At 69.3% G+C, this 55,547-nt stretch carries 51 protein-coding genes, 3 tRNA genes and 2 pseudogenes (2 of these 56 cut by a window edge); 32 read left to right on the top strand and 24 right to left on the bottom strand.

Translation table 11 applies throughout. From position 1 onward, the window contains the following. On the top strand, nt 1-1,079 hold the 3' portion of the coding sequence (locus tag Taqua_RS04595; RefSeq protein ID WP_144325152.1) for an acyl-CoA dehydrogenase family protein. It extends 118 nt beyond the left edge of the window; the window shows 1,079 of its 1,197 coding nt (coding positions 119-1,197); its start codon lies beyond the left edge, outside the window; the stop codon is at nt 1,077-1,079. Between the two features lie 19 nt (nt 1,080-1,098). Then, entirely contained in the window at nt 1,099-2,250 is a 1,152-nt protein-coding gene (locus tag Taqua_RS04590; RefSeq protein WP_144325150.1) for an acyl-CoA dehydrogenase family protein, read from the top strand. Nucleotides 2,251-2,337: 87 nt separating this feature from the next. On the opposite strand, the gene groL is transcribed toward Taqua_RS04590, so the two are convergent. From groL to Taqua_RS04565, 5 genes are all read right to left on the bottom strand, one after another. Beyond that, nucleotides 2,338-3,972: a chaperonin GroEL gene (groL, locus tag Taqua_RS04585; RefSeq protein ID WP_144325148.1), complete on the bottom strand. Its 1,635-nt coding sequence runs from the start codon at nt 3,970-3,972 to the stop codon at nt 2,338-2,340. Nucleotides 3,973-4,038: 66 nt separating this feature from the next. Further along, nucleotides 4,039-4,329 (bottom strand): co-chaperone GroES, encoded by a 291-nt coding sequence (groES, locus tag Taqua_RS04580; RefSeq protein ID WP_132962944.1) that lies wholly within the window; start codon nt 4,327-4,329, stop codon nt 4,039-4,041. A 189-nt stretch (nt 4,330-4,518) separates the two neighbouring features. Then, entirely contained in the window at nt 4,519-4,845 is a 327-nt protein-coding gene (gene cutA / locus Taqua_RS04575; protein ID WP_144325146.1) for a divalent-cation tolerance protein CutA, read from the bottom strand. A 51-nt stretch (nt 4,846-4,896) separates the two neighbouring features. After that, nucleotides 4,897-4,973 (bottom strand) — tRNA-Met (locus Taqua_RS04570). Between the two features lie 45 nt (nt 4,974-5,018). Then, nucleotides 5,019-5,804, bottom strand: coding sequence for an enoyl-CoA hydratase (locus tag Taqua_RS04565; RefSeq protein ID WP_144325144.1), 786 nt, complete (start codon nt 5,802-5,804; stop codon nt 5,019-5,021). 133 nt (nt 5,805-5,937) lie between these two features. Here Taqua_RS04565 and Taqua_RS04560 point away from each other — a divergent pair, with 133 nt between their 5' ends. Next, a complete protein-coding gene (locus Taqua_RS04560; RefSeq protein ID WP_144325142.1) occupies nt 5,938-6,747 on the top strand; it encodes an enoyl-CoA hydratase-related protein in 810 nt (269 codons plus the stop codon). Between the two features lie 18 nt (nt 6,748-6,765). Here Taqua_RS04560 and Taqua_RS04555 read toward each other — a convergent pair whose 3' ends face one another. The 4 genes from Taqua_RS04555 to Taqua_RS04540 are packed head-to-tail and all read right to left on the bottom strand — an operon-like array spanning nt 6,766 to nt 11,125. Further along, entirely contained in the window at nt 6,766-8,556 is a 1,791-nt protein-coding gene (locus Taqua_RS04555) for a M61 family metallopeptidase (RefSeq protein ID WP_144325140.1), read from the bottom strand. Continuing rightward, nucleotides 8,553-9,299 (bottom strand): DsbC family protein, encoded by a 747-nt coding sequence (locus Taqua_RS04550; RefSeq protein WP_144325138.1) that lies wholly within the window; start codon nt 9,297-9,299, stop codon nt 8,553-8,555. Before Taqua_RS04550 ends, Taqua_RS04555 begins: the two co-directional genes overlap by 4 nt. A 52-nt stretch (nt 9,300-9,351) precedes the next feature. Then, entirely contained in the window at nt 9,352-10,506 is a 1,155-nt protein-coding gene (locus Taqua_RS04545; protein ID WP_144325136.1) for an FAD-dependent monooxygenase, read from the bottom strand. Between the two features lie 49 nt (nt 10,507-10,555). Further along, a complete protein-coding gene (locus Taqua_RS04540; RefSeq protein ID WP_144325134.1) occupies nt 10,556-11,125 on the bottom strand; it encodes a DUF3782 domain-containing protein in 570 nt (189 codons plus the stop codon). Between the two features lie 81 nt (nt 11,126-11,206). Between Taqua_RS04540 and Taqua_RS04535 the strand changes: the two genes are divergently transcribed. From Taqua_RS04535 to serS, 4 genes are all read left to right on the top strand, one after another. Beyond that, nucleotides 11,207-12,109: an MOSC domain-containing protein gene (locus Taqua_RS04535; protein ID WP_144325132.1), complete on the top strand. Its 903-nt coding sequence runs from the start codon at nt 11,207-11,209 to the stop codon at nt 12,107-12,109. Between the two features lie 36 nt (nt 12,110-12,145). Next, entirely contained in the window at nt 12,146-13,243 is a 1,098-nt protein-coding gene (gene ychF, locus Taqua_RS04530; RefSeq protein WP_144325130.1) for a redox-regulated ATPase YchF, read from the top strand. 25 nt (nt 13,244-13,268) lie between these two features. Beyond that, on the top strand, nt 13,269-13,766 hold the full coding sequence (gene rfaH, locus Taqua_RS04525) for a transcription/translation regulatory transformer protein RfaH (protein WP_144325128.1): 498 nt from the start codon (nt 13,269-13,271) through the stop codon (nt 13,764-13,766). Nucleotides 13,767-13,828: 62 nt separating this feature from the next. Beyond that, complete coding sequence (gene serS, locus Taqua_RS04520) at nt 13,829-15,148, top strand: serine--tRNA ligase (protein ID WP_144325126.1); 1,320 nt, start codon at nt 13,829-13,831, stop codon at nt 15,146-15,148. A gap of 34 nt (nt 15,149-15,182) precedes the next feature. On the opposite strand, the gene gloA is transcribed toward serS, so the two are convergent. Both gloA and Taqua_RS04510 read right to left on the bottom strand, forming a co-directional pair. Further along, the gene (gloA, locus tag Taqua_RS04515) at nt 15,183-15,596 is read right to left on the bottom strand and encodes a lactoylglutathione lyase (protein WP_132962955.1); all 414 of its coding nucleotides are present in this window, start codon (nt 15,594-15,596) and stop codon (nt 15,183-15,185) included. Nucleotides 15,597-15,620: 24 nt separating this feature from the next. Continuing rightward, on the bottom strand, nt 15,621-17,312 hold the full coding sequence (locus Taqua_RS04510) for a DEAD/DEAH box helicase (RefSeq protein ID WP_144325124.1): 1,692 nt from the start codon (nt 17,310-17,312) through the stop codon (nt 15,621-15,623). A gap of 352 nt (nt 17,313-17,664) precedes the next feature. On the opposite strand from Taqua_RS04510, the gene ettA reads away from it, so the two are divergent. After that, nucleotides 17,665-19,329, top strand: a complete 1,665-nt coding sequence (ettA, locus tag Taqua_RS04505; protein WP_144325122.1) for an energy-dependent translational throttle protein EttA — start codon at nt 17,665-17,667, stop codon at nt 19,327-19,329. 79 nt (nt 19,330-19,408) lie between these two features. Next, nucleotides 19,409-20,092, top strand: coding sequence for a response regulator (locus Taqua_RS04500; RefSeq protein ID WP_281287766.1), 684 nt, complete (start codon nt 19,409-19,411; stop codon nt 20,090-20,092). Here Taqua_RS04500 and Taqua_RS04495 read toward each other — a convergent pair. Continuing rightward, complete coding sequence (locus Taqua_RS04495; RefSeq protein WP_144325118.1) at nt 20,031-20,525, bottom strand: YqaA family protein; 495 nt, start codon at nt 20,523-20,525, stop codon at nt 20,031-20,033. The two genes, Taqua_RS04500 and Taqua_RS04495, sit on opposite strands and share 62 nt — an antisense overlap. Before the next feature lie 91 nt (nt 20,526-20,616). On the opposite strand from Taqua_RS04495, the gene dusB reads away from it, so the two are divergent. The 11 genes from dusB to Taqua_RS04440 all read left to right on the top strand — a co-directional run bounded on the left by dusB (nt 20,617) and on the right by Taqua_RS04440 (nt 31,505). Further along, complete coding sequence (gene dusB / locus Taqua_RS04490; RefSeq protein WP_144325116.1) at nt 20,617-21,648, top strand: tRNA dihydrouridine synthase DusB; 1,032 nt, start codon at nt 20,617-20,619, stop codon at nt 21,646-21,648. A gap of 21 nt (nt 21,649-21,669) precedes the next feature. Further along, entirely contained in the window at nt 21,670-21,921 is a 252-nt protein-coding gene (locus tag Taqua_RS04485; protein ID WP_132962961.1) for a helix-turn-helix domain-containing protein, read from the top strand. A 53-nt stretch (nt 21,922-21,974) separates the two neighbouring features. Continuing rightward, nucleotides 21,975-23,561: a bifunctional phosphoribosylaminoimidazolecarboxamide formyltransferase/IMP cyclohydrolase gene (gene purH, locus Taqua_RS04480; protein WP_144325114.1), complete on the top strand. Its 1,587-nt coding sequence runs from the start codon at nt 21,975-21,977 to the stop codon at nt 23,559-23,561. A 60-nt stretch (nt 23,562-23,621) separates the two neighbouring features. Beyond that, a tRNA-Arg gene (locus Taqua_RS04475) sits at nt 23,622-23,698 on the top strand. A gap of 50 nt (nt 23,699-23,748) precedes the next feature. After that, nucleotides 23,749-24,531 carry a zinc ABC transporter ATP-binding protein AztA gene (aztA, locus tag Taqua_RS04470; RefSeq protein WP_144325112.1) on the top strand — a complete coding sequence of 261 codons (783 nt, stop codon included), beginning with the start codon at nt 23,749-23,751 and terminating at the stop codon, nt 24,529-24,531. Next, the gene (locus tag Taqua_RS04465) at nt 24,521-25,405 is read left to right on the top strand and encodes a metal ABC transporter permease (RefSeq protein WP_144325110.1); all 885 of its coding nucleotides are present in this window, start codon (nt 24,521-24,523) and stop codon (nt 25,403-25,405) included. Before aztA ends, Taqua_RS04465 begins: the two co-directional genes overlap by 11 nt. Before the next feature lie 21 nt (nt 25,406-25,426). Beyond that, on the top strand, nt 25,427-26,752 hold the full coding sequence (gene guaD, locus Taqua_RS04460; protein WP_144325108.1) for a guanine deaminase: 1,326 nt from the start codon (nt 25,427-25,429) through the stop codon (nt 26,750-26,752). 44 nt (nt 26,753-26,796) lie between these two features. Next, nucleotides 26,797-28,248: an efflux transporter outer membrane subunit gene (locus Taqua_RS04455; protein WP_185969555.1), complete on the top strand. Its 1,452-nt coding sequence runs from the start codon at nt 26,797-26,799 to the stop codon at nt 28,246-28,248. Nucleotides 28,249-28,255: 7 nt separating this feature from the next. After that, nucleotides 28,256-29,566, top strand: a complete 1,311-nt coding sequence (locus tag Taqua_RS04450; RefSeq protein WP_144325104.1) for an efflux RND transporter periplasmic adaptor subunit — start codon at nt 28,256-28,258, stop codon at nt 29,564-29,566. After that, nucleotides 29,563-30,294, top strand: a complete 732-nt coding sequence (locus tag Taqua_RS04445) for an ABC transporter ATP-binding protein (RefSeq protein ID WP_144325102.1) — start codon at nt 29,563-29,565, stop codon at nt 30,292-30,294. The genes Taqua_RS04450 and Taqua_RS04445 overlap by 4 nt, the downstream gene beginning before the upstream one ends. Nucleotides 30,295-30,299: 5 nt before the next feature. Further along, nucleotides 30,300-31,505, top strand: coding sequence for an ABC transporter permease (locus Taqua_RS04440; protein ID WP_144325100.1), 1,206 nt, complete (start codon nt 30,300-30,302; stop codon nt 31,503-31,505). A gap of 5 nt (nt 31,506-31,510) precedes the next feature. Here Taqua_RS04440 and Taqua_RS04435 read toward each other — a convergent pair. Further along, nucleotides 31,511-31,598: transfer RNA gene (locus Taqua_RS04435), tRNA-Ser, on the bottom strand. A gap of 254 nt (nt 31,599-31,852) precedes the next feature. On the opposite strand from Taqua_RS04435, the gene Taqua_RS04430 reads away from it, so the two are divergent. Next, nucleotides 31,853-32,593 (top strand): N-acyl amino acid synthase FeeM domain-containing protein, encoded by a 741-nt coding sequence (locus Taqua_RS04430; protein ID WP_144325098.1) that lies wholly within the window; start codon nt 31,853-31,855, stop codon nt 32,591-32,593. On the opposite strand, the gene Taqua_RS04425 is transcribed toward Taqua_RS04430, so the two are convergent. After that, nucleotides 32,545-35,547: an EAL domain-containing protein gene (locus Taqua_RS04425; RefSeq protein WP_144325096.1), complete on the bottom strand. Its 3,003-nt coding sequence runs from the start codon at nt 35,545-35,547 to the stop codon at nt 32,545-32,547. The genes Taqua_RS04430 and Taqua_RS04425 overlap by 49 nt on opposite strands. 130 nt (nt 35,548-35,677) lie before the next feature. On the opposite strand from Taqua_RS04425, the gene dinG reads away from it, so the two are divergent. The 9 genes from dinG (at nt 35,678) to dcd (ending at nt 46,359) form a co-directional block, all read left to right on the top strand. Then, the gene (gene dinG, locus Taqua_RS04420; RefSeq protein ID WP_185969554.1) at nt 35,678-37,855 is read left to right on the top strand and encodes an ATP-dependent DNA helicase DinG; all 2,178 of its coding nucleotides are present in this window, start codon (nt 35,678-35,680) and stop codon (nt 37,853-37,855) included. Between the two features lie 2 nt (nt 37,856-37,857). Continuing rightward, a complete protein-coding gene (locus tag Taqua_RS04415; RefSeq protein WP_144325094.1) occupies nt 37,858-38,943 on the top strand; it encodes a PA0069 family radical SAM protein in 1,086 nt (361 codons plus the stop codon). Between the two features lie 62 nt (nt 38,944-39,005). Next, nucleotides 39,006-40,550, top strand: coding sequence for an ABC transporter ATP-binding protein (locus tag Taqua_RS04410; protein ID WP_144325092.1), 1,545 nt, complete (start codon nt 39,006-39,008; stop codon nt 40,548-40,550). Then, complete coding sequence (locus Taqua_RS04405; protein WP_144325090.1) at nt 40,537-41,592, top strand: ABC transporter permease; 1,056 nt, start codon at nt 40,537-40,539, stop codon at nt 41,590-41,592. The genes Taqua_RS04410 and Taqua_RS04405 overlap by 14 nt, the downstream gene beginning before the upstream one ends. A gap of 6 nt (nt 41,593-41,598) precedes the next feature. After that, nucleotides 41,599-42,519 (top strand): ABC transporter permease, encoded by a 921-nt coding sequence (locus Taqua_RS04400; RefSeq protein ID WP_144325088.1) that lies wholly within the window; start codon nt 41,599-41,601, stop codon nt 42,517-42,519. A 30-nt stretch (nt 42,520-42,549) separates the two neighbouring features. Continuing rightward, nucleotides 42,550-43,710 carry a BMP family ABC transporter substrate-binding protein gene (locus tag Taqua_RS04395; protein ID WP_144325086.1) on the top strand — a complete coding sequence of 387 codons (1,161 nt, stop codon included), beginning with the start codon at nt 42,550-42,552 and terminating at the stop codon, nt 43,708-43,710. After that, a complete protein-coding gene (locus tag Taqua_RS04390; protein ID WP_058616445.1) occupies nt 43,710-44,666 on the top strand; it encodes an aromatic ring-hydroxylating oxygenase subunit alpha in 957 nt (318 codons plus the stop codon). The genes Taqua_RS04395 and Taqua_RS04390 overlap by 1 nt, the downstream gene beginning before the upstream one ends. Before the next feature lie 13 nt (nt 44,667-44,679). After that, nucleotides 44,680-45,738: an adenosine deaminase gene (locus Taqua_RS04385; RefSeq protein WP_144325084.1), complete on the top strand. Its 1,059-nt coding sequence runs from the start codon at nt 44,680-44,682 to the stop codon at nt 45,736-45,738. Between the two features lie 54 nt (nt 45,739-45,792). Continuing rightward, nucleotides 45,793-46,359 carry a dCTP deaminase gene (gene dcd / locus Taqua_RS04380; RefSeq protein WP_144325082.1) on the top strand — a complete coding sequence of 189 codons (567 nt, stop codon included), beginning with the start codon at nt 45,793-45,795 and terminating at the stop codon, nt 46,357-46,359. Nucleotides 46,360-46,740: 381 nt separating this feature from the next. On the opposite strand, the pseudogene Taqua_RS13460 reads toward dcd, so the two are convergent. The 5 genes and pseudogenes from Taqua_RS13460 to Taqua_RS04360 all read right to left on the bottom strand — a co-directional run. Continuing rightward, a pseudogene (locus tag Taqua_RS13460) lies at nt 46,741-46,980 on the bottom strand (IS5/IS1182 family transposase); the annotation flags it as partial. Then, nucleotides 46,896-47,147 (bottom strand): transposase, encoded by a 252-nt coding sequence (locus tag Taqua_RS13710; protein ID WP_268807361.1) that lies wholly within the window; start codon nt 47,145-47,147, stop codon nt 46,896-46,898. The gene Taqua_RS13710 and the pseudogene Taqua_RS13460, both read right to left, overlap by 85 nt. 291 nt (nt 47,148-47,438) lie before the next feature. Next, complete coding sequence (locus tag Taqua_RS04370; RefSeq protein WP_185969553.1) at nt 47,439-47,780, bottom strand: AzlD domain-containing protein; 342 nt, start codon at nt 47,778-47,780, stop codon at nt 47,439-47,441. Then, nucleotides 47,773-48,480: an AzlC family ABC transporter permease gene (locus Taqua_RS04365; protein ID WP_143969135.1), complete on the bottom strand. Its 708-nt coding sequence runs from the start codon at nt 48,478-48,480 to the stop codon at nt 47,773-47,775. Before Taqua_RS04365 ends, Taqua_RS04370 begins: the two co-directional genes overlap by 8 nt. Beyond that, entirely contained in the window at nt 48,477-50,480 is a 2,004-nt protein-coding gene (locus Taqua_RS04360) for a helix-turn-helix domain-containing protein (protein ID WP_144325078.1), read from the bottom strand. Before Taqua_RS04360 ends, Taqua_RS04365 begins: the two co-directional genes overlap by 4 nt. A 130-nt stretch (nt 50,481-50,610) precedes the next feature. On the opposite strand from Taqua_RS04360, the pseudogene Taqua_RS13775 reads away from it, so the two are divergent. Next, nucleotides 50,611-50,877 (top strand): annotated as a pseudogene (locus Taqua_RS13775) (calcium/sodium antiporter); the annotation flags it as partial. A 141-nt stretch (nt 50,878-51,018) separates the two neighbouring features. Here Taqua_RS13775 and Taqua_RS04350 read toward each other — a convergent pair. The 4 genes from Taqua_RS04350 to Taqua_RS04335 are packed head-to-tail and all read right to left on the bottom strand — an operon-like array spanning nt 51,019 to nt 54,154. Then, entirely contained in the window at nt 51,019-51,417 is a 399-nt protein-coding gene (locus tag Taqua_RS04350; RefSeq protein WP_082668429.1) for a DMT family transporter, read from the bottom strand. Between the two features lie 16 nt (nt 51,418-51,433). Continuing rightward, nucleotides 51,434-52,246, bottom strand: coding sequence for a thymidylate synthase (locus Taqua_RS04345; RefSeq protein WP_144325076.1), 813 nt, complete (start codon nt 52,244-52,246; stop codon nt 51,434-51,436). 40 nt (nt 52,247-52,286) lie between these two features. After that, nucleotides 52,287-53,738: an FAD-binding oxidoreductase gene (locus tag Taqua_RS04340; protein WP_144325074.1), complete on the bottom strand. Its 1,452-nt coding sequence runs from the start codon at nt 53,736-53,738 to the stop codon at nt 52,287-52,289. Between the two features lie 14 nt (nt 53,739-53,752). Beyond that, nucleotides 53,753-54,154 carry a DUF2069 domain-containing protein gene (locus Taqua_RS04335; RefSeq protein WP_144325072.1) on the bottom strand — a complete coding sequence of 134 codons (402 nt, stop codon included), beginning with the start codon at nt 54,152-54,154 and terminating at the stop codon, nt 53,753-53,755. A 19-nt stretch (nt 54,155-54,173) separates the two neighbouring features. Between Taqua_RS04335 and Taqua_RS04330 the strand changes: the two genes are divergently transcribed. Then, nucleotides 54,174-55,424: a YihY family inner membrane protein gene (locus tag Taqua_RS04330; protein WP_144325070.1), complete on the top strand. Its 1,251-nt coding sequence runs from the start codon at nt 54,174-54,176 to the stop codon at nt 55,422-55,424. Here the strand turns inward: Taqua_RS04330 and Taqua_RS04325 are convergent, their stop codons facing one another. Next, nucleotides 55,425-55,547, bottom strand: partial view of a cytochrome P450 gene (locus Taqua_RS04325; RefSeq protein ID WP_425472580.1) — the 3' portion only. The gene runs 1,182 nt beyond the window's last position; the window shows 123 of its 1,305 coding nt (coding positions 1,183-1,305); its start codon lies off the right edge, out of view; its stop codon occupies nt 55,425-55,427. It lies immediately after the preceding gene.

The raw sequence follows: 55,547 nt of genomic DNA, 5'->3' as shown, positions 1-55,547 counted from the left end.
GCGACGACATGGCGCGCTGGCACGCCATCCTGGCCGCGCGCGGCTGGCTGGCCAGCCACTGGCCACGCGAGTGGGGTGGCCCCGGCTGGGGGCCGGTGCAGCGCTTCATCTTTGAAAACGAGTGTGCGTTGGCCGGCGCGCCACGCATCGTGCCGTTTGGCGTCAACATGCTGGGGCCGGTGCTGATCAAGTACGGTACCGAGGCGCAAAAGCGCCATTGGCTGCCGCGTATCCTGGACGGCAGCGATTGGTGGTGTCAGGGTTACTCGGAGCCCGGGGCGGGGTCGGACCTGGCCTCGCTGCGCACCAGTGCGGTGCGCCATGGCGATCACTACATCGTCAACGGGCAAAAAACGTGGACGACACTGGGGCACTACGCCAACCGCATGTTCGCGCTGGTGCGTACCGACCGCACCGGCAAACCGCAGGAGGGCATCAGCTTTTTGCTGATCGACCTGGACAGCCCCGGCGTCGAGGTGCGGCCGATCATCACGTTGGACGGCGAGCACGAGGTCAACGAGGTTTTCCTCAACGACGTGCGCGTGCCGGCCGACCGGCTGGTTGGCCAGGAAAACCAGGGCTGGACCATCGCCAAATACCTGCTCACCTACGAGCGCACCAACATCGCGGGCGTGGGGTTTTCGGTGGCGGGGCTGGAGCGGCTCAAGGTGGTGGCCCAGCGCGTGCAGTACGGTGGGCGGCCGCTGATCGACGACCCGCTGTTTGCGGCGCGGCTGGCGCGCATCGAGATCGAGCTGGAAAACCTCAAGACCACCAACCTGCGCGTGCTGGCCAGCGTGGCGGGCGGCAGCGCGCCGGGGCCGCAGAGCTCGCTGCTCAAAATCCTGGGCACCCAGATTCGGCAGGAGATTTTGAGCCTGACGCGCCGCGCCATGGGGCCGTACGCGTTGCCCTGGATCGAGGAGGCGTTGACGCTGGAAGGGATGGACCAAGCGGTGGGACCGGCCGGCGCCGCCAGCGCCGCCGTGCAGTACTTCAACCACCGCAAACTGTCGATTTTTGGTGGATCCAACGAGATCCAGCGAAACATCGTCGCCAAAACGGTGCTGGGCTTGTGACGCACAGGAGGGCGCAGCCATGGACTTCAACCTGACCGACGACCAGCGCATGCTGGCCGAGACGCTGGGCCGCTACCTGGCGCAGCGCTACCCCATCGAACGCCGTCACGCGGCCGCGGCCAGCGCGCTGGGCTACGACCCCGATGTGTGGCAAGGGCTGGTGGAGCTGGGCGCGGTGGCGGCGTTGTTGCCCGAGGCCGTCGGCGGGCTGGGTGGCGGCGGCTTTGACATCATGACCGTGTTCGAACAAGCCGGGCGCGCGCTGGTGCAAGAGCCCTTGCTGGGGGCGCTGTTGGTGGGGCAAGCGCTGGCGCGTGCCGATGAGTCTGAGCGGTGGCGGGGCCACTGGCAGCGCTTGCACGAAGGCGCGGTGGTGGCGCTGGCGCACGCCGAACCCGACGCCCACCACGCACGCTGGAGTGTGGCCACGGTGGCGCAGCACAACCCCGCGGGCTGGGTGCTGGATGGGCACAAGGCCGTCGTGCCCTTTGGTGCCCAAGCCCAAGGGTGGCTGGTCAGTGCGCGCGTCGGGGGTGGTGTGCACGAGCGCGACGGCATTGCGCTGTTCTGGGTGCCGCGCAGTGCGCCCGGTGCGCAACTGCGCGACTACCGCCGCATCGACGGTGGCCGCGCCGCCGAGCTGGAGCTGCGCACCGTGCAGCTGGACGCGCACGCGCTGGTGGTGGGGCCGACCCGCGGCGCCGACGTGCTGGATGGGGTGTTGGACGCTGGGCTGCTGGCGCTCAGCGCCGAGGCGTTGGGAGCCATGGAGGTGGCGTTCGAGCACACCCGCCAACACCTGCAGACCCGCCAGCAATTCGGTCGCCCGATTGGCAGCTTTCAGGCGCTGCAGCACCGCATGGTGGACCTGTGGATGGGGCTGGAGCAGACCCGCTCGGCCGTCATCAACGCGGCAGCGGCGTGGGATGGCGACGACCCCATGCAGCGGGCGTGGGCGTGTGCGGCGGCCAAGGCCAGTGTTGGGCGCCATGGCACCCACCTGGCCGAGGAAGCCATCCAGCTCCATGGTGGCATGGGCATGACGTGGGAGCTGCCGCTGGCGCATTACGCCAAGCGGTTGGTCATGGTCGACCACGAGCTGGGCGACGAAGACCACCACCTGCAGCGCTGCATCGAGCTGATGCGCCAGCGCGCGGCAGCGTCCGCCTGAAGGGCGGCCCCCCCGCCGCCGCCAACAAAAAAACCCGCCTTGCGGCGGGTTTGGCTGTCATGGACCAGGTGTTGGGCCGTTGGCTGATCACATGTCCATGTCCATGCCGCCCATGCCACCACCGGCGGCGGGCTTGGCTTCGGCCTTGGGCGCCTCGGCCACCATGCACTCGGTGGTCAGCATCAGGCCGGCCACCGACGCCGCGTTTTGCAGCGCGGTGCGGGTCACCTTGGTCGGGTCCAGGATGCCCATTTCGATCATGTCGCCATAGGTGTCGTTGGCGGCGTTGAAGCCGAAGTTGCCCTTGCCTTCGAGCACCTTGTTGATCACGACCGAGGGCTCACCACCGGCGTTGGCCACGATTTCGCGCAGCGGCGCCTCCACGGCCTTCATCACCAGCTGGATGCCAGCGTCTTGGTCGGGGTTGGCGCCCTTGAGGTTGCCCACCGCTTGACGGGCACGCAGCAGCGCCACGCCACCGCCCGGCACGATGCCTTCTTCGACGGCGGCACGGGTGGCGTGCAGCGCGTCTTCGACGCGGGCCTTCTTCTCCTTCATTTCGACTTCGGTGGCGGCGCCAACCTTGATCACCGCCACGCCGCCGGCCAGCTTGGCCACGCGCTCTTGCAGCTTCTCACGGTCGTAATCGCTGGTGGCCTCTTCGATCTGCACGCGGATTTGCTTGACGCGCGCTTCGATGTCCTCGGCCTTGCCCGCGCCGTCGATGATGGTGGTGTTTTCCTTGGCCACTTCGACGCGCTTGGCTTGACCCAGGTCGGCCAGCGTCACCTTCTCCAGCGTCAGGCCCACTTCTTCGGCGATGACCTTGCCGCCGGTCAGGATGGCGATGTCTTCCAGCATGGCCTTGCGGCGGTCGCCAAAGCCCGGGGCCTTGACGGCGCACACCTTCAGGATGCCGCGGATGGTGTTGACCACCAGCGTGGCCAGCGCTTCACCTTCAACGTCTTCGGCGATGATCAGCAGCGGACGGCCGGCCTTGGCCACTTGCTCCAGCGCCGGCAGCAGGTCACGGATGTTGCTGATCTTCTTGTCGTGCAGCAGGACGTACGGGTTTTCCAGCACGCACACCTGCTTGTCGGGGTTGTTGATGAAGTACGGCGACAGGTAGCCGCGGTCGAACTGCATGCCCTCGACGACATCCAGCTCGTTGTGCAGGCTCTTGCCGTCTTCGACGGTGATGACGCCTTCCTTGCCGACCTTGTCCATCGCCTCGGCGATGATTTGGCCGATCGACTCGTCGCTGTTGGCCGAGATGGCGCCCACTTGCGCGATTTCCTTGCTGGTCGTGGTGGGCTTGCTGATCTTCTTCAGCTCGGCCACCAGCGCCTCGACGGCCTTGTCGATGCCGCGCTTGAGGTCCATCGGGTTCATGCCGGCGGCCACGTACTTCATGCCTTCGCGCACGATGGCCTGGGCCAGCACGGTGGCGGTGGTGGTGCCGTCACCGGCGTTGTCGCTGGTCTTGGACGCCACTTCCTTGACCATTTGGGCGCCCATGTTCATCAGCTTGTCTTTGAGCTCGATTTCCTTGGCCACGGACACACCGTCCTTGGTGACGGTGGGGGCGCCGAAGCTGCGCTCCAGCACCACGTTGCGGCCCTTGGGGCCCAGGGTCACTTTGACCGCGTTGGCCAAGATGTTGACGCCTTCGACCATGCGGGCACGGGCGTCAGCACCAAAAACGACGTCTTTTGCTGCCATGTTGTCAGCTCCTCGTGGAATCGGTTGAATCGGTTACGGATGGGATGGGACGCTGCCAGCGCGTGATCACTTCTCGATCACGGCAAACAGGTCGTCTTCCTTCATGACCAGCAGCTCTTCGCCGTCGACCTTGACGGTTTGGCCGCTGTACTTACCAAACAGCACGCGGTCGCCGACCTTGACGCTCAGCGGCTTGGTCTCGCCCTTGTCGTTGGTCTTGCCGGGGCCGACGGCGATCACTTCGCCTTGGTCAGGCTTCTCGGCCGCGTTGTCCGGGATCACGATGCCCGAGGCGGTCTTGGTTTCGTTTTCCAGACGCTTGACGATTACGCGATCAGCGAGAGGACGAAGCTTCATGAGATCTCCTGTTGTTTCGGACGAGATAAAAAAGAAAGCGGGGACAACCCCCACGCGGTGAGCGCTGTGGTGCCCGGGTCTGGGGCCTTGTTGTTAGCACTCACCGTTTGCGAGTGCTAATCATAAGGCCTGTTCAGCGGGTTTTCAAGGGGGTGTATGCATCCTGCGCCTTTGGCCCTTGGGATGTGGTCATGCGCCGCCGGGCTGGGTGGACGCCGCCACCCACTCGGCGTAGGCGGCGCTGGCTTCGATCGGGGTGGCCCAGATGGCCGGCAGTTCGTACGGGTGGTGCGCGGCGATGAAGTCGCGCACCTGCGGCCACGCCTCGGCGCGGCACTTGGCCAACAGGCGCCACTCGGCGTCGCGCTGCAAAGCGCCCTGCCAGGTGTAGACGCTGCGGATGGCGTGCAGTTGCACGCACGCCGCCAAGCCTTCCCGCACCAAGGCCTCGGCCAGCGTGTGGGCGCTGGCCTCGTCGGGCAGGGTCGTGAAGACGGCGATCAACGCGGGAGCCACGGCGCAAGTCAAAAAAACAAAACCCGCCGAGGCGGCGGGCTTGATGTTGGGTGGTGGCGCTTCAGGGACTCGAACCCCGGACCTGCGGATTATGATTCCGTCGCTCTAACCGACTGAGCTAAAGCGCCGCCGTCGAAGCCTGCAGTATACCAAAAACTGGTGCGGCGCCCGCCTCAGCGCCCCTGGAACTGCGGGGCGCGCTTTTCGAGGAAGGCGGCCATGCCTTCTTTTTGGTCGGCGGTGGCGAACATGGCGTGGAACATGCGTCGCTCGAACTGCAGGCCCTCCGACAGCGGGGCTTCGAAGGCGCGGTTGAGGGCTTCTTTGGCCGCCAGCACGGCCAGGCGGGGCAGCGCGGCGATGGCGCGTGCGGTGGCCAGTGCTTCGTCCATCAGCTTGTCCGCGGGCACGACGCGGCTGACCAAGCCGGCGCGTTCGGCTTCGGCGGCGTCCATCATGCGGCCCGTCAGTACCAGGTCCATGGCCTTGGCCTTGCCCACCGCGCGCGGCAGACGCTGGGTGCCGCCCGCACCGGGGATGACGCCGATTTTGACTTCGGGCTGGCCGAACTTCGCGCTGTCGGCGGCGATGATGATGTCGCACATCATGGCCACTTCGCAGCCGCCGCCCAGGGCGTAGCCCGCCACGGCCGCGATGACGGGCTTGCGCACGTGGCGCAGCGCCTCCCAGTTGCGGGTGATGTATTCGGTGCGGTACACGTCGGGGAAGGTGTGCTGCGCCATGGCGGCGATGTCGGCGCCGGCGGCAAAGGCCTTGTCGCTGCCGGTGAGCACGATGCAGCCGATGGCGTCGTCGGCGTCGAAGGTGCGCAGCGCAGCGCCGAGCTCGTCCATCAGCGTGTCGTTGAGCGCGTTGAGCTGCTTGGGGCGGTTGAGCTGGATGATGCCCACCGGGCCATCGGTGCGGGTCAGCAGGGTGGTGTAGGTCGTCTCGCTCATGCAAGTCCTCGCGGGGCAGGGTTGACGCCGTGACTATATACGCTGCGGCTGCCGGTCGCGGGGCGGTTACGATTCGGTTACGGTGCCCACCGGAGCGGGTACGTCGTTTCACTTTGGAGAGGAGACCGATGCGATGAACAGGGCCGACCCTGCCCACGATGAAATCCTGCTGGAGCGCCGAGGTGCAGTGGCGCTGGTGACGCTCAACCGCCCGCAGGCGCTCAACAGCTTCACGCTCAGCATGCACCGCGCGTTGCAGCAGGCGTTGGCCGAGGTGGAGCGCGACGCGTCGGTGCGCGCGCTGGTGCTGACCGGGGCGGGGCGCGGGTTTTGCGCGGGGTTGGATTTGTCGGTGCTGGATTTTTCGCCGGGGCCGGACCGGCTGCAGCGCATCAGCCCCGGGCCGGTGTTGGACGAGGGCTTCAACCCCACGGCCAAGGCGCTGATGAACCTGCGCGTGCCCACGGTAGCGGCGGTCAACGGGGTGGCGGCCGGGGCTGGCGTGTCGCTGGCGTTGACGTGCGACCTGGCGATCGCGGCCCCGACGGCCAGTTTTGTGCAGGCGTTTAGCAAGATTGGGCTGATTCCGGACGCGGGCGGCAGTTGGCTGACGGTGGAGCGGCTGGGGCTGGCGCGCGCGATGGGCATGGCGATGCTGGGCGACAAGCTGGGGGCCGACCAGGCCAAGGCGTGGGGCCTGATTTGGGACGTGGCCGATGACCCGCTGGCCGCGGCGCTGGCGCTGGCCGAGCGCCTGGCCGCCATGCCCACGCGTGCGCTGGTGGCCACGCGGCACCTGTTGCGTGGGGCGTTGCAGCGCTCGTTCGAGGCGCAGCTGGACGCCGAGCGCGAGCTGCAAACGGCGCTGGGCCGCACGCACGACTATGCCGAGGGCGTGACGGCGTTTTTGGAAAAGCGCACGCCGCAGTTTCGCGGGCAGTGAACGTGGGCGGCCGCTGCGTCAGGCCGGCGGCAGCAGCTTGACGGTGTGCGCTGGCGCGGGCCAGCGCAGCGCGCAGCGCAGCACGCGCCCGTCGCGCGCCACCCAGGCCAGCAAAGGCTCATCCGTGCCCAAGCCGCGTGCGTGCAGGGCGACGTCATCCAGCTTGTGCACGCGCCACACGTCCTGGCCGCATTGCACAGCCAGCCACTCGTCGCCGGCGGCCAGGCCAGCCGCCTCGGCCGCGCTGCCGCGCAGCACGTTGCGCAGGCGCAGCGTACCGCCCGATTCGTCCACCCGCACGCCCAGACGCTGCGCCAATGGGGCGGGCTCTTCGACCCACCGGATGCCGTGGCGCTGCAGCAACGGCTGCAGGGGCAGCTCGGCGGTGCTGTGCACCCAGGCGTCGAGTTCGGCGTCGAAGCTGCGCCGCGCCAGCCGCCGCAGCACGGCGCGCAGGTCGGCCTCGCGCATCGGGCCGCCGTCGCAGCGCTGCCACAGCGCGCGCATCACGTCGTCGAGCGTGGTGTGGCCCTCGGCACGCAGCGTCAGGTCCAGGCACAACGCCACCAGCGCCCCCTTGGTGTAGTAGCTGACGGTGGCGTTGGGGGTGTTTTCCTGCACGCGGTAGTACTTGGTCCAGGCGTCAAAGCTGGCCTGGGCCACCGTTTGCACGTGCCGCCCCGGGGTGCTCAACACCTGGTTGATGGTGCGCGCCAGCAGCTCCAGGTGCGTGGCCTGGTCGATGAGCCCGGCGCGCAGCACCAGCAGGTCGTCGTAGTAGCTGGTGAAGCCCTCGAAGAACCACAGCAGTTCGGTGTGGTTTTCGCGGTCGTAGTCGTAGCGGGCGAATTCGCGTGGGCGCAGTCGCTTGACGTTCCAGGTGTGGAAATATTCGTGGCTGATGAGGCCCAGCAGTGTCGTGTAGCCATCGCCCGCCTTGGGCGGCGCGGGCGTGGCGTCGGGCGCGGGTGTGCCAGGCAGCGGCGCCAGCGGCAGGTCGCTGCGCGCACACACCAGCGCCGTGCTGTGGCGGTGCTCCAGCCCACCATAGCCGTCGCGCGTGGCGTGCAGCATGAACAGGTAACGGTCGAAGGGGGGCCGACCGTGCGGGCCGTGCCACAGGGCCATGGCGGCTTCGCAGAGGCGGGCGGTGTCGGCCAGCAGCCGCGCGCCGTCGAAGCCCGCCGGCGCCCCGCTGACGACGAAGCGGTGCGGCACGCCACGCACGTCGAAGTCGCCGCACCAAAAGGTGCCAAGTTCGAACGGGTGGTCGGCCAGCTCGTCGTAATCGGCCGCCAGGTACGTGCCCATGCCCGCATCGTCGGGCCAGCGCCAGTCCCGGTGGCGTGGGCCGGCGGCGTCGGCCCGCGGCAGGGCCGTGGCCACGCGCCAGTGCCGGGTGGCGTCGTTGGCCACCAGCGTGAGCGCGTGTGGCCCTTGTTCGCGTCCGTGCACGCGCAGGCACAGGCTCGTGGGGTTGAAAAAGCCGCGCGTGCTGTCCAGCCACGCGGCGCGCACCGAGGTGTCGAAGGCGTACACCTCGTAGCGCAGCACCACCGTGTGGGCCGTGCCGCAGGCGACTTCCCAGGTGTTTTTGTTGAGCGCGCGCACGGGCACGGCGGCGCCGTCGGCTTGCGCCTGCAGCCGCTGCAGGTGCTGGGCGAATTCGCGCACCAGGTAGCTGCCGGGGATCCACACCGGCAGGCTGACGCGTTGGCGCGGCGCCGGGCGCTCGACCGTGAGGGTGACGCGCCACAGGTGGGCGTGCAGGTCGGCCGCCTCGACGCGGTAGTGCACCGGCGCGCTCATTGGCCCGCGGCGCCGGCCTGGGCCAGCAGGGGTTCGAGGCGGTCGAGCCCAATGGCGCCGGGGATGCGTTGCCCGTTGGCTAGGATCGTGGTGGGGGTGCCGCTGATGCGGTACTTCTGACCAAAGGCAAGGTTGCGCTCCAGTGCCGAGGTGTCGCAACTGGCGCTGGATTTGGGCTCGGGTGGGGTTACGCCACGCTGCATCCAGTCGTTCCAGACCTTGCTGCGGTCGGCCGCGCACCAGATGGCGCGCGCCTTGGCTTCGGAGTCTTTGCCCAGCACCGGGTACAGGAAGGTGTACACGGTCACGTTGTCGAGCTTGGCCAAGTCACGCTCGAAGCGTTTGCAAAAGCCGCAGTTGGGGTCGGCAAACACGGCCAACTTGCGCTGTCCATTGCCCCGCACGGTGGTGAAGGCGTCTTTGAGCGGCAGGGCGTCGAAGGCGATGGCGGTCAGCTTGTCGAGGCGTTCCTCCGTCAGGTTGACGCGCGCCTTGGTGTCGATGAGCATGCCCTGGATGAGAAAGTCGCCCTTGGCGTCGGTGTAAAGGATGTCGGTGCCCAGCCGCACTTCGAACAGTCCCGGCATGGGCGTGGGGCGCACTTCGTCGATGCGGGGCAGGTTGGGCAGCCGCTCGGCCAGGTTTTTGCGGATGACGGCTTCGTTGGCCCAGGCGGCGTGCATCGCCAGCCCCAGGGTGGTGACCAACGCAGCGGCGCGCCAGGCGGTGGCGAAAGGTGGCATGAACGTGTCGTGTTTCAAAGGTGGATGGGCACGGGGGCGCAGGCACGGCATGTTAGCCTGTCAACGGCTGCCCCGCGGCTTGTTGGATCAGCCAACGCTTGAGGGGTTCCAGCCGGTCCACGGCCCGCATGCCCCAGCGGCGCAGCGTTGTGGTGGGGGTATCCGGGCGGGCAAAGAGGCCGTGCAGCAGGTCGGTGGTGCCCAGCATCGCGGCCACCGGCGCGGCGCGTGCGCGTTCGTAGCGGCGCAGCAGGCGCAGGTCGCCCAGCGGGCGCCAGTACTCGCGCTCGCGCAGCACGCGGGCCAGTTCCGCGACGTCGCCCAACCCCACGTTGAGCCCCTGGCCTGCCAGCGGGTGCATGGCATGGGCGGCGTCGCCGGCCAGCGCCAGACCGGGGCGCACCCAAGGGCGCGCCAGCGAGCGCTGCAGCGGCCAGCCGGCGGGCTGGCCGACCAGCGTCATCGTGCCCAGCGCGTGCGCGCACGCCTGCTGCACCGCCTGCGCCAGCGCGTCGGCGCTCAGCGCCAGCAGGTGCGCCGCGCGCGCGTGCGGCACCGACCACACCATCGCCACTTGCTGGCCTTCGGTGCCGTCCAGCGGCAACAGGGCCAGGATCTCGTCGCCGCGAAACCACTGCCGCGCCACCGTGCCGTGGGGGCGTTCGCAGCGCAGCCGTGCGGCGATGGCGGTGTGGGGGTAGGGGACGGTGTCGTAGGCGATGCCCTCGACCGCCCGGGTGGCGCTGTGGCGCCCTTCGCACACGATGGTCAGCGCCGCGCGCGGGCGGGGATCGGTGGTGGCGTCGAGGCGCTGCACGCCATGTTGGTAGTGCAGCGCCTGGTGCAGCCGCTGCTCCAGCGCCGGCACATCGACGATCCAGCCAAGCGCCTCGTCGGGCTGCGTGGCGTCGAAGCGCAGCGCGGCATGCTCGGGCGCCGCGCCCCTGTCGGCGGCCGGGTCAACGTCGGCCACCCACATGGTGCGCACGGGGGTGGCCAGCCGCTCGTCGTCGGGCCAGGCGCGCACGCTGTGCAGCAGCGCCCGCGAGGCGGCGTTGAGCGCGTACGCCCGTATGTCGGGCGCGGCGTCGGGGCGGGCGGGGCGCTGCACCAACGCCACGCGCAGCCGCTCGCGCGCCAACAGCAGCGCCAGCGTGCGGCCAACGATGCCGCCGCCCAGGATAGCGACGTCGTAAAGCGTACTCATCAGCTTATGCCTGGTGTGCTGTGGGTTGCTGGATGACCGAGGGGCATGGCTACCACGCCTTGGGCTCAAAGCCGGGCTGGTTGCGCACCACCACGTCGTCGTCGGCCTGCACCAGCACGTACAGCCCCTGCCGCTCGGCGTAGCGCACGACTTCGTCCGGCGCGCTCATGGCCGCCACCGCCCCGTGCAGCACCTTGTCGGCGTGTTCGGTGAAGCACGCCCTGAAGCGCTGCAGCCGCTCGATGTGCACGTCCACGTCATCGCTGCTCAGGCGGCTTTTGCACTCCACCGCAATGGCGCGCTCACCGTTGATGACCAAGAGGTCGATTTCCATCACCGCCTGCCCGCTGTCGTCGCGCGCGACGGCGTTGGGGTAGACCCGGTGCACGGGAATGCCTTGCTGCTGAAACAGCCGCACCACCGCCGGCATCACCATGTCTTGCACAAACATCCCCAGGCGGTTGCCCAACTGCCCGAGCTGGCGCTCCAGCTGCTTGAGTCGCTGGTCGATGCGGCGGTCGGTTTCCTTGCTTTGCTCGCGCAGCTCGGCAATCGAGCGCGAGGACTCGAAGATCAGTGTCTTCAGCTCTGCCCAGCTGATGTCGTCGCGTGCGCCCATGGCGGTCTCGAGAGGGGGGTGTGTGACGCCACCCATTCTACGCCTGGCGCTGTTGGCCGGCGCTGCGGCACAATCGGTGCCATGACAACGACCGAGCCTTTGCCGTTGACGCTGGAAGAGATCTGGATCTACCCGGTCAAATCGTGCGGCGGGCTGCGGCTACACAGCGTGGAGCTGTTGCCCGAGGGGCTGGAGTGGGACCGCAGCTGGATGGTGGTGGACGCGCGCGGCGAGTTTGTGTCGCAGCGGGAGCTGCCACGCATGGCGCTGATCCAGCCGCGGCTGCGCATGGGGCAGCTGGAGCTGCGCGCGCCCGGCATGCTGACACTGCACGTGGCGCTGGAGGCGGCCGAGGCGCCGTGCCGCGTGCGCGTGTGGGACGATGAGCTGCCTGCCTACGACATGGGCGACGTGGCGGCGCAGTGGTTCACGGACTTTTTGGGGCCGGACCTGCGGCCGGGCATGGGGCCGCTGCGGCTGGTGCGTTTCGATCCCGAGGTGCAGCGCCTGTCGCCGCTGGCGTGGACCGGTGGCGTGCAGGCCCCGACCACCTTCAGCGACGGCTTTGCGCTGCTGGTGCTGAGCCGCGCGGCGCTGGACGGCCTCAACGCCCGCTTGCAGGCGCTGGGGCAGCCGCCGGTGGATGCGCGCCGGCTGCGCCCCAACCTGGTGCTGGGTGGTCTGGGCCCGCACGGCGAGGACGGTTTGCGGGCGCTGACGCTGAAGGCCGACGGCGCGGCGCCCGACGCTCCAACGGTGCAGCTGGAGCTGGTCAAGCCGTGCGCGCGCTGCACCATCCCGGACGTCGACCCGCAGCAGGGTGTGCGCGACGATCGGGTCAGCCCGGTGCTGCGCACCTACCGGGCCGATGCGCGGCTCAAGGGGGCGATCACGTTTGGCATGAACGCCATCGTGCGCGGTGGCGCCGGCCAGATGCTGCACGAGGGCATGGGCGGCTGGGGCAGCACACAGGCCACGTGGTAGCATCGTTGGCTTTTGGCGAGCAGGGGATCGATCGACATGAGCCTCAAGTGCGGCATCGTGGGTCTGCCCAACGTGGGCAAGTCTACGCTTTTCAACGCCCTGACCAAGGCCGGCATCGCGGCCGAGAACTACCCTTTTTGCACCATCGAGCCCAACGTGGGCGTGGTGGAGGTGCCGGACGCGCGGCTGCAGCAGTTGGCGGCCATCGTCAAGCCGCAGCGCGTGGTGCCGGCCATCGTCGAATTCGTTGACATCGCCGGGCTGGTGGCCGGCGCCAGTCAGGGCGAGGGGCTGGGCAACCAGTTCCTGGCCCACATCCGCGAAACCGACGCCATCATCAACGTGGTGCGCTGCTTTGACGACCCCAACATCGTGCACGTGGCGGGCCGGGTCGACCCGATCGCCGACATCGAGGTGATCCAGACCGAGCTGTGCTTGGCCGACCTGGGCACGGTGGACAAGGCGTTGCAGCGCTATCAAAAAGCCGCCAAGAGCGGCAACGACAAGGAAGCCGCCAAGATGGTGGCGCTGCTGAGCAAGGTGCGCGCGGTGTTGGATGAGGGCCGGCCGGTGCGTGTGGTGGAATTGACCGACGAGGAGCGTGCGCTGCTCAAGCCGCTGTGCCTGATCACGGCCAAGCCGGCGATGTTCGTGGGCAACGTGGCCGAAGACGGCATGGGCGACGACAACCCGCACCTGCGCCGGTTGCGCGAGTACGCCGCCAGCCAAGGCGCACCGGTGGTGACCATCTGCGCCAAGCTCGAAGCCGAGCTGGCCGACATGGACGAGGCCGACCGGGCCGAATTTTTGCGCGAGCTGGGTTTGGCCGAGCCGGGCCTCAACCGCCTGATCCGCGCCGCTTACGAGCTGTTGGGGCTGCACACCTACTTCACCGCCGGCGAAAAGGAGGTGCGCGCCTGGACCATCCGCAAGGGTGCCACGGCGCCCCAGGCCGCCGGGGTCATCCACAGCGACTTCGAGCGCGGCTTCATCCGTGCCCAGACCATCGCGTTCGACGATTTCATTCGTTACGGCGGTGAGCAAGGGGCCAAAGAGGCCGGGCGCATGCGCGCCGAAGGCAAAGACTACGTCGTGCACGATGGCGACGTGATGAATTTCCTGTTCAACGTTTGAACCGTTCCAGCCAGGGAGGGCGGTGATGCAGCAGTGGTACCTGGTGCACACCAAGCCGCGGCAGGAACAGCGGGCGCTTGAGAACCTGCAACGGCAGGGCTACCCGTGTTTTTTGCCGACCATAACCGCAGAACGCGTGCGCGGCGTCCGCTGCGTCACGGTGACCGAGCCGCTGTTTGCGCGTTACTTGTTCATCCAGCTCGACGACAGCCTGCAGGGGCGCTCGTGGGGGCCGATCCGCTCCACCCTGGGGGTGACGCGCCTGGTGACGTTTGGTCACCAGCCCGCGCGTGTGCCCGAGGCGCTGGTGGAGCAACTGCGCCAGCAGGTGGCGCAGTTGGCGGCGCAGCCGCAGCCGTTGTTCACGCCGGGGCAGATCGTGCGCATCACGCGCGGCCCGTTTGCCGGGCTGGAGGCGGTGTACCAAATGCCCGATGGCCAGCAGCGCGCCGTGGTGCTGTTGACGCTGCTGCAGCGCGAGTGCCGCGTGGCGGTGCCGGTGGTGGCGTTGGCGCGCGCCTGAGGTACGCCGCCGGCCTGCGCGGAGGCCGAAGGTGCCGGGCCCGCGCCTACAATCGCGCCATCATGCTGGACATCAATCTGTTGCGCCGCGATCTCGACACGGTGGTCGCGCGGCTCGAGACCCGACAATCCCCGCAACCCTTTTTGAACGTGGCGGCCTTTCGCGCGCTGGAAGCCGAGCGCAAGGACCTGCAGGTGCGCACCGAAACGCTGCAGGCGCGCCGCAACGCCTTGTCCAAGCAGATCGGTCAGCTCAAAGGCAAGGGGGATCGCGCCGCGGCTGAGGCCGTGATGGCCGAGGTGGCGGGCATCAAGGCCGAGCTGGAGGCCGCCGCGGCGCGGCTGGAGCAGATCCAAAGCGAGCTGCACACGCTGCTGCTGGCGGTGCCCAACCTGCCCCTGCCTGAGGTGCCGGTGGGGCCGGATGAGAGCGCCAACGTCGAGCTGCGCCGCTGGAGCCCCACCGGTGGCCTGGGGGCGGATCCGGCGCCGTTGCCGTTCGAGCCGCGCGACCACGTGGCGTTGGGCGAGCGGCTAGGGCTGGACTTCGAGACGGCGGCCAAACTCAGCGGCGCACGCTTTGCGGTGCTGCGCGGCCCCATCGCCCGTCTGCACCGGGCGCTGGCGCAGTTCATGCTGGACGTGCAAACCACCGAGCACGGCTACACCGAGTGCTACACGCCCTACATCGTCAACGCCGAGACCCTGCGCGGCACGGGCCAGTTGCCCAAGTTCGAAGCCGATTTGTTCGCAGCCCACAAGGGCGGCGCGCAGGGCGACGAGCCGCCGATGTACCTGATTCCCACCAGCGAGGTGACGCTGACCAACTTCGTGCGCGAAACCATCGTGCCGCAGGCCGAGCTGCCTATCAAACTGACCGCGCACACGCCGTGCTTTCGTTCCGAAGCCGGCGCAGCCGGGCGCGACACCCGTGGCCTGATCCGCCAGCACCAGTTCGACAAGGTGGAGATGGTGCAGATCGTGCACCCGCAGCACAGCCACGCGGCGTTGGAGGAAATGACCGCGCACGCCGAGGCGATTCTGCAAAAGCTGGAGCTGCCGTACCGTGTGGTGTTGCTGTGCACGGGCGACATGGGTTTTGGCGCGGCGCGCACGCACGATCTGGAGGTGTGGCTGCCCGCGCAAGGGCGCTACCGCGAGATCAGCTCGGTGAGCAACTGCGGCGACTTTCAGGCACGGCGGCTGCAGGCGCGCATGCGCAACGAGCAGGGCAAGACGGAGCTGGTGCACACCCTCAACGGTTCCGGCTTGGCGGTGGGGCGCGCGCTCGTGGCGGTGCTGGAAAACCACCAAAACGCCGACGGCACCATCACGGTGCCGCCGGCGCTGCGTCCGTACCTGGGCGGGGCCGAGCGGCTGTAAGCCGCCCGGTGCCCATCGCCCGCGGCGCGGGTTTTTAGCGCAGCCCCGCGCCCGGCGCGTCGAAGCTGCGCTGAATCAGCTCGATCTTGTAGCCGTCGGGGTCGGTGACGAAGGCGATCACGGTCGTGCCGCCTTTGACCGGGCCGGGTTCGCGCGTGATGGTGCCGCCTGCGGCGCGGATGCGCTCGCACGCCGCGTACACGTCCGGCACCCCAATGGCGATGTGGCCGTACGCGGTGCCCATCTCGTACGACTCCACGCCCCAGTTGTAGGTCAGCTCGATTTCGGCTTGCCCGGGGTTGCCGCCGTCGTAGCCCAAAAACGCCAGCGAATACTTGTACTCCGGGTTGTCCGATGTGCGCAGCAACTGCATGCCCAACACCCGGGTGTAAAAGTCGATCGAGCGCTGCAGGTTGCCCACCCGCAGCATCGTGTGCAGAATACGCATCGTCGTCTCGTCCTTACGTCGTGGTCAGCGGATGCGGCCAAAGCTGGTGCGCAGCGGGTCGATGCCGCCGCCCCCCTTGGGCCGGTTGTTCTTGCGGCGCCCGCCGCGCTCGCCCAGCGCATCGATGCCGGTGCGCAAGGGGTCGGGCTGGCGCGCGGGCGGTGGCGTGTTGGGCTTGCGCGGTTTGGTCTGGGACGGCGCGGCCGCATTGGGGCGCTGTGGTTGGCCAGCCGCGCCCTGCGCTGGCGCGCCACTGCCCTTGTTTTTGTTGCGGTGGCGCCGGTTGCGGTTGCGCCGCCCCTCGGGGTCGATACGCACGCGCTGCGCGTCGTTGTCTTCGCCGGTGTCGGGGCTGCGGTCCGGCGCCGCATCGTTCGGTGTGTCGTCGGTGGGCGCTGCGGCGGCGCTGGGCGCGGGGGCCGCGCCCCCGGCGCGACGGGCGCGCATGCGCTCTTGCAGCTCGCGGCGCGCGGCCTTGGCGGCGGCGGCCATCACCTCACGGCTGGGCGGCTTGCCCGCCCCGCCCCACAGCACCTGGCGGCCCATCGCGATCGGCTCGGCCTTCTCATCCGGCGGGGGCATGAACGCGGGCAGCGCTTGCACCTCGATGGGTTGGCCGATGAACTGCTCGATGGCCATCATCCAGCCTTCCTCGTCGAGGCTGACGAAGCTGAGCGCCTCGCCGGTGGAGCCGGCGCGGCCCGTGCGGCCGATGCGGTGCACGTAGTCCTCCGGCACGTTGGGGATGTCGTAGTTGATGACGTGCGGCAGCTCTTCGATGTCGATGCCGCGCGCGGCGATGTCGGTGGCCACCAGCACGCGCAACTGACCGGTCTTGAAGCCCTCGAGCGCCTGCGTGCGCGCGGTCTGGCTCTTGTTGCCGTGCAGCGCCATGGCGCTGATGCCCTGCTCGTTGAGGAACTGCGCCACGCGGTTGGCCCCGAACTTGGTGCGCGTGAACACCAGAACCTGGTTCCAGCCGTGGGTGTCCAGCAGGTGCTTGAGCAGCGCCATCTTCTGGTCGCGGCCCACAGGGTAGATGACCTGACGCACACGCTGCGCGGTGGTGTTGGCGGGCGTGACCTGAATCAGCTTGGGGTTGCGCAGCAGCCCTTGTGCCAGCGCCTTGATCTCATCGCTGAAGGTGGCCGAAAACAGCAGGCTTTGCTTGTGCTGGGGCAGCAGCGCCAGCACCTTGCGCACGTCGTGGATGAAGCCCATGTCCAGCATGCGGTCGGCCTCGTCCAGCACCAGGATCTCGACCTTGGACAGGTCCAGGTGCCCCTGGTCCACCAGGTCCAGCAGCCGCCCCGGGGTGGCCACGAGGATGTCGGTGCCCTTGGCCAACTTTTCGATTTGGGGGTTGAGGCCGACGCCGCCAAAGACGACGACGCTGCGCAGCTTGAGGTGCTTGCCGTAGGCCTTGATCGACTCGCCGATCTGGGCCGCCAGCTCGCGCGTGGGGGTCAGGATGAGCGCGCGCACCGGGCGAAACTGACCACGTTTGGGTGGTTCGCCCTGGGTGGCCAGGCGCTGCAGCAACGGCAGCGTGAAGGCGGCGGTTTTGCCGGTGCCGGTTTGGGCGCCGGCCAGCACATCGTGGCCGGCCAGCACGGCGGGGATGGCCTCGGCCTGGATCGGGGTGGGCTCGGTGTAGCCCTGCTCGCGCACGGCCTCGACCAAGGCCGGCAGCAGTTGAAGTTCTTCGAATGTCATACCAGTGCGAGCGCCCATGCCGGGGCGCGCGGCATCGAACCTTGACCGCGGTGTGGTCGCAGCCTCGGCAGTGAGGACGACCGGCACGTCCGATGGGTGCGGTTGGCGCGGTTCAGTCGGGGATCGATGAAGTGAAAAACAAGGCGGCGGGGGACGGCGGCTGACCAAAGCTAACATTGGCAGCGTGCGCACGGGGCACCCGAACGCCAGGGCGTTGTTGCCCGCCGGCCCGTGACTGATGCGAACCGACTGCACGTGATTGTCGCATAACTGGGATAATTGGCGCCAACCCCGGGGCCTGCCCGGGCCATTTTTTTCGTGTATCCGTTGTTTTTGTGAAGGTGACCCTGCGATGGCCCAGTATGTGTTCACGATGAACCGTGTCTCCAAGACCGTGCCGCCCAAGCGGCAGATCTTGAAGGACATTTCGTTGAGCTTCTTCCCTGGGGCCAAGATCGGCGTGTTGGGGCTCAACGGCGCGGGCAAGTCCACGCTGCTCAAGATCATGGCCGGCGTGGACAAGGACTTCGAGGGCGAGGCCTACCCGATGCCGGGCATCAAGATTGGCTACCTGCCGCAGGAGCCGCAGTTGGACCCCGACAAGACCGTGCGTGAGACGGTGGAAGAGGGCATTGGCGGCGCGCTGGCGGCCAAAAAGCGCCTGGAGGAGGTGTACGCCGCCTACGCCGAGCCCGACGCGGACTTTGACGCGCTGGCGGCCGAACAAGCCGAGCTGGAGGCGATCATCGCCGCCGCCGGCAGCGAAAACACCGACCTGCAGCTGGAGTTGGCCGCCGACGCGCTCAACCTGCCGCCGTGGGATGCGGTGATCCGCAACCTCTCCGGTGGCGAAAAGCGCCGCGTGGCGCTGTGTCGGCTGCTGCTGTCCAAACCCGACATGCTGCTTCTGGACGAGCCCACCAACCACCTGGACGCCGAAAGCGTGCACTGGCTGGAGCAGTTTTTGCAGCGCTTCCCCGGCACCGTGGTGGCCATCACGCACGACCGCTACTTCCTCGACAACGCCGCCGAGTGGATCCTGGAGCTGGACCGCGGCATGGGCATCCCGTACAAGGGCAACTACTCGCAATGGCTGGAGCAAAAGGAGCGCCGCCTGGAGCAGGAGCAAAAGGCCGAAGACGCGCGCCGCAAGGCCATGAAAGAGGAGCTGAAGTGGGTGCGCGCCAACGCCAAGGGCCGCCAGGCCAAGAGCAAGGCGCGCCTGCAACGCTTCGAGGAGCTGAGCGACTACGAATACCAAAAGCGCAACGAGACCAACGAGATCTTCATCCCCGTGGCCGAGCGGCTGGGCTCGCAGGTCATCGAGTTCAAGAACGTCAGCAAGGGGTTTGGCGACCGGCTGCTGATCGACAACCTGTCGTTCAACGTGCCGGCCGGCGCCATCGTGGGCATCATCGGTCCCAACGGGGCTGGCAAGTCCACCCTGTTTCGCATGATCCAGGGTGTGGAGCAGCCCGACAGCGGTGAAATCATCATCGGCCAGACGGCCAAGCTGGCCTTCGTCGACCAAAGCCGCGACTGCCTCGACCCCAACAAGACCGTGTGGGAGGAGGTCTCGGGCGGTCTGGACAACATCACCGTGGGCAAGTTCGTCATGCCCAGCCGCGCCTACTTGGGCCGCTTCAACTTCAAGGGCAACGACCAGCAAAAGCGCGTCGGCGACCTCTCTGGTGGCGAGCGCGGCCGGCTGCACCTGGCCAAGACGCTGGCCAAAGGCGGCAATGTGCTGCTGCTGGACGAGCCCTCCAACGACCTCGACGTCGAAACCCTGCGCGCGCTGGAAGAGGCGCTGCTGGAGTTCGCCGGCACGGCGCTGGTCATCAGCCACGACCGCTGGTTCCTCGACCGCATCTGCACGCACATCCTGGCCTACGAGGGCGACAGCCAGTGGTACTTCTACGACGGCAACTTCACCGAGTATGAGGCCGACAAGGTGCGCCGCCTGGGCGAGGAGGGCGCGCGGCCCAAGCGCGTGCGCTTCAAGTCGCTGACCTGACACCGCCGCTGGTGGCGGCGGCGCGCGAACGTTGGCGAGCACGGCGATTTCGGTGAAAATGGCGACAATGAAACGCCAAGTGACCGAAATTGACATCGATAGCCACGACCAGCCCTACTACACCACGCTGGAGGTGGCGCGCCTGCTCGGCATGGCCGTGCGCTCGGTGCAACTGATGGTGGACCGCGGCGACCTGGAGGCGTGGAAGACGCCCGGCGGGCATCGCCGCATCACCGCCGAATCGCTGCGCGCCTGGCTGCAACGCAGCCGCGCCAGCGTCGGTGCGGGCCGCGCGCTGGCGCGACGGCGCGCCGGGCGGCAGTCGCGCCCCCCTTGCGTGCTGTTGATCGAAGATTCGTCGCACTTTCAGCAGCTGGTGCGGTTGCTGATGCGGCAGCATTTTCCGCAAGTGCAACTGCAAGTTGCCGACGACGGCATTTCGGGCCTGGTGTCGTTTGGTCAGCTCAACCCCGACGTGCTGATCGTCGATATCCTGCTGCCCGGCATCGACGGCGCGTCGATGATCATGGGCTTGCGCCACCACGCGTTGGTGGGGGACAGCAAGCTGATCGTGCTGACCTCGCTGGACGAGGCGCAACGCGCCGACTACGCGCACGCGTTGCACGGCGTGACCGTGGTGCACAAGCCCAACCTGGTGCGCGAGCTGCCCGGCCTGATCGAGCAGGCGCTGGGTGCGCGCCTCAACCCGCCCAGCGCGCCAGCCAATCCCCCGGCAGCAGCCACAGCAGCGCCGCCGTCATGAGCGTGTAGCGCGCGAACTTGCCAATGGCCATGTAGGCCACGCACGGCCAAAACGGAAACCGCAGCCAGCCTGCCACCGCGCACAGCGGGTCGCCCACCGCGGGCAGCCAGCTCAGCAGACAGGCTTTGGGGCCGAAACGCTCCAACCAGTCCAGCGCGCGCAGGTGCGTCGGCGAGCCGCGCGCGCGGTCGATGGCGGCATGCGCCCCGTAGCCCATCGCCCAACTGATGGCGCCGCCGACCGTGTTGCCCGCCGTGGCCACCAGCACCGCGGGCCAAAACAGCTCCGGGTTGAGCTTGACCAGCCCGAACACCGCCGGCTCCGACCCCATCGGCAGCAGCGTGGCCGACACCAGCGCCACCACGAACACCGTAGGCAAGCCCACTTCCGGCAGGCTCAGCGTGTGCAGCAGGGGAGCGATCCAGGTATCCATGGGGCGGCGGTGGGTCGACGACGGCAAGCAGTATAGGGCGGCGACTGGACGGGGTGGGCCGCACGCTACAATGCCCATTTTTTCAGCAACCATGATGAGCGCTGGCTTGACCCTCGGGCCTTACACACTGCCCAACCGTTGGTTCGTCGCCCCCATGGCCGGGGTGACCGACCGGCCCTTTCGGCGCTTGTGCAAGCGGCTGGGGGCGGGCTACGCGGTCAGCGAAATGATCACCGCGCGCCCGGAGCTGCGCGACAGCCTCAAGACCGCGCGCCGGGCCAACCACGCGGGCGAGCCCGGGCCCATTGCGGTGCAGATCGCCGGCACCGACCCCGAGATGATGGCCGACGCGGCGCGCTACAACATCGACCGCGGCGCGCAGATCATCGACATCAACATGGGCTGCCCGGCCAAGAAAGTGTGCAACAAGTGGGCCGGCTCGGCCTTGATGCAGGACGAAGCGCTGGCCGCTGCCATCATCGAGGCGGTGGTGGCGGCGTGCGAGCCGCACGGCGTGCCCGTGACGCTGAAGATGCGCACCGGCTGGTGCGCCCAGGCCAAAAACGCCCCGCGGCTGGCGCGCATCGCCGAGCAAGCCGGCGTGCGCATGCTCACGATCCACGGCCGCACACGCGAGCAAGGCTACGGCGGCCAGGCCGAGCACGCCACCACCGCCCTCATCAAAACGCTGGTGCGCATTCCCGTCGTGGCCAACGGCGACATCGACAGCCCCGCGGCTGCGGCCGCGGTGCTGCGCGCCACCGGCGCCGACGCGGTGATGATCGGCCGGGCAGCGCAGGGGCGTCCGTGGCTGTTTGCCGAAATCGACCACCAGCTGCGCACGGGCCAGCCCATGCCAGCACCCACGCCCGCCCAACTGCGCGTCTGGCTCACCGAGCACCTGCTGGACCACTACGATTTGTACGGCGAGCACACCGGCGTGCGCAGCGCGCGCAAGCACCTGTTGTGGTACCTGTGCGCGCTGGGCGGCGCGCCCGCGGCGCAGCAGCGCCTGCGCGAAGCGGTCGTGCAGGCCACCCGGCCCGAGCAGCAGTTGCAGGCCTTGCACGCGTTTTTGGATACCCTGCAAGACCCGCCCGCGGCGCTGCCGCTGGCCGCTTGAAGCCACCACCCACACCCGACGATGGACACCCCACCCAGCCTGCCCGACTGCGTGCGCGCCAACCTGGCGGCGTACTTCGATACCCTGGGCGACACCGAGCCGGCCAACCTGCACGACATGCTGGTGCGCGCGGTGGAGCAGCCCCTGCTGCAGGAGGTGATGGCGCGCACGCGCGGCAACCAGTCGCGCGCGGCGCAGTGGCTGGGGCTGAACCGCAACACGTTGCGCAAAAAGCTGCAGCAGCACGGCCTGCTGTCCAGTGGCCGCCCCTGAGGCCAGCGCCCGACCCACCGATTCTCCCAACCTTGTCCCGAGGATCCGAGACCATGCGAGCGTTGATTTCCGTTTCTGACAAAACCGGCGTGCTGGCGCTGGCGCAGGGGCTGCACGCGCTGGGCGTGCAACTGATCTCCACCGGTGGCACCGCGCGCCTGCTGGCCGACGCCGGCCTGCCCGTCACCGAGGTGGCCGAGGTGACCGGCTTTCCAGAAATGCTCGACGGCCGTGTCAAGACGCTGCACCCCAAGGTGCACGGAGGTCTGTTGGCGCGGCGCGATGTGCCGGCGCACATGCAGGCGCTGGCCGACCATGGCATCGCCCCGATCGACCTGCTGGTGGTCAACCTGTACCCGTTCGAGGCCACCGTGGCCCAGCCCGACTGCACGCTGGCCGACGCCATCGAGAACATCGACATCGGCGGTCCGGCCATGGTGCGCTCGGCGGCGAAAAACTGGCGCGACGTCGCCGTGTTGACCGACCCCGAGCAGTACCCCTTGGTGCTGGCCGAGCTGCGCGACGCCGGCCGTGTCAGCGACGCCACGCGGTTGCGGCTGGCGGTGGCGGCGTTCAACCGCATCGCCCAGTACGACGCCGCCATCAGCCAGTATTTGTCGGCGCTGGATCTGACCGCCGGTGCGCCGGCGGCCGACGCCGTGCCAGCGCGGCACACCTTCCCGGCGCAGTTCAACGCGTGCTGGATCAAGGTGCAAGACCTGCGCTACGGTGAAAACCCGCACCAGCAGGCGGCTTTTTACCGCGACCCGGACGCGCCCGAGGGCTCGCTGGCCAGCGCGCAGCAGTTGCAAGGCAAGGAGCTGTCGTACAACAACATCGCCGACGCCGACGCGGCGTGGGAGTGCGTCAAAGGGTTCGAAGCCCCGGCGTGCGTCATCATCAAACACGCCAACCCCTGCGGCGTGGCCGTGGGTGCGAGCCCCCTGGAGGCGTACCGCAAGGCGTTCCAGACCGACCCCACCAGCGCCTTTGGCGGCATCATCGCCTTCAACCGCACGCTGGACGGGCAGGCCGCCCAGGCGGTGGCGCAACAGTTCGTCGAGGTGCTGATCGCGCCCGACTTCACGCCCGAGGCCTTGGCCGTGTTCAAAGCCAAAACCAACGTGCGGCTGCTGCGCATCGCGTTGCCGGCCGACGTGGCCGCCACCCGTAACCGGCTGCACCTGCAGCGCGTCGGTGGCGGGGTGTTGGTACAAACAGCCGACCACCACGTGCTGCGCGCGCAGGACCTCAAGGTCGTCACGCGCCGCCAGCCCACTGCGCAAGAGCTGCAAGACCTGCTGTTCGCCTGGAGCGTGGCGCAGTACGTCAAGAGCAACGCCATTGTCTTTTGCAAAGACGGCATGACCATGGGCGTGGGCGCGGGCCAGATGAGCCGGCTCGACTCGGCGCGCATCGCCAGCATCAAGGCACAGGCGGCGGGCCTGAGCCTGCAGGGCACGGCGGTGGCCAGCGACGCCTTTTTCCCGTTCCGCGACGGGCTCGATGTGGTGGTGGACGCCGGCGCCACCAGCGTCATCCAGCCGGGCGGCTCGGTGCGCGACGCCGAGGTCATCGCCGCCGCGGACGAGCGCGGCGTGGCGATGGTGTTCACCGGCGTGCGCCACTTCCGTCATTGACAGGGCCTTGGTGCGAAGCGCCGTGTTTTTGCGTGTATAATGCGGGCTTCCGACAACAACGCGGCTGTAGCTCAGTTGGATAGAGTACTTGGCTACGAACCAAGGGGTCGTGGGTTCGAATCCTGCCAGCCGCGCCAAACACCCAAGGCCAGTCCCAGCGACTGGCCTTTTTTATGCGCCGTGGCCCATGGCTGCACCCGCTGACATCGTCGTCCATGACCTGACCGCAGGCTACGAGCGCCACCCGGCGGTGCACCACGTCAGCCTGCGCTGGCCGGCCGGTGCGCTGGCCGCGGTGGTGGGGCCCAACGGGGCGGGCAAGTCCACGCTGCTCAAGTGCGTGGCGGGCCGGCTGCGGCCCATGCACGGCCGTATCCACGGCGTGGCGCCGGCGCAGGTGGCGTACCTGCCACAGCTCAGTGAGGTTGACCGCAGCTTTCCGATCACGGTGGCCGAGCTTGTCGCCATGGGTCTGTGGCACGAGCTGGGGCCGTGGCGGCGGCCCGACGCCGGCCAGCGCGCGCGCGTGGCCCATGCGCTGGCCGAGGTGGGGCTGCACGGCTTCGAACGGCGCACGCTCGACACCCTCTCGGGCGGCCAGTTCCAGCGCGCGCTGTTTGCCCGCCTGATGCTGCAAGACGCCCCGGTGGTGCTGCTGGACGAGCCGTTCACGGGGGTCGATGCGCGCACGCTGCAAGAGCTGCTGTGTGTGCTGCGCCGTTGGCACGAGCAGGGCCGCACGGTGATCGCCGTGCTGCACGACCTGGAACTGGTACGCGCAGCCTTTCCTCTGGCCACGTTGCTGGCGCGCGAGCTGGTGGTGCACGGCCCCACGGCTGCGGTGCTGACCGAGGCCAACCTGCTGCGCGCGCGCCAGTTGCAAGAGGCCTTTGACGACACCGCCGAGGTGTGCGACCTGCCCGACCCCGGGGCAGTGCCCCACGCAGCGGAGGCCAGCCATGGGCATTGAGGCGTGGTGGACGGCGCTGCTGGCCAGCACGGGGCTGGAGTTCGACTTCATGCGCCGGGCGGCGATTGGCTGCGCGTTGCTGGCGCTGGGCGCGGCCCCGGTGGGGGTGCTGCTGATGCTGCGCCGCATGAGCCTGATGGGCGACGCCATGTCGCACGCCATCTTGCCCGGCGCGGCGCTGGGCTACTTGGCGGCCGGCCTGTCGCTGCCCGCGATGACGTTGGGCGGCGTGGTGGGCGGTGTGGTGGTGGCGCTGGCCGCCGGGGCCGTGGCGCGCCACACCGTGCTGCGCGAAGACGCCGCCCTGGCCGCGTTGTACTTGGTGTCGTTGGCGCTGGGGGTGCTGATCATCTCGGTGCGCGGCACCCAGGTCGATTTGCTGCACGTGCTGTTCGGCTCGGTGCTGGCGTTGGACGATGGGGTGCTGGTGTTGCTGGCGGGGGTGTCGGCCGTGACCGTGGGCGGGCTGGTGCTGCTGTGGCGGCCGCTGGTGATGGAGTGCGTCGACCCGGCGTTTTTGCGCGGCGTCAGCCCCTGGGGCGCGTGGGCGCACCAAGGGTTTTTGGCGCTGGTGGTGATCAACCTGGTGGCGGCGTTTCACGCCCTGGGCACGCTGATGGCGGTGGGCATGATGGTGTTGCCGGCTGCCAGCGCCCGGCTGTGGGCGCGGCGCTGGCAGCCGATGCTGCTGTGGGCCGTGGCCACCGCCACCGCCGCAGGCTGGTTGGGGCTTTGGTTGTCGTACCAGATGGAGTGGCCCACCAGCCCGACCATCGTGCTGCTGCTGGGGGCGTGGTACGCGCTGTCGCTGCTGGTGGCGCCGCACGGTTGGTGGCGGCAGCAGCATGTCCCCCACCGCCACCTGCGTGGCTGAAGGCGGCTAAGCTTACGCCCCATGCAAGCTTGGCGCGCTTCCCTGCTGTGGTTCGACCCGCACGCTGACGGTCCTCAGGCCCACTTCGAACACGATGGTTTGCTGGTGACCGCACCGGACGCGGCCGGGGTGCAGCGGGTGCTGGCCGTGGGTGCCTTCGCCGCGGTGCGTGCGGCGCACCCCACCGTGCCGGTGCGTGACCACCGGGGCTGGCTACTGGCACCGGGGTTCATCGACCTGCACGTGCATTACCCGCAGACCGACATCATCGGCGCGCCGGCCGAGGGGCTGTTGCCCTGGCTGCAACGCTACACCTTCCCACAGGAAGCGCGCTTGGCCGACGCCGACCACGCCCACGCGGTGGCCCGCTTCTTTTTGGACGAGATGGCGCGCCATGGTGTGACCACGGCACTGACCTGGGCCACGTCGCACCCGGCGTCGGTCGAAGCGCTGCTGAGCCAGGCCCAAGCCCGCGGTCTGCGCTGGATCGCCGGCAAGGTGCTGCAAGACCGCCACAGCCCCGACGGCGTGCGCGACGACACCGAAACCAGCTTGCGCGACACCGAGGTGCTGCTGCAGCGCTGGCACGGGCGCGGGCGGCTGGGCTACGCCATCACGCCGCGCTTTGCCCCCAGTTGCAGCGACGCGCAACTGCGCGGGGCGGGCGAGTTGGCCGCCCGCTACCCCGACGTGTGGATCCAGTCGCACGTGGCCGAACAGGTCGACGAGGTGCGCTGGGTGCGCGAGCTCTACCCGCACGACCGCAGCTACCTGGCGGTGTACGAGCGCTTTGGCCTGCTGCGCCCGCGCGCCGTTTACGGGCACGGCATCTACCTGGAGGACGACGATTGGGCGCTGCTGCGCCACAGCGGCGCGGCCATCGCCGTGGCCCCGACCAGCAACCTGTTTTTGGGCAGTGGCTTCTTCGACTACGCGGCGGCGCGCGCGGCGGGGATCGTGCTCGGTTTGGCCAGCGATGTGGGGGGCGGCATGAGCTTTAGCCCCCTGGTGACGATGCGCATGGCCTACACGGTGGGGCGCGCCGCCGTGCGCGGCGATGGCAAGGCCAAGCAAGGGGTGAGCCTGGAGCCGTTGGACTTGTGGTGGCAGCACACCGCCGGGGCGGCGCGTGCGCTGGGCCTGGCCGGCACGGTCGGTTCGCTGGCCCCCGGCAGTGAAGCGGACTTTGTGCTGCTGGACCCCGCCGCCACGCCGTTGCTGGCGCGCCGCTGCGCGCAGGCGCAGTCGTTGGCGGAGTGGTTGTTCGCCCTCATCATGCTGGGCGACGACCGTGCCGTGCGCGCCGTGCACGTGGCCGGGGCGGCGCAGCAACACAACTTGACATGACCGACACACGGCAGCAGTGCACCGGTGGCACGATGGCGCCCACGATGACGACACCCACCCACCCGATGACCGCGCGCCGGCGCCTAACCTGGCTGGCGGTGCCGATGCTGGCGCTGGCCGGGTGCGCCAGCGCCCCGCCGGCGCCCGGGCCGGTGCTCAGCGTCGAGACGCCGACCGCGTGGACGGCGCTGGACGGTGCCGTGCCGGTGCCGCCCGACGGGCCATCGGCGTGGGACGTGGCGCGTTGGTGGGAGGGGTTGGGTGATGCCGCGCTGACGGCCTGGGTGCAGGCGGCGCTGCAAACCAACACCGACGTGCGCGCGGCCCAGGCCGCGCTGGCGCAAGCCCGCGCGGTGCGCGAAGCGGCGCAAGCCGCCACTTGGCCCAGCGTTGATGCCAGCGTGGGCGCACGCCAGGCGCGCACCCAGGCGGGCGGTGCCCACGCCGTCAGTGCCGGGCTCGATGCCCAGTGGGAACTGGACCTGTGGGGTCGACGCAACGCGGCCGTGCAAGCCAGCGAAGCGGACGAGCGCGCCACGGCGGCGTCGCTGGCCTGGACGCGCGTGTCGCTGGCGGCCGAGGTGGCGGCGGCTTACTGGGACCTTTGGAGCGCGCAGCAGCGCCTGCAAACCGCCCAGCAGAGCCTGGCCGCGCAAACCGACAGCGTGCAATTGACCCAGTGGCGCGTGCAGGCCGGCCTGAGCGCGCAGCAAGACCTGGACAGCGCGCGCGCGAACCTGGAGCAAACCCGCGCCAGCGTGGCTGCGCTGCACGCCAGCGCACGCCAAGCGCTGCACGCGCTCAACCTGCTGGCCGGCCGCCCGGCGGGCGCTGCGCCGTTGGCGCAACCCGCCGAGCGTGCGCCCGAGCCGCCGCCGGCCTGGACCCTGCCGGTACCCGCCGACACCCTGCGCCAGCGTCCGGACGTGGCCGCCGCCTGGGCGCGCTGGCAGGCCGCCGCGGCGCGCGTGGCGCAGGCCGACGCGGCCCGGTTGCCCACGCTGACGTTGACGGGCAGCCTGAGCTGGCAAGCCCCGCGGGTGAGCGAGCTGCTGGACCCCGCTGCATTGACCCGTGCGCTGGTGGCCAGCGTCGCCGCGCCGCTGTTCGACGCGGGTCAGCGCCAGGCCCAGGTGCGCCAACAACAGGCCGCGCTGGAGCAAGCCCGCGCGGCGCTGGAAGGGGCGTTGCTGGCGGCGCTGCGTGACGTCGAAAACGCCCTGGTGGCCATCGCCAGCGATCGCGCCCGCGTGCAGCACCTGCTGGCCGCCGAAGAAGCCGCGGCCGCGGCGCTGCAGCAGGCCACGCTGCGCCACCGCGCCGGGCTGACCGACCTGCGCACGCTGTTGGACGCCCAGCGCAGCTGGCTGGCCGTGCGCAGCGAGCGCATCGCCGCCCAGGCGCAGTGGGCCACGGACCACGCGCGCCTGTTCAAAGCCCTGGGTGGGGGCTGGCAACCCGCCGACACCGACCCGGTGCCCGAACGATCGAGGTGACCCTGATATGCCTTGGTGGAAACGAACGACACGCCCTTCCGACGCCGACGTGCAGCGCTTGCTGGGCGACGAACGTCCGCGGCCGCTGTGGCGGCGACCCTGGCCTTGGCTCGCGCTGCTGGTGCTGCTGGCCGCAGGCTGGGGCTGGCAGCGCTGGCAGGTGCGCAGCGCCGAGCAGGCCCGCCCGGTGTACGTGACCGAGCCCCTCAAGCGCGGTGACCTCGTGCTCAACGTCACGGCCAACGGCACGCTGGAGCCGGTGCGTTCGGTCAACATCGGCAGCGAGCTGTCCGGCACCGTGCGCGAGGTGCTGGTCGACGTCAACGACCGCGTGCAGCGCGGGCAGGTGCTGGTGGTGCTGGACACCGCCAAGCTGCAAGACCAGGTCAACAGCGCGCGTGCGGCGCTGGCGTCGGCGCAGGCGCAGGTGGCGCAGGCCGACGCCACCGCCGCCGAGGCCGAGGCCAACCTGAAGCGCTTGCAAACGCTGGCGCAGCTCAGCGGCGGCACCACGCCGTCGCCCAGCGAGCTCGAAGCCGCCCAGGCCGCGCTGCAGCGCGCCCGCGCCGCTCAGGAGGTGGCCCGGGCGGCGGTGGAGCAGGCGCGCGCCACCCTGTCCACCAACGAAACCAACCTGGCCAAAGCGTCGATCCGCTCGCCCATCGACGGTGTGGTGCTGGCGCGCAACGTCGACCCAGGCAACGCCGTGGCGGCGTCGCTGCAGGCGGTCACGCTGCTGACCATTGCGCAGGATCTGCGCCGCCTCAAGCTCGACGTGGCGGTGGACGAAGCCGACGTCGGCCATGTGCGCGAAGGTCAAAGCGCCTCGTTCACGGTGAGTGCCTATCCGCGGCGGCGCTACCCGGCGCAGGTCGAGCGTGTCGCCTACGGCGCCACCAAGACCGACAACGTCGTCACCTACAGCGCCTCCCTGGGCGTGGCCAACGACGACCTGTCGCTGCGGCCCGGCATGACGGCCACCGCCACCATCCGCGCCGCCGAGCGCAAGGACGTGTGGCTGGTGCCCAACACGGCGCTGCGCTTTGCGCCCAGCGAACCCACGGCCCCCAGCGCCGGTGGTGGGCTGGCCAGCCTGTTGATGCCCAAGCCGCCCAGCGCCGGGAGCAAAACGGTGCGCGTCGACACCCGCACCGGCGGGCCGCGCCAGATCTGGGTGCTGCGTGACGGCCAGCCGCAGGCGCTGCCGGTGACGGTGGGCATCAGCGACGGTCGCATGACCGAAGTCAGCGGCGAGGGCTTGGCCGACGGCCTGCCGGTGATCGTCGAGCAACGCAGCAACGGGCGCGGCGCGCGATGAGCACCTCGGCACCGGCTCCGCTGATCGCCCTGGTGGGGGTGCAACGCACCTACGGCAGCGGCTCGGCGGCCTTTCAGGCCCTGCGCGGCATCGATCTGGAGGTGCGCGCCGGCGAGTTTGTCGCCATCATGGGGCCCAGCGGCTCGGGCAAATCCACGGCGATGAATATCCTCGGCCTACTCGACACCCCCAGCGCCGGGCAATACCGCTTCCAGGGCGTGGCGGTGCAGCGCTTGGCGCGCGACGAGCGCGCGCTGCTGCGGCGGCGCTACTTCGGTTTTGTTTTCCAGGGTTTTCACCTGCTGCCGCGCACCACCGCGCTGGAAAACGTCGAGCTGCCGCTCATTTACCGCGGCGAGCGCGCGCGCACGCGCCACGCCGCCGCGCGCGCCGCGTTGGCCGAGGTGGGCCTGGCGGGATGGGAGCACCACACGCCGGCGGAGCTGTCCGGGGGCCAGCAGCAGCGCGTGGCCATCGCGCGCGCCATCGTCACCCAGCCGCAGGTGCTGCTGGCCGACGAGCCCACCGGCAACCTGGACTCGCAGCGCAGCCACGAGATCATGCAGCTCATCACCCGCCTCAACCGCGAGCGTGGCATCACCGTGCTGATGGTCACGCACGAAGCCGACATCGCCGCCTACGCGCAGCGTATCGTGCACTTTCGCGACGGCCGCATCGAGCGCGAGGAGCAGCGCGACACCACGGCGGCGACCGGCCTGGAGGCCTGACGGCGATGTGGTTCAACACCTTGCTGCTGGCACTGCGCTCGATCCGGCGCAACCTGCTGCGCTCGTTTCTGACGGTGCTGGGCGTGGTCATTGGCGTGGCCGCCGTGGTGACGATGGTCACGGTCGGCAACGGCGCCACGCGCGCCATCCAGACGCAAATCGCCAGCCTGGGCGTCAACCTGCTGCAGGTGCGCCCCGGGCAGCGCCTGGGGCCGGGTGGCTCGGGTGGCGCGCCGTCGTTCAAGCTGGCCGACGCCCACGCCATCGCCACCCAGGTGCCGGGGGTGCTGGCGGTGGCGGCCGAGACACGCTCCAGCGGCGCAGTGGTGGCCAACGGTCGCAACTGGAGCGCCAGCCTGATCGGCGGCTCGGCGGACTGGATGCTGACCAACAACTGGACCCTGGCCGACGGCCGCCCGTTCACCGACGACGAGCAACGCGTTGGCGCGGCGGTGTGCATCCTGGGCGAGACGGTGCAGCGCGAGCTCTTTGGCACCAGCTCACCGGTGGGCGCCAGCGTGCGCGTGCGCCAGATCCCGTGCGAGGTGGTGGGTGTGCTCGCCCCCAAGGGCACCGGCGCGTTTGGTCAGGACCAGGACGACTTCGTGCTGATGCCGATCACCACGCTGCACCGCCGCGTGGTGGGCCACACGCGCGTGTTCACACTGCACGTGTCGATGCAAGACGGTGCCGACGCCGACGCCGTCAAGGCCGCCCTACGTGCCGTGCTGCGCGAACGCCGCAGCCTGGCCGACGGCGAGGAGGACAACTTCAACATCCTGGACACTGCCCAGCTGGCCGACACGATGGCCGGCACGACCCGCATCATGACGATGCTGCTGGGCGCGGTGGCCGCGGTCAGCCTCGTGGTGGGCGGCATTGGCATCATGAACATCATGCTGGTCAGCGTCACCGAGCGCACGCGTGAAATTGGCCTGCGCCTGGCCATCGGCGCGCGCGAGCGCGAGGTGATGGGCCAATTCCTCGTCGAGGCGGTGGTGCTGGCGGCGTTTGGCGGGCTGGTGGGGCTGCTGCTGGCGCTGGCCGCCAGTGTTGGGCTCAGTCTGGCGATGGACGTACCATTCGTTTTCGAACCCGCCATCAACGTCCTGGCGTTCACCGTGGCGGCGCTCATCGGCGTGGCGTTTGGCTACTTCCCCGCCCGCCGCGCCGCCCGGCTGGACCCCATTGAGGCGCTGCGGCATGAGTGAGACGGTGGCGGAAGCGGTGAGATTCGAACTCACGAACGGTTGCCCGTTGCTGGTTTTCAAGACCAGTGCAATCGACCACTCTGCCACGCTTCCTACAACTGTTTTCAAGACCGGTGCCTTCAACCACTCGGCCACACTTCCGCAGGCGTGGCCGCCATTGTAGCCGCGCGGGCATGTGGCAGGGGCATGGGCTGGGTGGCCGCTGGTCGTGGCGCGGACGCCGGTAGGGCCGGGCCTGACGCCGGTGTCGGAAAAAACCTGACAGCACAAACAGTGCGCGGCTGACTCCAGCGCCGCGCCGGCTTGCCTACAGTGAAACCGTCGCCGTTGCACCGTAGGAGACCACCATGCAAGCGCCAACGTCCCACGAACCCGCCATCGTGCCGCGCGCCGGCTGGTACGCCGTGCCGGCGCCGGCGTGGCATGCCGAGCACGATATCGCGATGCGCCGCGAGCGGTTGCCGTTCCGGATCCGCGTGACGCGCCGCCAGGCCGATTTACGCCGCGTGGCGCAACTGCGCTACGACGCTTACGCGCGCCACTTGCCGGCTGCGCTGACGCAAGGGCTGCTGCAGGTCGATCCGTTGGACCTGGCGCCGGGCGTGGCGGTGCTGATGGCCGAATCCCGCGCCGATGGCGAATTGCTGGGCACGCTGCGCATCCAGACCAACGAGCACCGGCCGCTGGCGTTGCAGCAGTCGTTCGAGCTGCCGGCGTGGATGGCCGGCGCCCGCTGCGCCGAGGTGACACGGCTGGCGGTGACGCAGCGCGCCGACAGCCGGCTGGTCAAGACCGTGATGCTGAAGGCCGCCTACTGTTGGTGCGAACGCGCCGGGGTGCGTTACGTGCTGGTGACGGCGCGCTCGCCGCTGGACCGGCAGTACGCGCGGCTGATGTTCCGCGATGTCGACCCGGCCAAGGGGTTCGTGCCGCTGGAACACGTGTTTGGGCTGCCGCACCGTGTGATGTACTGCGACATCGCCACCGCGCGCTTCGAGGGAGCGGGTCACCCGCTGTACGACTTTTGGTTCAACACCGATCACCCGGACATCGAGCTCGATGCTGGCGACGGTGGCACGGTCGGCTGACCCAGCACCCAGTCGACTTCGGCCAGCTCGTCGTCGGCCGGGCGGGTGTCGAGGTAGACGCGGATGCGCTCATCCGAGATGAAGTCGGCGCCGCTGCGCGCGCTCAGGATGCGCTGCGGGGTCACGGGGTGCGACAGCGCCCAGCCTTGCACGTAGTCCACGCCGATTTCGGCCAGCGTTTCGACGGTGTCGTAGTCCTCGGCCCACTCGGCGATGGTTTTCATGCCGAGGTTTTGCGCCAGGCTGACGATGGCTTCGACGATGGCGACGTTGGCCGGGTGGCGCGTCATGTTGACGATGAAGCTGCCGTCGATCTTGAGGATGTCGGCCGGCAAGTCCTTGAGGTACGAAAACGACGTGTAGCCGGCGCCAAAGTCGTCCAGCGCCACGCGCGCACCGTAGCTGCGCACACGGTCGATGAAGCGCCGCGTGTTGCCGACGTCGTGCAGGGCCACACTTTCGGTGATTTCCAGACACAGGCGCGACGCCACCTGCGCGTGCTGCAGCAGCAGCGTGTAGACGTCGTGGATGAAGCGCTCGTCGTTGAGCGAGGCGCCGCTGACGTTGACGCACACCAACTGGCTGGCGGGCAGCTTGTCGCGGTGTTCGTCCAGCCAGCGCAGCGTGCCCGACAGCACCCAGCGGTCGATGGTGCTCATGCGGCCCGCGTGCTCGGCGGCACGGATGATGCGCTCGGTCGGCACGCGGCTGCCGTGTTCGTCCATCATGCGCAGCAGCACTTCGAAGTTGAGCGACTGGTGCGGGTGGCGCAGTGACACGATCGGCTGCATTTCCAGGAACAGTCCTTCGATCTCGTGCCCATCGGCCAGGCGCTGCACGAGCTGCATCTCCGCTTCGTGTTCCTGGAACACGCGCGCGCCGTGCTCATAGACCACGAGCCCGGTTGCAGGGTTGCGCTTGGCCTGGCGGCAGGCGCGGTCGGCCGTGGCCAGCACATCCTTGACGGTACTGCCGGAGGTGACTTCGATCAGGCCGATGGAGCCACGTACCTGGAACGCGCGGTCGCCGACGCTGTACGGCTCGCTGCTCAGCCGCAGCAGGATGTCGCGGCAGACCGTTTCGGCACGGTGCAGCGGCGTGTCGAGCACGACGATCAGGAACTCGTCGCCGCCGACGCGGCCCAGGTACATGTGCGGCGCCAGCGGCGCCTGCACCCGCTCGCAGACCTGTTGCAGCACGGCGTCGCCGGCCAGGTGTCCGTACAGGTCGTTGATGAGCTTGAAGCGGTCCAGATCCAGGTACGCCACCGCCAGTGGCTTGCCGCGGCGCAGCCGCTGCAGGCCACGGCTCAGGCAGGCTTCGACGCCGCGCCGGTTGAGCACCTTGGTCAGCGGGTCGTGGTCCGCTAGAAATTGCAGGTGTTCGTGCGCCCGCACGCGGTCGGAGATGTCTTGCAGCGTGCCTTCGATGGTGTCGCCCGCACGTGCGGCGCGCACCAAAAAGCGCTGACCGCCACCGTCGGCCCCGGCCAGCCCGGTTTCGAACTCGACCGTCTGTCCGGGCTCGGCGCCGCCGCTGAGCTTGGTCCAATCCGCCGCCGGAAAAATCGCGTCCCAGCGCTGTCCTTCCAGCTCCAGCGGGCGTTGCAGCAGCGTGTGCATGGCGGGGTTGGCGCTCAAAAAGCGCCCCTGCGCGTCCAGCGTAAACAGGCCAATCGGGATGAAGTCGAAGGTGTGTTGCAGTTCGGCCTGCAGCGCCAGACGCTGCTCGTGCTCGAGCCGAAACTGCTCGGCAATGGCCAGCGAGGCCAGCAGGCTCGACGCCAGCGCCGCTGTGACGCTGTTGAACGAGTCCAGCAGCCCCTTGAGCCCCGCCGCGGCTGCGATCACCTCGTAGACGCTGGCCGCCAGTGCGATGCCCATCGCCGCCGCGTACCACATCGCCACCCGCGAGCGCGTGCGCACCAGCATCATCAGCAGCGCGTAGCCCAGCACCAGCACGCCCAGCCCGGTGGCGCTCCAGATGATCGGCAAAAACCAGCGGTATGGCAGCACCAGCGCGGCCAGCAGCACCGGCACGCAGGCCACGATCACCCAGCGCACCGGGCGCAGCAGGCCGATACGCACCAGGTCGGCTTCGAACAGGTAGCGAAACAGCACCACCGTGGCGGTGGAGTACAGCGCCAGCGTGATGCGCCGCAGCGGCACCAGCCAATCGGTCGGCACCAGGTGGCCGAGCCATTGGTAATCCCAGCCGGCCGACAGCGCCGCCATGCGCTGGTTGATGACCAGCCACGCGGCAAAGATCAGGTAGTTGCGCTCGCGGTTGATGAGGCCAGCCACCAACGTGAACAGCGCCAGCATCAACAGCCCGCCATCGAGCCAGCCGGCGTTGCGGTGAAACCGCCGTTCGGCCTGCTCGACGGCGTCGGTCGGCAGCGCATGCACGGTCAACCGTCCGGGGCCGGTGAAGCGCGCCTGGCAGACGATGGCCTCGGGCCAGGCGGGCAAATCCAGCACGAACCCGGCGCGCGAAGGCCGCAGCGCCCCCGAAGCCGTCGTGCCACGCATGCGGTCGACGGCCCCCAGCGGCTGCAGCGTGGCGGCGTCCCAGCATTGCAACGACGTTGCGTGCCGCGACGGAAAATCCAGTACATGGCCAGCGCGGACGCGCAACTCGGCCGGCGTCTCGATCAATACCCACAGCGGCTGTTCCGACAGTCGGGTGTCGCGTGCCGTGGCAGGCGGCAAGCCGCGCAACGCTGGCAGCACGCTGGCCGCGTCGCGCCCCTCGGCGGTGAACATCGTGCGCAGTGGCAGCGCGGGCGCGTCCGTGCCGTCGGCCAATTCCTGCGGCCAGCGCCACAGCGCCAGCAGGGTCAGCAACGTCAGCATGACCGGCACCGCGTAGGCCGTCAGCGTTTGCAGCGCGCGCTCAAGCCGCTCCACGGCAGACGGGGATGCGGCAGGGGTCGCGGCAGAGGCTGGGCTCATGAAGGCGCGGTGCTCCGGTGGGTCGAAGGCTCCCTGTGGCAATGCATTCACCGACTTACGCGATGCTGTAAACAGCAATTATGAAGGTGAAGTGCGTGTTGTGGTGTGACGCTGTGTCAAACTGCGGCCCATGCGCAACACCGACGACATGGCCGATGACGCGTTGGCGGCGTTCGAGCGGCTGATCGCCGACACGCCCAGCCTGCGGCCGCGGGCCGGGCAGCGGGCGATGGCCGAGCGCGTAGCCACCACGTTGGCGCAAGGGACATTGGGCAAAGCCGTCGATGGTGAGGCACCCGCGCGCCGCATCGCCGTCATCGAGGCCGGCACCGGCGTCGGTAAATCGCTGGCGTACCTGACGCCGGCCATTGCCCTGGCACTGCAGCGCGGCACGCGCGTCGTCGTCTCCACCGCCACGGTGGCGCTGCAGGAGCAGCTGGTGCACCATGACCTGCCCGCGTTGGCCGAGCGCATGTCGTGGGACGTGCGCTGGGCGCTGGCCAAAGGCCGCGGGCGCTACGTCTGCCGGCTCAAGCTCGAGCAATGGCTGGCCGACCCCGCTGCCGCCGACGACGAAGGGCACGACGACGAACTGCCGCTGCAGCCCACCGACGCCGCGTCGGAGCAGGCGCGGCGCGCCTGGCTGCACGCCCGCGCCGCCGAGCTCGTGCACGGCCAATGGGACGGCGAGCTCGACAGCTTGGCGCAACCGCCCGAGCCGCGCTGGTGGGCGGCGGTGGCGGCCGACGCGGCATCGTGCAGCGCGCGCCACTGCCCGCTGTACGGGGGATGCGTGTACTTCGAACGGCGCAAAGCGCTCGTTGGCGCGCACGTCATCGTCGTCAACCACGACCTGCTGCTGGCCACGCTGGGCACGCGCCAGTTGCCCGAGCTGGACCAATGCCTGCTGGTGCTGGACGAAGCGCACCACCTGCCGGCCACGGCGCTGGAGCAGTTTGGCTGCCGCACCGGCCTGACGCGGCTGGCCTGGGTGGACCGGCTGGCCAGCCGGGCGCTGCGCGTGGCGCAGGAGGTTGGTTGCGACGCGGTTGCCGACGTGCCCCAGGCCGCCGCGCAGTTGCGCGCGGCGTTGCAGGACGTGGCGCGGCTGTGCGTGCAAGCCTGGGGCGAGAGGCTGCGCGGGTTGGACGAGCCGCTGCGGGTCAGGCTGCCGCATGGCCGATTGCCCGAGGGCTGGGCAGGCCCCTTGGCCCAGGCGGATGCGGCGGCGGGCACGCTGCTGGCCGCGGTGCGAGCCTTGGGGCAGACGCTGCGCGACGCCATGCGCCAGCAGCCCGACGAGGCGCACCGTCTGGCCGCGCTGTACACCCAGTTGGGCACACTGGCGCCGCGGTTGGAGGCGGCCAGCGACACCGTGCGCTGGCTGCTGCACGAGCCTGCGGCGGGGCAGGCGCCGCTGGCCAAATGGTTCACGCTGTACCCGCCCCAAGGCGGCGACGGCACCGTGCGCGTGCTGGCGCACGCCAGCCCCATGTTGCCGGGCGCGCTGCTGCGAACACGGTTGTGGGGTCAGGTGCGCGCCGCGGTGCTGACCTCCGCCACGCTCACCAGCGGCGGGCGGTTCGACTTTTACCTCAACGAGGTTGGCCTGGCGGACGAGCCCGACGTCGCCGTCCAGACCGTGGACAGCCCGTTTGACCACGCCCGCCAGGGCGAACTGGTGCTGGCGGGGGTGGCGGCCGAGCCGCGCGACTTGGCGGCGTACCAGGAGGCGGTGCAACACGCGCTGCTGCGGGACTTGCCCGCGGTGCGGCGCGGCGCGCTGGTGCTGTTCACGTCGCGCGCGCACCTGCAGCGGGTGGCGGCGGCGCTGCCCCCGGCGCTGCGCACGCGCACGCTGGTGCAGGGCGAGCGGCCGCGCCTGCAGTTGTTGCGGCAGCACCGCGAGCGCGTCGCGGCGGGCGAGGCCTCCATCATCCTGGGCTTGCAGTCGTTTGGCGAGGGGCTGGATTTGCCCGGCGACCTGTGCGCCGAGCTGTTCATCACCAAGCTGCCTTTTGCGCCGCCTGACGATCCGGTGGGCGAGGCGCGCGCCGAATGGTTGCGCGCCAGCGGCCGCGATCCGTTCATCGAACTTGTGGTGCCGGCCACCGCGCTGCGGCTCAAGCAGTGGGTGGGGCGGGCCATCCGCACCGAGGCCGACCACGCCCGCATCGTGTGCTACGACCCGCGGCTGAGCACCACCGGGTACGGTCGGATCATTTTGAACAGCTTGCCGCCGTTTCGTCGCTGCCACGCCGCGGCGGGCCGGCCGCAGTCCAGCGTGGCGGTCAGCCCCGAGGTGTGACGATGGCGGCGGCCACCCATCCCCCGCCCAAAGGCCGTGGCAGCGGTCAGCGGCTGGCCCACCGCTACGCTCACGAGGTGCGCGAGCCGTTCGACGACGGCTGGCCCAGCGACGCGGGCACGCCGCCACCCCCGCGCACCGAGCTGCGCTGGGAAGAGGCGCGCAGCGCCCTGAGCTACAACGACTCGCCCGACATCGGCTTTGACCGCTCGCTCAACCCCTACCGCGGTTGCGAGCACGGTTGCGCGTACTGCTACGCGCGCCCCACGCACGCCTACTTGGACTTGTCGCCGGGGTTGGACTTCGAGACCATCATCGTGGCCAAACGGGGCCTGGCCGAGCGGTTGCGCGCCGAGCTGGCGCACCCGCGCTACCGGCCGGCGCCGGTGGCCATTGGCAGCGTCACCGACCCGTACCAGCCGGTCGAGCGCGAGCTCGGCCTGACACGGGCGCTGTTGCAGGTGTTGCACGAGACGAAGCACCCCTGGGTGCTGGTCACCAAGGGCAGCGGGGTCGAGCGCGACCTCGACTTGATCGCGCCGATGGCTGCGCAGGGCTTGTGCGCCGTGTACGTGACGGTGACGACGCTGGACGCGGCGCTGGCGCGGCGGCTGGAGCCGCGCGCGGCGGCCCCGTGGCGGCGGCTGCGCACCATCCGTGCGCTGGTCGACGCCGGCGTGCCGGTGGGGGTGAGCGTGGCGCCGCAAATACCGTTTCTCAACGACGACATGGAGCAGGTGCTGGCCGCCGCGGCCGAGGCCGGCGCGACGCGTGCTTTTTACACCGTGCTGCGCCTGCCGTGGGAGGTGCGCACCGTGTTTGCCGACTGGCTGCAGGCCCACTACCCGCAACGCGCCGCGCGGGTGCTGGCGCGGGTGCGCGAGCTGCACGGCGGCCGCGACTACGACGCCGCCTTTGGCACGCGCATGGCCGGCCGCGGCGTGTGGGCCGACTTGCTGCGCCAGCGCTTTGCGCAGGCCTGCCGACGGCTGGGCCTGCAGCGCGAACCCACACCGCTGGATGTCACGCGCTTTCGGCCCCCGGCGCCCGCCCCCGGGCTGCCGCAGCAGCGTTCGCTGTTCGACTGATACCCGTTACCATTGCGCACCCCGCGCCGCAGCGCGTGCCTACCCCCGAACGATTGGCGACGATGGACGTCATCCCCCGACTCGAACTGCACGGCATCACCAAACGCTACCCCGGCGTGCTGGCCAACGACCATGTATCGTTGACCGTGGCGCCGGGCAGCATCCACGCGGTGCTGGGCGAAAACGGCGCGGGCAAATCCACGCTGATGAAGATCATCTACGGCGTCGTGCAGCCGGACGAAGGCACGATGCGCTTCGATGGCCGCGAGGTGCACCTGAAAAGCCCGCAGCAGGCGCGCGAGCTGGGCATCGGCATGGTGTTTCAGCACTTTAGCCTGTTCGAGACGTTGACGGTGGCGCAAAACGTCTGGCTGGGGTTGCAGGCCGACACCACGCTGCGCGAGGTCAGCGCCGCCATCGAGGCCAAAGCGCGCGAGTTCGGGCTGGAGGTGGACCCGGCGCGGCCGGTGCACACCCTGTCGGTGGGGGAGCGCCAGCGGGTCGAAATCGTGCGCGCGTTGCTCGCGCAGCCGCGGCTGCTGATTCTGGACGAGCCCACCTCGGTGCTGACGCCACAGGCCGTGCAGCGGCTGTTTGGCGTGTTGCGCCAGCTCGCGGCGCAGGGCTGCAGCATTTTGTACATCAGCCACAAACTGCACGAAATCCGCGCGTTGTGCGACACCTGCACCGTGATGCGCGCTGGGCGGATCACCGGCACGGTGGACCCGCGCGCGGTGGACAACGCCGAGCTGTCGCGCTTGATGATCGGCAACGAGCCGCCGCCACTGCCGCCGCACCGCCGCCCCGCGGGCGAGGTGGTGTTGGCGTTGCGCGGGCTGTCGCTCAAGAGCCCGCACGAGTTCGGCACCGACCTGCACGGCGTCGACCTGACGCTGCGCGCGGGTGAGATCGTCGGGGTGGCAGGCGTGTCCGGCAACGGACAGCGCGAGCTGCTGGCAGCGCTGTCGGGCGAGGATACGTCGGCGCCGCCGGGTACCGTGTGGCTGGACGGGCGCGACATTGGGCGCGCGCACCCGGGGCAGCGGCGCCGGCTGGGGCTGCACTTTGTCCCGGAAGAGCGCCTGGGACGCGGCGCCGTGCCGACGCTGGGGCTGGCGCACAACCTGCTGCTGACGCGCTCCGAAGCGGTGGGGCGGGGCGGCTGGCTGCGCCTGGGCGCGCTGCGGGCGCAAGCCATCGGCATCATCGAACGCTACGGCGTCAAGACGGCCGGACCGGACGCGGCGGCGCAGTCGCTCTCAGGTGGCAACCTGCAAAAGTTCATCGTCGGGCGCGAAATCGACGCGCAGCCGCGCGTGCTGGTGGTGTCGCAGCCGACCTGGGGGGTGGACGTCGGCGCGGCGGCGCAGATCCGCGCCGCGCTGGTGGCGCTGCGCGAGGCCGGCTGCGCGGTGCTGGTGGTCAGCGAGGAGCTGGACGAACTCTTCGAGCTGTGCGACCGCCTGGTCGTGCTGTGCAAGGGCCACCTGTCGCCCAGCGTGCCGGTGGCCGAGGCGACGGTGGAGCTGATCGGTGCGTGGATGTCGGGCCTGTGGCCCGGCTCGCCGCTGGCGCACGCCGAGGAGGAGCACCATGGTGCGGCTTGAGCGGCGTCCCCAACCGTCGGCGTGGTGGCGCTGGGCGTCACCGTTGCTGGCGCTGGCGTTGACGGTGGCCATCGGCGTGGTGCTGTTTGCGGTGTTGGGCAAGGATCCGCTGGCGGGGCTGCGGGTGTTTTTCGTCGAGCCGCTGGGCGACCTGCGCGCGCTCAGCGAGCTGCTGCTGAAGGCCACGCCGCTGATGCTGATCGCGCTGGGGCTGGCCATCGGCTTTCGCTCCAACGTCTGGAATATCGGCGCCGAAGGGCAGTTCATCATCGGGGCCGTGTGCGCCAGCGGCGTGGCGCTGGCGCTGCAGGGGGCGGCCTGGCCCACCTGGCCGCTGGTGCTGCTGGCTGGCGCGCTGGGCGGGCTGGCGTGGGCCAGCGTCACCGCGGTGCTGCGCGACCGCTACAACGCCAACGAAATCCTGGTCAGCTTGATGCTGGTGTACGTGGCGGTGCAGTTGCTCAACTACCTGGTCTATGGCCCGTGGAAAGATCCGCTGGGGTTCAACTTTCCACAGACGCAGCGCTTCGGCGCGACGGCGCTGGTGCCACGTCTGCTGCCGGGGCTGCGCGTCAACGTGGGGTTGGTGCTGGCGCTGCTGGCCACGGTGGCGGTGTGGCTGTTTCTGTTTCGCACACGCGCCGGGTTTGCGCAGCAGGTGGGCGGGCTGGCCCCGCTGGCGGCGCGTTACGCCGGTTTTTCGGCGCGCGCGGCGCTGTGGCTGGCCATGGGGGTGACCGGGGCGCTGGCGGGGCTGGCCGGCGCGCTCGAAGTGGCCGGCCCCGTGGGCCAGCTCACACCCCACGTGCCGGTGGGCTACGGCTTTGCCGCCATCATCGTGGCGTTTGTCGGCCGCCTGCACCCGGCCGGCATCACCGGCGCGGCGGTGCTGATGAGCATGTTTTACCTGGGCGGCGAGTTGGCGCAGTCGCGCCTGGGGCTGCCCAAGTCGATCACCGGGGTCTTTCAGGGCCTGCTGCTGCTGACGCTGCTGGCGTGCGACACCCTAATCGCCTACCGGGTGCGCTGGTCGAAAGGTTGATGCGCGATGGAAGCTGTGGCACTGCTGATCGCCGCCTCGCTCAACGCCGGCACGGTGCTGGCCATCGCGGCGCTGGGGCTGCTGATCAACGAGAAGGTGGGCGTCGTCAACCTGGGCGCCGAGGGGCTGATGCTGTGCGGCGCGCTGGCCGGTTTTGCGGCGGTGGTGCACTTTGGGGCGCATCCGCTGGGCTTTCTGGCCGGCATGGGGGTGGCGGCGCTGCTGTCGCTGGTCTTCGGTTGGCTGGTCATCTACCTCAACACCAACCAGTACGCCACCGGGCTGGCGCTCAGCCTGTTTGGCGCCGGGCTGTCCGCTTTCGGGGGGCAGCCCTACACCCAGTACAAGCTGCCGGAGCTGGTCGCGCCCCATGTACCCCTGCTGGGGGATCTGCCCTTTCTGGGCGCCGCGCTGTTTCGCCAGCATGCGCTGGTGTATGCGGCGGTTGCGCTGGCGATAGGGTTGGTGTGGTTTTTTGACCGCACACGCACCGGACTGGTGCTGCGCAGCGTGGGCGAGAACCCGGAGTCCGCCCACGCCCTGGGCTACCCGGTGCGCCGCATTCGGCTGCTGGCGGTGGTGGTCGGGGGCGCGCTGTGCGGGTTGGCCGGGGCCTATGTGTCCACCGTCTACACGCCGCTGTGGGTCGAAGGCATGATCGCCGGCAAGGGCTGGATCGCGCTGGCGCTGACCACTTTTGCCACCTGGCGGCCGGCACGGGTTTTGCTTGGTGCGTATCTGTTTGGCGGCGTGACGATGCTGCAGTTTCACCTGCAAGGCATGGGGGTTCAGGTGCCCAGCCAGTTCCTGACCATGATGCCCTACCTGGCCACCATCGTGGTGCTGGTGCTGATTTCCCGCAGCCCGCTGTGGATCCGCACCCACATGCCCCAGTCCCTGGGCAAGCCGTTTTATCCCGGGTCGTAACATCCCCCTTTTTCACACAGGAGTACTTCCATGATCGATGCGAACAAGCGCGAATGGCTCAAGACCGCGGCCAAGGCCGCGGCGCTGGGGCTGGTGGCGGGCAGCGCCCTCGTGGGCTGCGGCAAGAAAGAGGAGGCCGCCCCCGCCCCGGCCCCCGCCCCGGCCACGCAGGCGCCCAAGCCCGAGCCGTTGAAGGCCGCCTGGGTCTACGTCGGTCCGGTGGGCGATGCCGGCTGGTCGTTTGCGCACGACCTCGGCCGCAAGGCGGTGGAGGCGCACTTTGGTGACAAGGTGCAGACCACCTTCGTCGAAAGCGTGCCGGAAGGCGCCGACGCCGAGCGCGTGATCCGCGACCTGGCCGCGCAGGGCAACAAGATCATCTTTGCCACCTCGTTTGGCTACATGGAGCCGATGCTGAAGGTGGCGCAAGAGTTTCCGGATGTGAAATTCGAGCACGCCACCGGCTACAAGACCGCGCCCAATATGCGCATCTACGACGCCAGTTTCTACCAGGATGCGTACATGGCGGGCATCATCGCCGGGCACATGACCAAGACCAACACGCTCGGCTTCGTGGGCTCCTTCCCGATTCCCGAGGTTTTGCGCAACATCAACGCGTATGCCTTGGGCGCGCAGACCGTCAAGCCCAACATCAAGCTCAAGGTCGTGTGGGTCAACTCCTGGTTCGACCCGCCGAAGGAGACCGAGGCCGCGCAGAGCCTGATCAACCAGGGCGCCGACGTGCTGCTGCAAAACACCGACTCCACCGCCGTGCTGCAGACCGCCGAGAAGAACGGCAAGTACGCCTTCGGCTGGGACAGCGACATGAGCAGCTTCGGTCCGAAGGCGCACCTGGCCTCGGCGGTCGTCAACTGGGGTCCGTACTACGTCCAGGCCGTGCAGGAGGTGCTGGACGGCACGTGGCAGACCAAGCGCACCGTCTGGGGCGTCAAGGAAGGCCTCAACGACCTGATCAAGATCGCCGACGTGGTGCCGGAAGAGGCCAAGAAGAAGGTCGAAGAGGTCAAAGCGGGCCTCAAGAGCGGCGAGTTCGAGGTCTTCACCGGCCCGATCGTCGACAACACCGGCAAGGAAGTGCTGGCCAAGGGCGTCAAGGCCGACCAGGACTGGAAGGACAAGGTCAACTTCTTCGTCAAGGGCGTGGAAGGCAAGATCCCGGCTGGCAAGTGATGGTCGAGCGCGACCACTGGTGGCCGGTGGCGCTGGCCGATGACGTCGGCGCGGCGCCGGTGCCGGTTACGCTGCTGGACGAGCCGCTCGTGCTGTGGCGCGACGGCGCGGGTGCGGTGCAGGCGTTCGCCGACCGCTGCCCGCACCGCGGCGCGCGCCTGTCCCTCGGCGCGGTGGTGGAGGGGCAGCTGCGGTGCCCGTACCACGGCTGGCGCTTCGACGGCGACGGCCGCTGCCGCGCGATCCCGGCGCTGCCGGGCTTTGCGCCACCGGACGGTCACGCCGCCTGCCGCCATGCGGTGGCGCAGGCGCACGGGCTGCTGTGGGTGTGCTTGGGCACCCCCGTCGCGCCCGCGCCGCCGTCGCTGCCCCCTCTGCCGCCGCGGCGCGTCGTGCACGGGCCGTTCGACGTGGCCACCAGCGCCCCGCGCGCGATCGAGAATTTCCTCGACACCGCGCACTTTGCCTACGTGCACGAAGGCTGGCTCGGCGCGCCGACGCACGCCGAGGTGCCGCCGTACGAGGTGACGCTGACCGCCGACGGCCGCCCGGTCGTGCCGGACTACCCGGCCTGGCAGCCGCGCGCCACTGCCCGCGCGCAGGGCGGCGCCTGGGTGCGCTACCGCTACGAGGTGCTCAGTCCCTACGCCGCGCTGCTGCAGAAGCAGCCCGAGGGCGACGCCCCGGCCGACGCCTACGTCATGTGGGCCTGCCCGACGACGCCGGAAACCTGCCGCGTCTGGTTCGTGCAGCACACCACCGACACCACCACCCCGGACGCGGCGCTGCGCGAGTTCCAGAGCGCCATCTTCGCGCAGGACCGCCCGATCCTCGAGTCCCAGACTCCGAAGCGCCTGCCGCTCTTCGGCGGCGAGGCGATGTGCGCCGCCGACCGCCTGAGCGCCGCCTACCGGCGCTACCTGCGCGCGGCCGGCATCACCTTCGGCGTCTGCTGAACAGGGGCGCGCGATGATCCCTGAACCCGACCTGGCTTTCGAGCGCATCGGCCCCGGGCGGCTCGTCGAGCTGCTGAAGCGCGCGCCAAAGGCCGAGCTGCACCTGCACATCGAGGGCACGCTGGAGCCGGAGATGATGCTGGCCCTGGCGCGCCGCCATGGCGTAGCGCTGCCGTACGCCGACGTCGAGGCGGTGCGCGCGGCTTACGCCTTCACCAGCCTGCAGAGCTTTCTGGATCTGTACTACGCCGGCGCCGGCGTGCTGCGCGACGCGCAGGACTTCCACGACCTCGCGTGGGCGTACTTCCAGCGCGCGGCCGCCGACGGCGTGGTCCATGCCGAATGTTTTGTCGATCCGCAGACGCACACGGCACGCGGCATCCCGATGGCCGTGCTGTTCGAGGGATTGGTCGCGGCGCAGCGCCGCGCGCAGACCGAACTCGGGCTGTCGGTGCAGTGGATTTTGTGCGTGCTGCGTCACCTCAGCGAAGACGAGGGGTTGGCGATGCTGGAAGCCGCGCTGCCGTACCGCGAACACTTCATCGGCCTGGGGCTCGACTCCAGCGAGCGCGATCACCCTCCGCGCCAGTTCGTTCGCGTCTTCGAGCGTGCCCGCGCACTGGGGCTGCACGTCGTGGCCCACGCAGGTGAAGAGGGGCCGCCAGACTACATTTGGCAAGCGCTCGACCTGTTGCAGGTGCAGCGCATCGACCACGGCGTGCAGGCGCTGCACGACCCCGCCCTGATGCAGCGGCTGGCGCGCGAGCGCGTGCCGCTGACGGTGTGCCCGCTGTCCAATGTCAAGCTGTGCGTCTATCCCGATTTGACACGGCACCCCTTGGGTCGGCTGCTGGATGCCGGTTTGTGCGTGTCGGTGCATTCGGACGACCCGGCCTACTTTGGCGGCTACGTGGGCGACAACCTGGTGCAGACCGTGGCCGCGCTGGGCCTGAGCGCGCGTCAGGCGTGGCGCTTGTTGGCCAACGGGTTCGAGGCCGCGTTCATCGACGAGCCGACCCGCGCGCGCTACCTGCAGCGGCTCCATGCCGCGTTTGCCGCCGCAGCGGCCTGACTGGCGCGCGTCGCCTACGTAAAATGCAGTGAACGACTGTTGCGCCACGCCACCATGACCATCAAAAGCGACAAATGGATCCGCCGCATGGCGGAGGAATACGGCATGATCGAGCCGTTCGAGCCGGGCCAAATTCGCGAGGTCGACGGACGGCGCGTCATCAGCTACGGTACCAGCAGCTACGGCTATGACATCCGCTGCGCGCCGGAATTCAAAGTCTTTACCAACATCCACAGCACGGTGGTCGACCCGAAGGATTTCGACGAGAAGAGCTTCGTCGATTTTCACGGGGACCACTGCATCATCCCGCCCAACAGCTTTGCGCTCGCGCGCACGGTGGAGTACTTCCGCATCCCGCGCAACGTCTTGACCATCTGTCTGGGCAAGAGCACCTACGCCCGCTGCGGCATCATCGTCAACGTCACGCCTTTCGAGCCCGAGTGGGAAGGCTATGTGACGCTGGAGTTTTCCAACACCACTCCGCTGCCGGCGAAAATCTACGCCGGCGAAGGCTGCGCGCAGGTGCTGTTTTTCGAGAGCGACGAGGTCTGTGACGTCTCGTACCGCGACCGCGGCGGCAAGTACCAGGGGCAGCGGGGCGTGACGCTGCCGCGGGCGTGAGGAACGCGCGGTTCAGGGGCGGGCAGGTCGCGGATACGAATTTCTCGGTCGAATCCCTCGCGAGACGGCGGTTATCAGCCGCAAACAGGAAGGGGTCTGAAAACTCTGCTTTCGTTGACTCGGTACACGGGTGCAGAGTTACGCCGATGCTGTGAGCCTAGGTTATAAGCCAGGTACACTCAGTCGCCCCTGAAATTTTCACCCGAGCCCCAGTTTTGCGTGCATCGAGCCTGGCCTGAGCGATATCGCCCCCACCCCCGCCTCGGCCTGCCGCAACAGGCGCAAAAGAGGGGATGGGCTCGATGTTTTCGTGGCCGGAGCAGCTTACTCTCCTGCTTGCTGATCTGTGGGGTCTTGCCTCGGTGCACGATGCGCACATCCGAGTTGCAGCGCATCCACCCCCCGGTAGCCCCGATCGACGAACACCGTCGCGGGCTCGACCGCACAGTCTTGCATCAGGATCGTGGCCTGCTCGAGCTGTTCGCGCAGGGTGTGTCCGTCATACGGATGGCCATGGAAGGCCCGCGCACCCACGATCAGGTTGCCCTTGAGCGTGCTGGCAATGCCCGCCTTGACGCCGAATTCGTAGGGTGTTCGGGCCTTGCCCTTGCTGATACAGTCGCGCCAGCATTGCGCCAGCGCTCGACCACCCCTTCGTCCGACTCGTTGAAGGCGTGCTTGAGATACAGGAGGCTGATCATGATGCGCAGCGGCACGCGCGGGCGCCCCGCGTGGCTCAAGCGTTCGCGGCGCTGCACCTGTTCACCAAACAGATCGAGATCGGGCATGGCGATGCCCGAGCGCGCCTTGCGCGACAACAGATGCGCCACCGATCCTCCGATTTGCTGTCAGGGCATGCGAGAGGCCAGCACCGCCAGCGGGTGGCGCAGATCGATCATGTGATCGATGCGCGAGCGGAAGAAATCGTCTGTGGCAGGGCGGGCAAACTTCACAGAAAACTCCCGCAAATCGCGCACACGAGGATGTGAAAGTGGGAGATATTTTTGCCGAGAAAGCGTGAAATCCAGAGCTAAATCAAATAGTCAAGAGTAAATCAGGGGGTGGCTGGGTACAACGCGTCACCCGCTCACCCACAACATCAACGCATACACCCCCGTGCCCAGCAGCGTGGAGGCCGCCAGCCCCCCGCGCAGGCGCTGGAGGAGGATCACGGCGGCGATGGCAACGGCCGTGGGCAGGGCGCGGGTGGGGCCGGCGGCTGGCCACAGCAGGGGGAAGAGCGAGGCCACCAGCAGGGCGGCGATGGCGGCCGGGCCGATGGCCGAGGACCAGCGGCGGATAAGGTTCGAACGCTCGGTACTTTGACGCAGCCCCCACCAGAAGGGCAAGGAGCGCAGCAGGAAGGTGCCCAGCCCACAGGCCAGCACGGTCAGCAGCTGTATCCAGCCGGCTTCACTCATCGTCGCCGTCCTCGTCCACGTGTGCCTGCAGCAACTGGAGGGCCGCACCGGCCAGCATGCCGGCCGGGATGGCCACATGGGCCGGGCCCAGGGCCAGGCCCAGCAGCGTGACACCCGCCGCCCCCCACAGCGCCCGGCCACGTCCGTGCACCCCCATCTGCAGCAGCAGCGACAGGAAGAGCGCCGGCAGCACGAACTGCAAAGCCTCCTGCAGCAGGGGGATCCGGTCCACCAGCTGGGCGCCGGTCTCGGCCCCCAGCCAGGTGCCAGCGATCCACGCGCCATAAGCCCCGGCCTGCAGGCCAGCCAGCCAGCCCGCGCGCTGGGCCGGGGCCAGGGTGGGCAAACGCGCGGCCGCGCAGGCGAAGACTTCGTCGGTCAGGCCAAAGGCCAGGGCCGGGCGCACGCGGGCCGGGCGCGCCTGCGCGAGCTGTTCGGCCACCACCCGACCGTAGAGCAGATGGCGGGCATTGAGCAGCCAGATGGTGGGCACCACCGTCAGCGGCCCGCCGCCGGCGGCGAGCAGGGACACCAGCACGAACTGGCTGGCCCCTGCAAAAACGATGGCTGAGATGGCCACGGCCCATGGAGCCCCCAAACCCATCTGAACGGCGGCCAGCCCGAAAGAAAAAGCCACGGGCACGTAGCCCGCTGCAATGGCCAGGCTGTCGCCCAGGCCGCGCAGCACCTGCCGCGTCATGCGCCCTCCGGCTTGCTGAAGGTGAAGACATGGGTGCCCCCGCCCCAGTCGTCGCTGCCGGTGGTGGCAAACACCCGGCGGTGGCGGCGCAACTCCAACCCGGCCAGCGCGGCCAGCCCGGCAAAGCGGCGCGGGAAGGTCTTGCGCTCGACCTCGTAGTCGAAGCCGGCCACCATGGCCTGCAGCTCCAGCCAGTAGAAGCGCACGAAGGCCCCGATCTCATGTGCAGGGCGCTCGCGCAAACCGGACTCGCACAGGCGCGCATACAGGTTACGGCACAGGCTCACCGCCTGGTTCGTTTTGCCCTCGGTGGCCGCGACCATGGCCATGATGATGGAGCGGCGCAAGTCGCGGTAGAGCCTGAGGTCCAGCCCCCCTTCGGAGGCCGGCGGCTCACCCACCCAGGCCATGCTGGCCAGCAGGTAGGCGCTGTGGTGGCGCACCAGGGCGAGGTTGCGTTCATCCACGCTGGCGAATTCGGGCAGGAACTCGTCGGCCACCACCAGCAGCCCGCCGGGCTGCAGCAGCTGCATGGCCTTTTGCAGCATGAAGGCTGTGTTGAAGTGGTGCGAGGCGCCGAAAGAGGTGATGAGCGGTGTCTCGCCGCTCGGCAGGTCGAGCTCCAGGAAGCCGCCGTGATGCAGCTCGATGCCCTCAACCCCGTGGGCATTGCGCTGCAGGCACACAAACGCCGCCTCGTCGGGTTCGACGGCCAGGAAACGGCAACCCGGATGCAGCTCGTGCAGCATCAGCAACGGCAGACCCGGCCCTGCGCCCACGTCGATGGCCTGCAAGGCGGGCTGCGGTCCGGCGAAGCTTGCGATATCCTGGGCGGCGGCCACTACTTGGCGGGCGTAGGCGGGGTGCAGCAGCTCGAAGGTATCGTACTGCTCCACGTCGATGCGGCTGGAGAACGGCCCGTCCCGGCCGCCGCGCTGCGCCGCTGCGGGCGCCGGGCGCACGTGATGCAGCTGCCGCGGCATGCACATGCGCCCCCGCTGCAGCAGCACCTCAGCGGCCAGGCTGTTGAGCACCCAGCTGTGGCCCTCCAAATAAGCCTGGATCGCAGCCGTTTCGGGCGCGCCAAGCTCGATGAAGGGCGATTCCGCCAGCCGGGCTAGGCGGATGGCGGCAGCCGGCAGGTCGGCGTTGGCCCAGGCGGGCGGTGCCTGGTCGGGTTGGGCAAAGGCTCCGGTCAGGGGCATGGGCACCACGGCGACATACGGCCCCTGGGCGTCGTCTTCCACCAGCGACAGCACCGGCCAGCGCCAGGGACCGGCGGTGGCCTCGTGCTGCATCTGGCGCAGCTTGAGCAGGCCGTCACGCCCATTGAGCGGCTCACCGCGCAGTCGCAGGATGCGCGCGCCCAGGCCGTTGGACACCTCCAGCAGGGCGCGCTCCATCACGCTGCGCACCCCCTCCCAGGCGCTCGGGGCCTGGGGCCACTCTAGGTAGAGCGTGGAGGCACTGGCCGAATAGGTCTTGGGCGGATACACGATCACCACCATGGCCCGGCCGCCTTGCTCGGTGGCCGCGTACACATGCGGCACATCGGCGTCGAAGGTGTGAGTGTCGCCAGCCCTCACCATGCGCGGCCGGTCGGCCTGCCCCACCAGCATGGCCCCGGACAGCACCGTGATGCGTTCCTTCACCCCTTCCGGATGCGGGGCGGAGTCCTTGCGGCAGCCTGGCCGCAGTTCGATCAGATAGACCTCGATCTCGGGGTCGTCGGTCGATTTTTCGATTAATCGAACAATCACCCCCTTGTCCGACAGCTCGCCGCCGTCGCTCAGTTCCTCGTTGACCAGCTGGCCGAAGGGCACTCCCAGGGCGTTAGCCACAGCCCACAGGGTCTCGATCGTGGGGTTGCCCTCGCCGTTTTCCAGCTGCGACAAGGTCGATTTCGCCACCCCGCTGCGCTCGGACAAGCCCGCCAGCGTGAGCCCTCGCTGTTCCCTAAATCGGAGCAGATTCCTGCCGATGGCTGAGACGGTGCTCACGAGGTTTTCCTGATAGATATCGATGTGAGTTCATTATAACAAACAAACGGTTCGTTCTGTCGGTCTGCGGCCAGGTGTGCCTCTATGGCACGATGGCGCCACATTGCATCCGGGGAAGGAGGTCCACGCTATGTCCATCGTTTTGCTCATCGTTGGCGTGGTCGTCCTGGTGGCAGGGGCTGAGGGCCTCACGCGCGGCGCCGCGCGGTCGTCACTGTCCTGGGGGATCTCGCCCCTGGTGGTAGGCTTGACCATCGTGGCCCTCGGCACCAGTGCGCCGGAGATGGCGGTGTCGGTGGGCGCAGCCGCCAACGGCACCATCGATCTGGTCGTGGACAACCTGGTGGGCAGCAACATTTTCAACATCCTTGTCTGCCTGGGCCTGGCCGGCGTGGTGGCGCCCCGTGGCCTGCCCATTTCCGAAGCTGTCCTGAACTTCGATCTGTGGGTGATGGTGGGTGGCCACGCTGCTGGCCTGCCTGCCCATCTTCATGAGCGGCCGGGAGATCGCGCGCTGGGAAGACGGCGTGCTGCTGGCCTACCGCACCACCGCCACCGCCGCCACGGAGGTGCGCCGCGTCAGCGGCTGGCCGAAGAACAGTGCCCCCAGCAGCACCGTCCACACCGGCATGGTAAAGCCCAGGATGGCCGCCCGCCCGGACGCCAGGGCGGCCACGCCAAAGATGGCCAGCGTGTGCCAGCCCAGCATGTTGGGCAGTGCCAGCGTGACGATGCTGCGCCACTCGCTGCGCCGGGGCGGCAGGCGCACACCGCGCCAGCGATAGAACGCGAACAGCCACAGCGCGCCGCCGGTCATCGTCACGGCGCGGAAGAACAGGGGCGAGAGCTCCTGCAGCGACAGTTTCATGACCGGCCAGTTGACGCCCCACATCAGCGTCAAGGCCACCAGTCCCAGGGCTTGGGCGCGCGACAGCATCACGGGTAGGGGCGGCTCACACCGCCACGGGCGCCTTGATGGCCGGGTGGTGCTGGTAGTCCAGGAATTCGAAGTCGTCGAATTCGTAGTCGAACAGGGTCGGCGGGCGGCGGCGGATGCGCAGCGTTGGGTAGGGGTAGGGCGAGCGCGACAGTTGCAACTGCACCTGCTCCACGTGGTTGTGGTAGATGTGGCAATCGCCGCCGGTCCAGATGAAGTCGCCGACGCCCAAATCGCACTGCTGCGCCACCATGTGCGTCAGCAGCGCATAGCTGGCGATGTTGAACGGCACGCCCAGAAAGACGTCGGCGCTGCGCTGGTAGAGCTGGCACGACAGTCGGCCGTCGGCCACGTAGAACTGAAACAACGCATGGCACGGCGCCAGCGCCATCTGGGGCAGGTCGGCGACGTTCCAGGCGCTGACGATGATGCGTCGCGAGTCGGGGTTGGTACGCAGGGTATGCAACACCTCGCTGATCTGGTCGATGTGGCCGCCGTCGGGTTTTGGCCACGAGCGCCATTGCACGCCGTAGATGGGGCCCAAGTCACCGTCGGCGCGCGCCCATTCGTCCCAGATGGTCACGCCGCGCTCTTGCAGCCAACGCACATTGCGCTCGCCGCGCAAAAACCACAGCAGCTCGTAGATGATGGATTTGACGTGCAGCTTTTTGGTGGTGACCAGCGGAAAGCCCTCCGACAGGTCGAAGCGCATTTGGTAGCCGAACACGCTGCGCGTGCCCACCCCGGTGCGGTCGGTCTTGGGCGTGCCGTGCTCGAAGACGTGGCGCATGAAGTCTTCGTACTGCGTGCGGATCGGGCGTGTGCTCATGGGCGCGATTATCGCCGGGCGGCCGCGGTGCAGTGTGGCCTTACCTGTCGACCAGCACACGCCCGGGGTTGAGCAGGTGCTGCGGGTCCAGCGCCTGCTTGATGGCGCGCATCAGCGCCAGCGCCACCGGGTCTTGGTAGCGCGGCAGCGTGGCGGCTTTGAGGCGGCCGATGCCGTGCTCGGCGCTGATCGAGCCCCCGTGGGCGTGGACCAGGTCGTACACCAGGGTGTTGATGGTGGCTTCGTGCGCCTGCAAAAAGGCTGCCGCATCGGCCCCTGGCGGGCACTGCACGTTGAAGTGTAGGTTGCCGTCGCCCAGGTGGCCGAAGTTGACCAGGCGTGCGCCCGGCACCCGGCGCTGCAGCGCCGCTTCGGCCTCGGCGCAAAACGCGGGGATGCGCGACACCGGCAGGCTGATGTCGTGCTTGACGTTGAGGCCCTCCTGTGCCTGCGCCAGCGGGATGCACTCGCGGATGTGCCACAGGGTGCGCGCCTGCGTGAGATTCGTGGCCACGACGGCGTCCAGTGCGCAGCCCTGTTGCAGCGCGTGCGCCAGCACCGCCTCCAGGCGTGCACGGGCGTGGTCCTCGCCCTCCGCGTCGCTCAGTTCCAGCAGCACCGCGTACGGGGCCGCGTCGCCGGGCAGCGGCATCGGCAGCTCGGCAAAGTGGCGCTGCACCAGCTGCAGCGCCAGCCTGTTCATCACCTCGAACCCGGTCAGCGCCGGCCCCAGGTGCCGCTGCGCCATGCCCAGCAACGCCACCGCCGCCGCCAACGACGGCACCGACGCCCACGCGGTCAGCTGCGCCGCTGGCTGCGGTGCCAGCTTCAGCACCGCGGCGGTGATGATGCCCAGCGTGCCCTCGCTGCCGATCAACAGATGGCGCAGGTCGTAGCCGGTGTTGTCCTTGCGCAGGCCACGCAGACCGTTGCAGATGCGCCCATCGGCGGTGACGACCTCCAGCCCCAGGCACAGGTCGCGCGCGTTGCCAAAGCGCAGCACCTGCGTGCCGCCGGCGTTGGTGGCCAGCACGCCGCCGACGGTGCAGCTGCCCTCCGACGCCAGGCTCAGCGGCAGCCACAGCCCGGCATCCGCCGCCGCTTGCTGGGCGGCCTGCAGCACACAGCCGGCCTCCACCGTCAATGTCAGGTTGTCACGGTCCAGCGCACGCACGCGCTGCAGCCGCTGCAGGCTCAGCACCACTTCGGTGCCGCTGGCGTCGGGCACACCACCCAGCACCAGGCCGGTGTTGCCCCCCTGCGGCACGATCGGCACACCGTGCGCCGCGCAGGTGCGCACCACGGCGGCGACTTGGGCGGTGTCGGCGGGGCGCACCACCGCGCGCGCGCGACCGCGGTGGCGGCGGCGCCAGTCCTGCTCCCACGCGGTCAGGTCATGCGTGGCCGCCGTCAGCACGTGCTCGGGGCCGACGACCGCACACAGGGCGCTGAGCACGGCGTCATCGGGGACGGTGGTGTTGGGTGCAGACATGGGCGTTGGCAACGCTAGGGACTCTGGACGTGCGCAGCGCGCAGGCGCAGCCGCACGTGCGCGGCGCAGGCGGCGAACAACAGCAGCGCCAAGCTGGTCTGGCCCCAGGCCAGCAGCGCCGACAGCCCCGCGTCGTTGCTGCCACGCACCACGCCTTCGGCCACGTAAGGCCACACCAGCAGGCTGAGCCACCGGAACGTGTACAACCGCCACTTCAGCAACCCGGCCAACGGTATGGCCAGCGGCAGCACCTTCAGCGCCCACCACGAGCCACCCTGCCGCAGCGGCGCCAGCCACAGCTCCCACGCCAGACCCAGCGCGATCATGGCGGCCAGCGCGGCGATGGCCAGCGCGCGCGTGCGCGCCACCGCCGGCGGGACGGCGTGGGGGGTGGACGAGGCCGACAAAGGTTGCATCGGCTGGCATGATAGCGGCATGCAGCATGACTCTTCCCGGTTGGCCGTGGCCAGCGTCGGCGCGCTGGCGCAGCGGTTGCAAACGTTCCCCTGGCGCACCACCTGGCAAACGTTGCGCGAGCGCTTCGCGCACGACCGTCTGGCGGTGGCCGCCGGCAGCCTGACGTTCACCACCACCATCTCACTGGTGCCGCTGTTGACCGTGGCGCTGGCGGTGTTTGCGCTGTTTCCGGCGTTTGGGCAGATGGAGCAGCGCGTGCAGCGCTGGATGGTCGAAGCCTTGGTGCCGGACCACCTGGCGCGCCAGGTGGCGCAGTACCTGTGGCAGTTTTCCAGCAAGGCGGCGCAAATCGGGCTTGGCGGGGCGCTGGCGTTGTTGGTGACGGCGCTGGCGCTGGTGCTGACGATCGACCGCCAGCTCAACGACATCTGGCGCGTGCGCCGGCTGCGGCCGCTGGCGCAGCGGGTGCTGATGTACTGGGCGGTGCTGACGTTGGCGCCGCTGCTGTTGGCGGTGGTGCTCAGCGCCAGCTCGTACGCGCTGTCGGTGTCGCGTGGCTGGCTGCCGGTGGCGCACCAAGGCGTCAAGTGGCTGCTGGACGCGGCGGGCTTTGCCGCCGTGGTGGCCGGCATGACGGCGCTGTACCGCTTCGTGCCCAACGCCCAGGTGCAGACGAGCCACGCGCTGGTGGGCGGGGTGTTCGTGGCGGTGGCGTTCGAGCTGGCGCAAAGCCTGCTGGCGTGGTACCTGCGGGCGGTGCCCACCTATTCGGTGGTCTATGGGGCGTTTGCCACCGTGCCGATCCTGCTGGTGTGGTTGTACCTGGTGTGGCTGATCGTGCTGCTGGGGGCGGTGATCGTGGCCTACCTGCCGTTGCTGCTGGCGGGCGTGGCGCGGCGCGGCAACACGCCCGGCTGGCCGATGCAGTTGGCGCTGGAGCTGCTGGCGCAGCTCGACGCCAGCCGTCAGCCACCGCAGCCGGGTCTGACCGCAGCGCAGTTGGCCCGGCGGCTGCGCGTCGATCCGCTGCAGTTGCAAGAGCCGCTGCAGGCGTTGCAGGCGCTGGGCTGGGTCGGGCGCCTGAGCGACGCCGACGGACGCTGGGTGTTGCTGGTCGACCTGCGGCAGCGGACGTTGGCCGAGCTGGCACAGGTGCTGTGGCTGCCGCGCGACGCCAGCACCGAGCCGCTGTGGCGTGCGCTGCCGCTGGAGGCGACGGCGGTGGCGCAGGTGCTGCCGGCTCCGGTGGCACGGCCAATCGCGGGGTGATCAAGCCTCGGTGACGAAGGGGGCGCGCAAAAACCCCCGAAAACGCGCCCGCCCGCCACGCACCGGCGGCGCGCTGAGTGTGTAGCGTGGAAAGCGTGCCAGAAAGCGCCCGATGGCGATGCG

Origin of the sequence: Tepidimonas aquatica, from assembly GCF_007556585.1 — a bacterium.
GTDB classification, from domain to species: Bacteria; Pseudomonadota; Gammaproteobacteria; order Burkholderiales; family Burkholderiaceae_C; genus Tepidimonas; species Tepidimonas aquatica.
Note: the sequence above shows the minus strand (reverse complement) of the source record. Positions and strands in the feature narration are given on the sequence as shown.

Coding starts and splice junctions, on each gene's coding strand:
- Taqua_RS04590 (WP_144325150.1), top strand. CDS start 1,099: ATGGACTTCAACCTGACCGACGACCAGCGCATGCTGGCCGAGACGCTG.
- groL (WP_144325148.1), bottom strand. CDS start 3,972: ATGGCAGCAAAAGACGTCGTTTTTGGTGCTGACGCCCGTGCCCGCATG.
- groES (WP_132962944.1), bottom strand. CDS start 4,329: ATGAAGCTTCGTCCTCTCGCTGATCGCGTAATCGTCAAGCGTCTGGAA.
- Taqua_RS04565 (WP_144325144.1), bottom strand. CDS start 5,804: ATGAGCGAGACGACCTACACCACCCTGCTGACCCGCACCGATGGCCCG.
- Taqua_RS04560 (WP_144325142.1), top strand. CDS start 5,938: ATGAACAGGGCCGACCCTGCCCACGATGAAATCCTGCTGGAGCGCCGA.
- Taqua_RS04555 (WP_144325140.1), bottom strand. CDS start 8,556: ATGAGCGCGCCGGTGCACTACCGCGTCGAGGCGGCCGACCTGCACGCC.
- Taqua_RS04550 (WP_144325138.1), bottom strand. CDS start 9,299: ATGCCACCTTTCGCCACCGCCTGGCGCGCCGCTGCGTTGGTCACCACC.
- Taqua_RS04545 (WP_144325136.1), bottom strand. CDS start 10,506: ATGAGTACGCTTTACGACGTCGCTATCCTGGGCGGCGGCATCGTTGGC.
- Taqua_RS04540 (WP_144325134.1), bottom strand. CDS start 11,125: ATGGGCGCACGCGACGACATCAGCTGGGCAGAGCTGAAGACACTGATC.
- Taqua_RS04535 (WP_144325132.1), top strand. CDS start 11,207: ATGACAACGACCGAGCCTTTGCCGTTGACGCTGGAAGAGATCTGGATC.
- ychF (WP_144325130.1), top strand. CDS start 12,146: ATGAGCCTCAAGTGCGGCATCGTGGGTCTGCCCAACGTGGGCAAGTCT.
- rfaH (WP_144325128.1), top strand. CDS start 13,269: ATGCAGCAGTGGTACCTGGTGCACACCAAGCCGCGGCAGGAACAGCGG.
- serS (WP_144325126.1), top strand. CDS start 13,829: ATGCTGGACATCAATCTGTTGCGCCGCGATCTCGACACGGTGGTCGCG.
- gloA (WP_132962955.1), bottom strand. CDS start 15,596: ATGCGTATTCTGCACACGATGCTGCGGGTGGGCAACCTGCAGCGCTCG.
- Taqua_RS04510 (WP_144325124.1), bottom strand. CDS start 17,312: ATGACATTCGAAGAACTTCAACTGCTGCCGGCCTTGGTCGAGGCCGTG.
- ettA (WP_144325122.1), top strand. CDS start 17,665: ATGGCCCAGTATGTGTTCACGATGAACCGTGTCTCCAAGACCGTGCCG.
- Taqua_RS04495 (WP_144325118.1), bottom strand. CDS start 20,525: ATGGATACCTGGATCGCTCCCCTGCTGCACACGCTGAGCCTGCCGGAA.
- dusB (WP_144325116.1), top strand. CDS start 20,617: ATGATGAGCGCTGGCTTGACCCTCGGGCCTTACACACTGCCCAACCGT.
- Taqua_RS04485 (WP_132962961.1), top strand. CDS start 21,670: ATGGACACCCCACCCAGCCTGCCCGACTGCGTGCGCGCCAACCTGGCG.
- purH (WP_144325114.1), top strand. CDS start 21,975: ATGCGAGCGTTGATTTCCGTTTCTGACAAAACCGGCGTGCTGGCGCTG.
- aztA (WP_144325112.1), top strand. CDS start 23,749: ATGGCTGCACCCGCTGACATCGTCGTCCATGACCTGACCGCAGGCTAC.
- Taqua_RS04465 (WP_144325110.1), top strand. CDS start 24,521: ATGGGCATTGAGGCGTGGTGGACGGCGCTGCTGGCCAGCACGGGGCTG.
- guaD (WP_144325108.1), top strand. CDS start 25,427: ATGCAAGCTTGGCGCGCTTCCCTGCTGTGGTTCGACCCGCACGCTGAC.
- Taqua_RS04455 (WP_185969555.1), top strand. CDS start 26,797: ATGACGACACCCACCCACCCGATGACCGCGCGCCGGCGCCTAACCTGG.
- Taqua_RS04450 (WP_144325104.1), top strand. CDS start 28,256: ATGCCTTGGTGGAAACGAACGACACGCCCTTCCGACGCCGACGTGCAG.
- Taqua_RS04445 (WP_144325102.1), top strand. CDS start 29,563: ATGAGCACCTCGGCACCGGCTCCGCTGATCGCCCTGGTGGGGGTGCAA.
- Taqua_RS04440 (WP_144325100.1), top strand. CDS start 30,300: ATGTGGTTCAACACCTTGCTGCTGGCACTGCGCTCGATCCGGCGCAAC.
- Taqua_RS04430 (WP_144325098.1), top strand. CDS start 31,853: ATGCAAGCGCCAACGTCCCACGAACCCGCCATCGTGCCGCGCGCCGGC.
- Taqua_RS04425 (WP_144325096.1), bottom strand. CDS start 35,547: ATGAGCCCAGCCTCTGCCGCGACCCCTGCCGCATCCCCGTCTGCCGTG.
- dinG (WP_185969554.1), top strand. CDS start 35,678: ATGCGCAACACCGACGACATGGCCGATGACGCGTTGGCGGCGTTCGAG.
- Taqua_RS04415 (WP_144325094.1), top strand. CDS start 37,858: ATGGCGGCGGCCACCCATCCCCCGCCCAAAGGCCGTGGCAGCGGTCAG.
- Taqua_RS04410 (WP_144325092.1), top strand. CDS start 39,006: ATGGACGTCATCCCCCGACTCGAACTGCACGGCATCACCAAACGCTAC.
- Taqua_RS04405 (WP_144325090.1), top strand. CDS start 40,537: ATGGTGCGGCTTGAGCGGCGTCCCCAACCGTCGGCGTGGTGGCGCTGG.
- Taqua_RS04400 (WP_144325088.1), top strand. CDS start 41,599: ATGGAAGCTGTGGCACTGCTGATCGCCGCCTCGCTCAACGCCGGCACG.
- Taqua_RS04395 (WP_144325086.1), top strand. CDS start 42,550: ATGATCGATGCGAACAAGCGCGAATGGCTCAAGACCGCGGCCAAGGCC.
- Taqua_RS04390 (WP_058616445.1), top strand. CDS start 43,710: ATGGTCGAGCGCGACCACTGGTGGCCGGTGGCGCTGGCCGATGACGTC.
- Taqua_RS04385 (WP_144325084.1), top strand. CDS start 44,680: ATGATCCCTGAACCCGACCTGGCTTTCGAGCGCATCGGCCCCGGGCGG.
- dcd (WP_144325082.1), top strand. CDS start 45,793: ATGACCATCAAAAGCGACAAATGGATCCGCCGCATGGCGGAGGAATAC.
- Taqua_RS13710 (WP_268807361.1), bottom strand. CDS start 47,147: ATGCCCGATCTCGATCTGTTTGGTGAACAGGTGCAGCGCCGCGAACGC.
- Taqua_RS04370 (WP_185969553.1), bottom strand. CDS start 47,780: ATGAGTGAAGCCGGCTGGATACAGCTGCTGACCGTGCTGGCCTGTGGG.
- Taqua_RS04365 (WP_143969135.1), bottom strand. CDS start 48,480: ATGACGCGGCAGGTGCTGCGCGGCCTGGGCGACAGCCTGGCCATTGCA.
- Taqua_RS04350 (WP_082668429.1), bottom strand. CDS start 51,417: ATGCTGTCGCGCGCCCAAGCCCTGGGACTGGTGGCCTTGACGCTGATG.
- Taqua_RS04345 (WP_144325076.1), bottom strand. CDS start 52,246: ATGAGCACACGCCCGATCCGCACGCAGTACGAAGACTTCATGCGCCAC.
- Taqua_RS04340 (WP_144325074.1), bottom strand. CDS start 53,738: ATGTCTGCACCCAACACCACCGTCCCCGATGACGCCGTGCTCAGCGCC.
- Taqua_RS04335 (WP_144325072.1), bottom strand. CDS start 54,154: ATGCAACCTTTGTCGGCCTCGTCCACCCCCCACGCCGTCCCGCCGGCG.
- Taqua_RS04330 (WP_144325070.1), top strand. CDS start 54,174: ATGCAGCATGACTCTTCCCGGTTGGCCGTGGCCAGCGTCGGCGCGCTG.